This is a genomic window from Campylobacter sp. BCW_6460, assembly GCF_001762705.1.
Classification (GTDB): domain Bacteria; phylum Campylobacterota; class Campylobacteria; order Campylobacterales; family Campylobacteraceae; genus Campylobacter_D; species Campylobacter_D jejuni.
The window spans coordinates 1-52,496 of record NZ_MJXI01000027.1; the positions used below are offsets into that span (position 1 = coordinate 1).

General features: G+C 30.0%; 50 protein-coding genes, 4 tRNA genes and 1 pseudogene. 18 read left to right on the forward strand and 37 right to left on the reverse strand.

The window, feature by feature from the left end:
- Window positions 1-362: 362 nt before the first annotated feature.
- Window positions 363-437: transfer RNA gene (locus AJ881_RS04810), tRNA-Gly, on the forward strand.
- Between the two features lie 29 nt (window positions 438-466).
- Here the strand turns inward: AJ881_RS04810 and abc-f are convergent.
- The 10 genes from abc-f to pheS form a co-directional block, all read right to left on the reverse strand.
- Entirely contained in the window at window positions 467-2,398 is a 1,932-nt protein-coding gene (gene abc-f / locus AJ881_RS04815; protein ID WP_070282877.1) for a ribosomal protection-like ABC-F family protein, read from the reverse strand.
- Between the two features lie 3 nt (window positions 2,399-2,401).
- Window positions 2,402-3,691, reverse strand: a complete 1,290-nt coding sequence (locus tag AJ881_RS04820; protein ID WP_052949407.1) for a sensor histidine kinase — start codon at window positions 3,689-3,691, stop codon at window positions 2,402-2,404.
- Window positions 3,685-4,347 carry a response regulator transcription factor gene (locus AJ881_RS04825; protein WP_044779237.1) on the reverse strand — a complete coding sequence of 221 codons (663 nt, stop codon included), beginning with the start codon at window positions 4,345-4,347 and terminating at the stop codon, window positions 3,685-3,687. Before AJ881_RS04825 ends, AJ881_RS04820 begins: the two co-directional genes overlap by 7 nt.
- Window positions 4,334-5,917 (reverse strand): phosphoglycerate dehydrogenase, encoded by a 1,584-nt coding sequence (gene serA, locus AJ881_RS04830; RefSeq protein WP_044780500.1) that lies wholly within the window; start codon window positions 5,915-5,917, stop codon window positions 4,334-4,336. Before serA ends, AJ881_RS04825 begins: the two co-directional genes overlap by 14 nt.
- Window positions 5,914-6,402 carry a hypothetical protein gene (locus AJ881_RS04835; protein ID WP_044780501.1) on the reverse strand — a complete coding sequence of 163 codons (489 nt, stop codon included), beginning with the start codon at window positions 6,400-6,402 and terminating at the stop codon, window positions 5,914-5,916. Before AJ881_RS04835 ends, serA begins: the two co-directional genes overlap by 4 nt.
- Complete coding sequence (locus AJ881_RS04840) at window positions 6,402-8,072, reverse strand: 30S ribosomal protein S1 (RefSeq protein ID WP_053872271.1); 1,671 nt, start codon at window positions 8,070-8,072, stop codon at window positions 6,402-6,404. Before AJ881_RS04840 ends, AJ881_RS04835 begins: the two co-directional genes overlap by 1 nt.
- A gap of 132 nt (window positions 8,073-8,204) precedes the next feature.
- A complete protein-coding gene (locus tag AJ881_RS04845) occupies window positions 8,205-9,038 on the reverse strand; it encodes a 4-hydroxy-3-methylbut-2-enyl diphosphate reductase (RefSeq protein WP_070282875.1) in 834 nt (277 codons plus the stop codon).
- Window positions 9,028-10,314: a 3-phosphoshikimate 1-carboxyvinyltransferase gene (gene aroA, locus AJ881_RS04850; protein ID WP_070282873.1), complete on the reverse strand. Its 1,287-nt coding sequence runs from the start codon at window positions 10,312-10,314 to the stop codon at window positions 9,028-9,030. The genes AJ881_RS04845 and aroA overlap by 11 nt, the downstream gene beginning before the upstream one ends.
- Window positions 10,311-12,632, reverse strand: a complete 2,322-nt coding sequence (gene pheT, locus AJ881_RS04855) for a phenylalanine--tRNA ligase subunit beta (protein ID WP_070282871.1) — start codon at window positions 12,630-12,632, stop codon at window positions 10,311-10,313. Before pheT ends, aroA begins: the two co-directional genes overlap by 4 nt.
- Window positions 12,629-13,621 (reverse strand): phenylalanine--tRNA ligase subunit alpha, encoded by a 993-nt coding sequence (gene pheS / locus AJ881_RS04860; protein WP_070285344.1) that lies wholly within the window; start codon window positions 13,619-13,621, stop codon window positions 12,629-12,631. Before pheS ends, pheT begins: the two co-directional genes overlap by 4 nt.
- A gap of 122 nt (window positions 13,622-13,743) precedes the next feature.
- Here pheS and AJ881_RS04865 point away from each other — a divergent pair, with 122 nt between their 5' ends.
- Entirely contained in the window at window positions 13,744-14,109 is a 366-nt protein-coding gene (locus AJ881_RS04865) for a histidine triad nucleotide-binding protein (RefSeq protein ID WP_002857192.1), read from the forward strand.
- Between the two features lie 29 nt (window positions 14,110-14,138).
- Here AJ881_RS04865 and AJ881_RS04870 read toward each other — a convergent pair whose 3' ends face one another.
- Together AJ881_RS04870 and AJ881_RS04875 are read right to left on the reverse strand one after the other, a co-directional pair.
- Entirely contained in the window at window positions 14,139-14,708 is a 570-nt protein-coding gene (locus tag AJ881_RS04870) for a DJ-1 family glyoxalase III (protein WP_002869165.1), read from the reverse strand.
- Window positions 14,701-14,880, reverse strand: a complete 180-nt coding sequence (locus AJ881_RS04875) for a hypothetical protein (protein ID WP_072224015.1) — start codon at window positions 14,878-14,880, stop codon at window positions 14,701-14,703. Before AJ881_RS04875 ends, AJ881_RS04870 begins: the two co-directional genes overlap by 8 nt.
- A gap of 83 nt (window positions 14,881-14,963) precedes the next feature.
- Between AJ881_RS04875 and AJ881_RS04880 the strand changes: the two genes are divergently transcribed.
- Both AJ881_RS04880 and AJ881_RS04885 read left to right on the forward strand, forming a co-directional pair.
- Complete coding sequence (locus AJ881_RS04880) at window positions 14,964-15,707, forward strand: amino acid ABC transporter permease (RefSeq protein ID WP_004305952.1); 744 nt, start codon at window positions 14,964-14,966, stop codon at window positions 15,705-15,707.
- Complete coding sequence (locus AJ881_RS04885; protein WP_070282867.1) at window positions 15,700-16,431, forward strand: amino acid ABC transporter ATP-binding protein; 732 nt, start codon at window positions 15,700-15,702, stop codon at window positions 16,429-16,431. Before AJ881_RS04880 ends, AJ881_RS04885 begins: the two co-directional genes overlap by 8 nt.
- Before the next feature lie 20 nt (window positions 16,432-16,451).
- On the opposite strand, the gene AJ881_RS04890 is transcribed toward AJ881_RS04885, so the two are convergent.
- The 4 genes from AJ881_RS04890 to AJ881_RS04905 all read right to left on the reverse strand — a co-directional run bounded on the left by AJ881_RS04890 (window position 16,452) and on the right by AJ881_RS04905 (window position 20,456).
- Complete coding sequence (locus AJ881_RS04890; protein WP_002861600.1) at window positions 16,452-17,918, reverse strand: alanine/glycine:cation symporter family protein; 1,467 nt, start codon at window positions 17,916-17,918, stop codon at window positions 16,452-16,454.
- A gap of 103 nt (window positions 17,919-18,021) precedes the next feature.
- Window positions 18,022-18,489 carry a tRNA (cytidine(34)-2'-O)-methyltransferase gene (locus tag AJ881_RS04895; RefSeq protein ID WP_002921721.1) on the reverse strand — a complete coding sequence of 156 codons (468 nt, stop codon included), beginning with the start codon at window positions 18,487-18,489 and terminating at the stop codon, window positions 18,022-18,024.
- 2 nt (window positions 18,490-18,491) lie between these two features.
- Window positions 18,492-19,478, reverse strand: a complete 987-nt coding sequence (locus tag AJ881_RS04900; protein ID WP_070282865.1) for an alanine racemase — start codon at window positions 19,476-19,478, stop codon at window positions 18,492-18,494.
- The gene (locus tag AJ881_RS04905; RefSeq protein WP_044780507.1) at window positions 19,479-20,456 is read right to left on the reverse strand and encodes a murein L,D-transpeptidase family protein; all 978 of its coding nucleotides are present in this window, start codon (window positions 20,454-20,456) and stop codon (window positions 19,479-19,481) included.
- A gap of 156 nt (window positions 20,457-20,612) precedes the next feature.
- Between AJ881_RS04905 and AJ881_RS09565 the strand changes: the two are divergent.
- From AJ881_RS09565 to AJ881_RS04925, 4 genes and pseudogenes are all read left to right on the forward strand, one after another.
- Window positions 20,613-21,081, forward strand: a pseudogene (locus AJ881_RS09565) (hypothetical protein).
- Window positions 21,082-21,166: 85 nt separating this feature from the next.
- A complete protein-coding gene (locus tag AJ881_RS04915; RefSeq protein ID WP_070252964.1) occupies window positions 21,167-21,586 on the forward strand; it encodes a copper chaperone PCu(A)C in 420 nt (139 codons plus the stop codon).
- A gap of 3 nt (window positions 21,587-21,589) precedes the next feature.
- A complete protein-coding gene (locus AJ881_RS04920; protein WP_070252965.1) occupies window positions 21,590-22,042 on the forward strand; it encodes a hypothetical protein in 453 nt (150 codons plus the stop codon).
- Window positions 22,039-22,599 (forward strand): SCO family protein, encoded by a 561-nt coding sequence (locus tag AJ881_RS04925; protein ID WP_002859560.1) that lies wholly within the window; start codon window positions 22,039-22,041, stop codon window positions 22,597-22,599. The genes AJ881_RS04920 and AJ881_RS04925 overlap by 4 nt, the downstream gene beginning before the upstream one ends.
- A gap of 6 nt (window positions 22,600-22,605) precedes the next feature.
- On the opposite strand, the gene cysM is transcribed toward AJ881_RS04925, so the two are convergent.
- From cysM to ciaB, 3 genes are all read right to left on the reverse strand, one after another.
- Window positions 22,606-23,505: a cysteine synthase B gene (gene cysM, locus AJ881_RS04930; protein ID WP_070282863.1), complete on the reverse strand. Its 900-nt coding sequence runs from the start codon at window positions 23,503-23,505 to the stop codon at window positions 22,606-22,608.
- A gap of 126 nt (window positions 23,506-23,631) precedes the next feature.
- Window positions 23,632-23,928: an HU family DNA-binding protein gene (locus AJ881_RS04935; protein ID WP_070282861.1), complete on the reverse strand. Its 297-nt coding sequence runs from the start codon at window positions 23,926-23,928 to the stop codon at window positions 23,632-23,634.
- 101 nt (window positions 23,929-24,029) lie between these two features.
- Window positions 24,030-25,862, reverse strand: coding sequence for an invasion protein CiaB (gene ciaB / locus AJ881_RS04940; RefSeq protein ID WP_070282859.1), 1,833 nt, complete (start codon window positions 25,860-25,862; stop codon window positions 24,030-24,032).
- A 61-nt stretch (window positions 25,863-25,923) separates the two neighbouring features.
- On the opposite strand from ciaB, the gene AJ881_RS04945 reads away from it, so the two are divergent.
- Window positions 25,924-26,337, forward strand: a complete 414-nt coding sequence (locus AJ881_RS04945; RefSeq protein ID WP_052949397.1) for an acyl-CoA thioesterase — start codon at window positions 25,924-25,926, stop codon at window positions 26,335-26,337.
- A 39-nt stretch (window positions 26,338-26,376) separates the two neighbouring features.
- Here the strand turns inward: AJ881_RS04945 and kcuS are convergent, their stop codons facing one another.
- From kcuS to AJ881_RS04990, 9 genes are all read right to left on the reverse strand, one after another.
- Complete coding sequence (gene kcuS / locus AJ881_RS04950) at window positions 26,377-26,574, reverse strand: KCU-star family selenoprotein (RefSeq protein WP_002867452.1); 198 nt, start codon at window positions 26,572-26,574, stop codon at window positions 26,377-26,379.
- Window positions 26,555-28,666 (reverse strand): carbon starvation CstA family protein, encoded by a 2,112-nt coding sequence (locus AJ881_RS04955; protein WP_070285345.1) that lies wholly within the window; start codon window positions 28,664-28,666, stop codon window positions 26,555-26,557. The genes kcuS and AJ881_RS04955 overlap by 20 nt, the downstream gene beginning before the upstream one ends.
- 166 nt (window positions 28,667-28,832) lie before the next feature.
- A complete protein-coding gene (locus AJ881_RS04960) occupies window positions 28,833-29,762 on the reverse strand; it encodes a ribose-phosphate pyrophosphokinase (RefSeq protein ID WP_002861611.1) in 930 nt (309 codons plus the stop codon).
- 107 nt (window positions 29,763-29,869) lie between these two features.
- Entirely contained in the window at window positions 29,870-30,529 is a 660-nt protein-coding gene (locus tag AJ881_RS04965; protein ID WP_052949395.1) for an amino acid ABC transporter permease, read from the reverse strand.
- A gap of 10 nt (window positions 30,530-30,539) precedes the next feature.
- The gene (locus tag AJ881_RS04970; RefSeq protein ID WP_002853332.1) at window positions 30,540-31,292 is read right to left on the reverse strand and encodes an amino acid ABC transporter permease; all 753 of its coding nucleotides are present in this window, start codon (window positions 31,290-31,292) and stop codon (window positions 30,540-30,542) included.
- A gap of 1 nt (window position 31,293) precedes the next feature.
- Entirely contained in the window at window positions 31,294-32,073 is a 780-nt protein-coding gene (peb1A, locus tag AJ881_RS04975) for a bifunctional adhesin/ABC transporter aspartate/glutamate-binding protein PEB1a (protein WP_044780510.1), read from the reverse strand.
- Window positions 32,074-32,094: 21 nt separating this feature from the next.
- Window positions 32,095-32,823: an amino acid ABC transporter ATP-binding protein gene (locus tag AJ881_RS04980; RefSeq protein ID WP_052858624.1), complete on the reverse strand. Its 729-nt coding sequence runs from the start codon at window positions 32,821-32,823 to the stop codon at window positions 32,095-32,097.
- A gap of 135 nt (window positions 32,824-32,958) precedes the next feature.
- Complete coding sequence (locus AJ881_RS04985; protein WP_052858622.1) at window positions 32,959-33,747, reverse strand: CheR family methyltransferase; 789 nt, start codon at window positions 33,745-33,747, stop codon at window positions 32,959-32,961.
- A 15-nt stretch (window positions 33,748-33,762) separates the two neighbouring features.
- Window positions 33,763-34,317, reverse strand: coding sequence for a CheB methylesterase domain-containing protein (locus AJ881_RS04990; RefSeq protein WP_070282855.1), 555 nt, complete (start codon window positions 34,315-34,317; stop codon window positions 33,763-33,765).
- 163 nt (window positions 34,318-34,480) lie between these two features.
- Between AJ881_RS04990 and rpiB the strand changes: the two genes are divergently transcribed.
- The 6 genes from rpiB to ychF are packed head-to-tail and all read left to right on the forward strand — an operon-like array spanning window position 34,481 to window position 38,958.
- Window positions 34,481-34,918, forward strand: coding sequence for a ribose 5-phosphate isomerase B (gene rpiB, locus AJ881_RS04995; RefSeq protein WP_002861617.1), 438 nt, complete (start codon window positions 34,481-34,483; stop codon window positions 34,916-34,918).
- Window positions 34,918-35,250, forward strand: coding sequence for a membrane protein (locus AJ881_RS05000; RefSeq protein ID WP_002853247.1), 333 nt, complete (start codon window positions 34,918-34,920; stop codon window positions 35,248-35,250). The genes rpiB and AJ881_RS05000 overlap by 1 nt, the downstream gene beginning before the upstream one ends.
- Window positions 35,247-35,795: an adenine phosphoribosyltransferase gene (apt, locus tag AJ881_RS05005; protein ID WP_044779227.1), complete on the forward strand. Its 549-nt coding sequence runs from the start codon at window positions 35,247-35,249 to the stop codon at window positions 35,793-35,795. Before AJ881_RS05000 ends, apt begins: the two co-directional genes overlap by 4 nt.
- Window positions 35,796-35,813: 18 nt before the next feature.
- Entirely contained in the window at window positions 35,814-36,410 is a 597-nt protein-coding gene (locus AJ881_RS05010; protein WP_002861619.1) for a DedA family protein, read from the forward strand.
- Window positions 36,407-37,858, forward strand: coding sequence for a leucyl aminopeptidase (locus AJ881_RS05015; protein ID WP_002861620.1), 1,452 nt, complete (start codon window positions 36,407-36,409; stop codon window positions 37,856-37,858). Before AJ881_RS05010 ends, AJ881_RS05015 begins: the two co-directional genes overlap by 4 nt.
- Complete coding sequence (gene ychF, locus AJ881_RS05020) at window positions 37,855-38,958, forward strand: redox-regulated ATPase YchF (RefSeq protein WP_052858618.1); 1,104 nt, start codon at window positions 37,855-37,857, stop codon at window positions 38,956-38,958. The genes AJ881_RS05015 and ychF overlap by 4 nt, the downstream gene beginning before the upstream one ends.
- A 21-nt stretch (window positions 38,959-38,979) precedes the next feature.
- Here ychF and argH read toward each other — a convergent pair whose 3' ends face one another.
- Genes argH through AJ881_RS05045 form a run of 5 tightly spaced genes read right to left on the reverse strand, consistent with a single transcriptional unit; the run spans window position 38,980 to window position 46,477 of the window.
- Window positions 38,980-40,362 (reverse strand): argininosuccinate lyase, encoded by a 1,383-nt coding sequence (gene argH / locus AJ881_RS05025; protein ID WP_070282853.1) that lies wholly within the window; start codon window positions 40,360-40,362, stop codon window positions 38,980-38,982.
- A 9-nt stretch (window positions 40,363-40,371) separates the two neighbouring features.
- On the reverse strand, window positions 40,372-41,946 hold the full coding sequence (pckA, locus tag AJ881_RS05030; protein WP_070282851.1) for a phosphoenolpyruvate carboxykinase (ATP): 1,575 nt from the start codon (window positions 41,944-41,946) through the stop codon (window positions 40,372-40,374).
- A 12-nt stretch (window positions 41,947-41,958) separates the two neighbouring features.
- Window positions 41,959-43,758, reverse strand: coding sequence for a biotin/lipoyl-containing protein (locus AJ881_RS05035; RefSeq protein ID WP_070282849.1), 1,800 nt, complete (start codon window positions 43,756-43,758; stop codon window positions 41,959-41,961).
- Window positions 43,759-43,789: 31 nt separating this feature from the next.
- Window positions 43,790-45,130, reverse strand: a complete 1,341-nt coding sequence (locus AJ881_RS05040) for a sodium-dependent transporter (protein ID WP_052949386.1) — start codon at window positions 45,128-45,130, stop codon at window positions 43,790-43,792.
- A 12-nt stretch (window positions 45,131-45,142) separates the two neighbouring features.
- Window positions 45,143-46,477, reverse strand: coding sequence for a sodium-dependent transporter (locus AJ881_RS05045; protein ID WP_070282847.1), 1,335 nt, complete (start codon window positions 46,475-46,477; stop codon window positions 45,143-45,145).
- Between the two features lie 233 nt (window positions 46,478-46,710).
- On the opposite strand from AJ881_RS05045, the gene AJ881_RS05050 reads away from it, so the two are divergent.
- The 3 genes from AJ881_RS05050 to AJ881_RS05060 all read left to right on the forward strand — a co-directional run bounded on the left by AJ881_RS05050 (window position 46,711) and on the right by AJ881_RS05060 (window position 48,280).
- Window positions 46,711-47,049, forward strand: coding sequence for a F0F1 ATP synthase subunit C (locus tag AJ881_RS05050; protein ID WP_070282845.1), 339 nt, complete (start codon window positions 46,711-46,713; stop codon window positions 47,047-47,049).
- 37 nt (window positions 47,050-47,086) lie between these two features.
- Window positions 47,087-47,172, forward strand: a tRNA-Leu gene (locus tag AJ881_RS05055).
- Window positions 47,173-47,368: 196 nt separating this feature from the next.
- Window positions 47,369-48,280 carry an AEC family transporter gene (locus AJ881_RS05060; protein WP_070282843.1) on the forward strand — a complete coding sequence of 304 codons (912 nt, stop codon included), beginning with the start codon at window positions 47,369-47,371 and terminating at the stop codon, window positions 48,278-48,280.
- Between the two features lie 7 nt (window positions 48,281-48,287).
- Here the strand turns inward: AJ881_RS05060 and AJ881_RS05065 are convergent, their stop codons facing one another.
- The 4 genes from AJ881_RS05065 to AJ881_RS05080 form a co-directional block, all read right to left on the reverse strand.
- Window positions 48,288-51,800, reverse strand: coding sequence for an acyl-[ACP]--phospholipid O-acyltransferase (locus AJ881_RS05065; RefSeq protein ID WP_070282842.1), 3,513 nt, complete (start codon window positions 51,798-51,800; stop codon window positions 48,288-48,290).
- 44 nt (window positions 51,801-51,844) lie between these two features.
- Window positions 51,845-52,225, reverse strand: coding sequence for a hypothetical protein (locus AJ881_RS05070; RefSeq protein WP_070233912.1), 381 nt, complete (start codon window positions 52,223-52,225; stop codon window positions 51,845-51,847).
- A gap of 66 nt (window positions 52,226-52,291) precedes the next feature.
- Window positions 52,292-52,368, reverse strand: a tRNA-Asp gene (locus AJ881_RS05075).
- A 51-nt stretch (window positions 52,369-52,419) separates the two neighbouring features.
- Window positions 52,420-52,495: transfer RNA gene (locus AJ881_RS05080), tRNA-Val, on the reverse strand.
- Between the last annotated feature and the right edge of the window lies 1 nt (window position 52,496).

A 52,496-nucleotide genomic window follows, 5' to 3' on the forward strand; every position in this document is an offset into this window, starting at 1 on the left:
TTTGTTTGGTATAATTGCATTAAGGGTTTTGCCACAAGGCTGCAACCCTGTGGCATAATCACACCCTAGAAAGGGGGTGAACTATATGACACGACTCATACTTATAATTATACTAATTTGTATAATTACTGTCAAGGCTTATTAGCCTTGCCCCTTTGGGGGTGAATTTCTCCTTGTGGCTTACCCAACAAACTTTTAACTAAACTTCTCTTCTTCTATTGAATTTCTATATTTGAAAAATTTTATTTTTTAAAAAGTATATGTTAAAGTATATGTTATTTGTATTATTAATTTTTAAAGTATGTTATTTTAGGTATTTTAACTATAAATCACACTACGACCTCGGGCGCCACTTATTTTTTGCGGGAATAGCTCAGGGGTAGAGCACAACCTTGCCAAGGTTGGGGTCGCGAGTTCGAATCTCGCTTCCCGCTCCATAGAATAAAAAATATAAAATCTTTATTAATTATAAATTCTCACTTTTCTCTAATACTAAAAAATACTCATTTTCTAGAATTTCAAGTTCTTTTTGCATTACTTCAAGCTCTTGATAAAGCTTGTTAATACCTATTTCTTGATATACATTTGGATCGGATAAATCTTGATTTAATTTAGCTATCTTTTGCTCTAAAAAATCTATTTTTTCAGGATGGTTTTTTAATATCTCATTTTCTTTGTAGCTTAATTTTTTAGAGCTTTTTTCTTTTTGGTTATTATTTTGCTCTTGGGTTTGAAGCTCTAAAGCAAAATTATCCAATTCTTCAATTTCTTTTTCATTTTCAAGATATTCAGTATAAAGAGTGTGTAAAATATTTATATATCCATTTCCCTCAAAAGCATAAAGTTTTGTTGCGATTTTATCAACAAAATATCTATCGTGTGATACTAGCAAAATAGCCCCTTCAAAACTAAGTAAATATTCTTCTAGTATATTAATCGTAGCTATATCAAGATCATTAGTTGGCTCATCTAAAATCAAAACATCATATTCTTTAGTAAAAAGCAAGGCTAAAGCAACGCGATTTTTCTCTCCGCCACTTAAAAGAGCTACGCTTTTATCTAAAAATTCCTTAGGAAATAAAAAATTTTTCAAATATCCATAAACATGCATATTTTTACCGCGAACTTCAACCCTATCTCCACCATTGGGACAAAAAATTTCAAGCAAGCTTTTATCGGAATTTACCAAGCTTCTAGCCTGATCAAAATATCCTATCTTAAGCTCTCCGCGTTTTATTTCACCACTATCTTGTTTTATTTGCCCTAGAAGAATTTTTAACAATGTTGATTTTCCACAACCATTTCTTCCTACGATAGCTATGCGTTCACCTTGTAAAATACGCGTTGAAAAATCTTTAAAAAGATTTTTATTGTTTATATTTTTGCTTATATTTTTAAGCTCAAAAAGCATTTTTTTACGATTGATCGTTTTTTCTCCATTAAAATTTAAAGCCGCTCTTGAAATTTCAAGTTTTAAGCGTTTGATTGCTCCGGGATTTTTTTTCGCTTCTTCACGCATTTTAAAAATGCGTTCTTTTCGTCCTTCATTTCTTTTAAGTCTTGCCTTAACCCCTCTTCTAAGCCATTCTTCTTCGCTTTTTAATTGCTTTAAAAGAGTTTCATGGCTCTTAGCAAGGCTTTGCAAAATTTGTGTTTTTTTCTCTAAATAGTTTGCATATCCGCCTTTAAAAATACTAAGTTTACCCTGCTCCACTTCTATACACTTGTGTGCTATAGCGTCAATAAAATATCTATCATGGGAAATAAAAATCACACACATCTTTGAATTTTTTAGCAATTCTTCTAAAAAGCTTGTCATATACACATCTAAATGATTAGTTGGCTCATCAAGCAATAAAATATCAGGATTTTTTAGTAAAAGTATACAAAGGCCAACGCGGCGTATTTCTCCACCACTTAAAGTAGATATAATACGATTTTCATACTCAAGCAAACTAAATTCTTTTAAAACGCGTATTATTTTAGATTCTATATTCCAAGCATCTTTACTATCAATCAAAGTCATAAGCGTATCTATTTTTTTAAGATGATCTTTATTATTAGGATCTTCTTCTAATTTTTTATGCAGTATTTCATATTCTTCTAAAGCATTGTAAATTTCTGCAAGCTCTTGCTTGATAGCTTCTTTTACACTTAAATTTGCATTAAAATCAACAGTTTGTGAAAGCATGGCTATGCTTTTTCCATTTTGTCTTATTACTCTACCGCTATCTAAAGGAAGTGTGCCTAAAAGCGTTTTTAAAAAAGTAGATTTTCCTTCTCCATTTTTCCCTATAATGGCAATCTTTTCTCCCTCGTTTGCACTAAAATTTGCTTCATTTAAAACTATTTTGTCTCCAAATTTTTTTGAAGCTTCAATTAAATCTATAAGAGCCATTTTTTATCCTTGACTGAGTTTAAAGCTAAAACTAGAACCATAGCCTAAAGTGCTAGAAATTTCAAGATAACTTTTATGTATATTTAAAATTTTCTTTACTAAAAAAAGTCCTAAACCAAAAGAATTATCGCTTTTTACATCAATTTTATAAAATTTTTTTGTAATCAATTTTATTTTATCTTCTTCTATGCCTTTTCCAAAATCTTGCACTATTATCTTTTGATCTCTTGCTGTTAAAATGACTTCTTTTTGACTATATTTTAAAGCATTGGAAAGCAAATTTATAATCACTTGCTCGATTAAAAATTCATCAGCCTTAACTTTCGTGCTTTTACCTTGCAATACAACTCTTTCAAAGCCTGGGTTTTTAGTAATTTTTTCACACAGAGAAAAAAGATCAAATTCTTGCATTTGCAAGGCTTCACTATTAAGATTAAAAACAAAATTAAGCTTATGGGTCAAAGCATTAAGTTTAATGCTTTGGCGCGAAATTTTTTCTAGCAATTCCTTTTTTAATTTTTTATCTTCCAATTCCTCGTCTTTTAGCATCTCTAAGCTAAGATCAATCACGCTTAATGGATTTTTAAGCTCATGAGAAATAGCAGAAATCACGCTAGCAAGCTGAGTATTTTTTAAAGTAATTTTATCGCTTTGTTTTTTATTTTTTTGGGTATTCTTTAGAATTTTCTCCTTAGTTTTTAAAAGTTTCTCATTTAGCAAATTAAATTCTTTAAACATTCCTTTTTCTAATATAACAACTTTATGATCCCCTATAGAATCCAAAAAATCCAAAATTTTATTAAAATTTTTCTCTATTCTTCTACCTAACAACAACATTAAAATAAAAACAAACAGCAAGCACACTCCAAAACCGATTGCTATTTTTGTCCAAAAAAGTTCTAAATCTAAAAAACGAGGATAAACAATAATAATATATTTATATCCTTTGTAAATAAAGCTTTTAGTAAGAATTTTTTTTGAATTAAAATTTAAAATTTCTCCTTCTTTAAGATTAGAAAAAAAATTAGGATTTTTTACAGAACTTATTTTCATATCATTGTTTAGGATAATAAAATCAGCCCTAGTATCTTTAGCAAAATCCTTGATATTAGCATCATTTAAATGCTCTAAGAGAGAAAATTTTAAAACATCATCAAGGCTTTTGATTTTTTGTTCATATTGTTTTGTAAGCAAGAAATTAAGATAAGAGTTAGTAAAAGTATAAAAAATAAACCCAAAAATCAAAGCCAATACAACAAAAAAAACTATAAAAATATTTTTAGTTTTTAGCATAATTTATAGCCAACACCCCTAACACTTATAATATGATCTTTTAGTTTTGGAAATTTATTTCTAAGTCTTGTTAGAGCTATATTGATTGTTTTATCACTTGTAGTATCATCTTTCCAAACACTTTCGCTTAAAAATTGTCTAGTAAGCAAGGTATTTGGATTTTCAAAAAAACATTTTAAAAGCTCATAGTCAAGATTTGAGATTTCTAATTTTTGATTTTTATAAAAAAATTCATAATTGGGTAAATCCAAAATAAAATCACCAAAAGATAGTTTTTCTTCTTCTTTTTTATGGCGTTTTAAAATTGCTTTAATGCGAAGCAAAAGCTCATTAAAATCAAAAGGTTTGCAAACATAATCATCACAACCACTTTCAAAGCCTTCGAGCAAATCTTGATGCAAAGCCTTGGCTGTAAGAAAAATAACTGCTTCTTTGTATCCTTGCTCTCTTAAATCTTGAATTTTTTCTAAAGAATCTCCACTTGGCAAATTTCTATCGACTATTAAAAGATCGATTTGCTCATTATCAAGCAAATCTTCAACTCCAAAAAAATCTACTAAAGATATAACTTCATAACCACTAGATTTTAACTTTAAAACAAGCAGCTCGTTTAAATCTATATCATCTTCTATAATTAAAATTTTAAATTTCAACATATTGGACAAATACACACGCCTCTAATTGTTTTAGTTCATCTAATACTTCTTTCTGAACTTTTTCATCAATCAAAACAACAGCCAAAGCATACCCAAAACCATCTCTACCAAGCCTAAAATCAGCTATATTGATATTTTTAGCTGCCAAAACGGAGCTGATTTTAGCTATAACTCCTGGTATGTCTTTGTTTTTAAAAATAATCATTTTCCCTTTTGGCTTAAAATCAGTTTTAAAGCCATTTAATCCAACTATGCGTTGTTCATTTTCATTAAACACTGTTCCTGAAACACTGATATTTGAATTTTCGGTGATAATTTTAACGCTAAGTTTATTATTATAACCACTATTTGGAAGAGTTTCGCAAGATAATTCAACTCCTTTTTCTTTGGCAACAAATTCTGCATTAACATAATTAATTTTCTCTCCTAAAATTCCACCCAAAGCACCAACAGCTGCAAAGGTTAGCATAGAATTTGCATACTCGCCAATAATTCCTTCAGCCTCTAATTTAATACTTTTTATAGGATTTTTATCAATTTGAACAGCTAAAAAAGCCATTTTAGAAACAAGTTCTATATAAGGAGCTACAAAAGGTGGTAAATCTTCGGTTTTAATTGGCAAATTTAAGGCATTAGGATAAGCCACGCCTCGTGCTGCACTTAGTGCTTGCTCACAAGCTTCTCTTGCGATATTGTCTTGACTTTCTAAAGTATTTGCTCCTAGGTGAGAAGTAACTGAAATATTTTCAAAGTCTAAAAGAGGATGATTAGTCGCAGGTTCTTTATTGAATACATCTATACCAAGCCATGCTATTTTACCACTTTTTAAACCTTCATATAAAGCCTCTTCTGTGTACAATCCTCCGCGAGCACAATTTATTAATCTTATTCCATCTTTCATTTTTGCAATTTCTTGCTTTCCTATCATACCATTGGTTTCTTTGGTTTTTGGTGTGTGAATGGTAATAAAATCACTTTTTTCTAAAATTTCATCCAAATTTTTTGCTTGCTCCATATCTAAATCTGTAATCTTAGAAGCAGAAATATACGGATCGTAGGCTAAAATTTTCATACCAAATGCTTTAGCACGGATAGCTACTCTTGAACCTATATTTCCAAAACCTATAACCCCTAGCGTTTTGTTCATCAATTCAATGCCATACCATTTTTCTCTTTCCCATTTTCTTTCAATTTTTAAAAAATTATGAGCATTGACAAAGCTTCTAGCTGATGTTAAAAGATGTACCATTGTTAGTTCAACTGCGGCAATAGTATTTGCAGTTGGGACATTCATCACAATCACTCCTCTTTTAGAACACTCTGGAATATCAACATTATCTACGCCCACCCCAGCACGCACAAGCGCTTTTAATTTTTTGGCATGATTTAAGAAATTTATATCTACATCTGTAGAACTTCTAGTAATAGCAACTTCAACATCGCTTAGCATTTGCATAAGTTCATCTTTTGGAACTTTTGCAGCTTCTATAAGCTCAATATCTTCAGCTTTTCTTAGAATATCGATACCTTTATCCAAAATAGCATCACATACTATAATCTTTTTTTTCATAACCAAATTTCCTTTACTTCTGTATTTATTTTATATTTTTTTAATTCTTTCATAATATCATCTATAAGTTTTTCATTACCTGTATCCAAAAAGATTTCTGGACTATCACCTGATTTAAGAAGAAAATACTTCACATTAAAAGAATTTAAAGTCTGTCTTAAGCAAAACATAGAATAAATATCATATTTTCCAACTATAAGTTGATAATATTTATTTTTCTCCTTAAGCTCGCTAGTATCCGCATCAAAATATAAGGTAAATTTTTCTGCTGCTGGGGTAAAATCTCGTGTAGGCCATTTTGCTAATTCTTCTTGCCATGAAAGATCTTGATTTTGGGTTTGAATGCTTGGCTGCGTATTTGTATCTTTAGCAAATTGTGGAATGAAATTTACATTAGCTTTAAATTGCCAAAGCAATGTAAAAACAACAGCAAGCAAAATGAGTAATAAAATACTCAAAATGCTTATTGTAATGTATTTTTTCATTAAGTTAGCTGATCTTTAATGATATCACCTAAAGTCACTTTATCATCATTATTGATTTCATTAAGAACTTCTCTTTCTTTCATTCTAATAAGATTTTTAACACTTAGGCGAATTCTATTTTTCTTTTCATCAATAAAAACTATAGCAGCTTCAATATCGTCGCCAATTTTCAAATTTTCAAGCATAGAAGTGCTTATATCTTCTTTATGAATTAAAGCATCAACATTTTTACTTAGCTCTACAAAAACACCAAAATCTTTAATATCACGGATAGCGCCTTTTACAATATCGCCGACTTTATGAATTTTGGCATATTCTTGCACTGGAGAACTGCTTAATTCTTTTGTGCTTAATGATATTTTTTGGTTTTCTTCGTCTATTTTGATAATTTTTACTTTGATTTTATCCCCTTGGGAGAATTTATCTTTGCACTTATCGTTTCTATCCCAAGAAGCATCTTCATTATGCAATAAACCTTCAATACCGCCAAGTTTAACAAATGCACCAAAAGAAGTTACCGAGGTAATTTCTCCTTCAACCACATCTGCAATTTTGTAAGATTTCATAAATTCATCAAAAGGTCTAGAAAGTAAATTTCTTAAAGATACTCTTAAGCGTCTTTCATTCGGATTGATTTCAATTACTTCAACATCAATTTCTTGACCTTTGTTGATATAATCTTTTGGATTTTTGATGTTTTTATCCCAAGAAATTTCACTGATATGTAAAAATCCTTCTATATCATTTCCTAAATCTACAAAAGCACCATAAGGCTCTATATTTGATACTATTACTTTAATGGTATCACCTACATCAAGAGTATCTTTTATCTCGCTCCATGGATCAGGTAAAGCCGCTTTTATAGATAAGGATAAATGTTTGCGTTCTTTATCATACTTTATTACTTTAACTGGAACTTTATCGCCCTCTTTATAAAGTGTTCCAGGATTTACAGGTCCTTTGTAAGAAATTTCGCTGTAATGAACAAGGCCATCAACACCTCCTACATCTACAAACATACCATAAGTGGTAATTTTTTTCACAATACCTTCAATTAAATCTTCTTGTTGTGCTACATTATTGATCAATTCTTTGCGTTTTCTTCTCTCCTCATCTAAAGTTTTTTTACGAGAAACAATGATACTTTGCTCATCTTTGTCGATTTTAATAATTTTAACTTTAAACGTTTTGCCTATAATGTTATTTGTTTCTTTGAAGCCATATTGAGATTTTGGCAAGAAAAATTCAACATCATTTTCATCAACAACTATCAATCCGCCTTTATTTTTTCCAACTACTTTTACGGTAAAAATATCATCTTGATTTTCTTGATAGTTTTTAATAAATTCAATAACTTTTTCTTTTCTCAAAGCTTTTTTATGAGAAAGTAAAGATCTGCCACCACGAGAACCCATAACAGAAACTTTAATACTATCGCCTACATTAAATAATAACTTAGAATTGTCATCTTGTATTTCGCTAAGAGCTAAAATACCTTCAGATTTTTTACCTATATCTACATAAACTTCATCATTTTTGATCTCTACAATCACACCCTCTGTTGTAGCCTCTTCTCTTGATTTATCAAAAGCCTCTAAAAGCTGTCCAAAATCTTCTTCCTCAAGATAATCGTCTACAATGCCTTGAACTTTTTTGTTCACCTCGCTCATTATGGTCCTTTAAAATAATTTTTAGAAATTGATTGATTTTACCTTATTTTTCTTTAATTAGTGTTAAGTTTTTTTATTTTTGTTAATTTTTTTTAAATTTTTGACTTTTTTATTCTATATTGAAAATATTTTTTAATTAATTTTAAAATTTTCTATTTTGACGATAACTTTTTGTATGATCCAATCAGGAGTACTAGCACCTGCGCTAATACCACAATGTTTTTTATCTAAAAACCATTCTTTTTTTAACTCTTCTTCGGTTTCAATTAGATAACTATCTTCACAATTGGTTTTTGCAATCAAAAAAAGTTGTTTTGTATTGGCTGAGTTTTTACCCCCTACAACAACCATAACATCACTTTTAAGCGAGAGTTCTTTAATGGCATCTTGATTTTTAAAGGTTGCATCACATATAGTATTAAAAACTCTTACTTCTTTGGTTTTAAGTATTAAAAAATTTACTATCTCCATAAAATGTTCAGGCTTCTTAGTTGTTTGGCTTACTACAGCTATTTTATTAGGAAGTTTTATATGTTGAAGCTCTTTTTTATCCAAAACTACATAAGCTTTTGTGCTTACATAACTTTTTACTCCTTTAACTTCGGGATGATTTTCATCTCCAAAAATAACAACTTCATAACCCTCCTTGCTCATTTGCTCGCAAATTTGTTGTGGCTTTGTAACAAAAGGACAAGTGGCATCAAAAATTTCTATATCTTTTTTTCTCAATTCTTCTAAATCTTGCTTTGTAATACCATGAGTTCTTATAATAGCCTTTTTTTCATTGCTTAAAGCTTTTATATTTTCCAAAGTTTTGACATTAAAATTTTTTTGTAAACGAGAAATTTCTTCGTTATTATGAATAAGAGGACCTATAGTTGCGGCATCTTTTATTTGTTCTGCTTTTTTAATAGCTCTTTTAACACCAAAACAAAAACCATAGTTTTTTGCTAATTCAATAATCAATCCTAGCTCCTAAATTTGATAAAATCTCTATAAAATTTGGAAAAGAAGTTTTTATACAATCACTATCATCAATCTCAACTCCACAAAGCAAACCTAAAATAGCAAAACTCATAGCAATACGGTGATCCCCATAGCTTTTAATTTTTGAAGATTTTAGTTCGCATCCACCTTCTATTTCAAAACCATCATCAAGTTCTCTAGCTTCAACACCACAAAGCTTTAGATTTTCAACCATCACAGTAATCCTATCGCTTTCTTTAACGCGCAATTCTTTAGCATTTATTAAACTAGATTTACCCTTAGCTAAAGCAAAAGCTATGGCCAAAGCAGGCGCTTCATCTATCAACCAAGCGATATTATCTTTAACTTCTATGCCATTAAGCTTGCTAGACTCCACCCTGATCTCACCAATAGTTTCAAAATCATTTTGAGTTATTGTCATTTCAAGTTTGGCACCCATTTTTTTCAAAATTTTATACGCCTCTATACGAGTAGGATTAAGTAAAATATTTTTTAAAATAATTTGAGATTTAGGCAAAATAATAGCTGCTAAAGCAAAATAAAAAGCCGAAGAAGGATCATTAGGAATCACTATATTTTGAGCTTTTAAAGGTTTTTTTAAAGGACTTATTTCAAGACTTAAGCCATCATTACTAACCCTTATTGGAGCTTTCATAGCCTTTAGCATGTTTTCACTATGATTTCGACTAAGAGAAATTTCACTAAAAGTGCATACATTATTAGCTCTAAAAGCAGATAAAATCATAGCTGTTTTAACTTGAGCCGAAGAAATTTCGCTTTTATAGTTAAAAGCTTTTAATTTTTGACCTTCTATACAAAGTGGAGCTAAATTTGCCTCATTTCTTCCATAAATTCTAGCGCCTATTTGAGTAAGTGGTTTGCTTATCCTTCTCATAGGACGATTGTTTAAATACTTATCTCCACTTAAAATAAAAAAACCAGAAATTCCTGCTAAAAATCCTATCATCAAACGCATTGCAGTTCCTGAATTTCCACAGTCTAAAATACAATTTGGAGATAAAATTTCTTTAGGGGGTATAATTTTGACGCAAGAATCTTTTTGTTCAATTTTAGCTCCAAGATTTTTTATAATTTCAAGAGTGTTTAAAGTATCTTGAGCTAAGAGATAATTTTGAGCCTTATTTTCTTCTTGTGTTAAAAGCGAAAATATAGCAAAACGATGAGATATGCTTTTATCTGCTGCTATATTTTCAAGTATAGCATTTATAGAGGTTTGCAATTTGTAAATTTTCATCTTAAATCAAGACCTAAATTTTTAAGAGTATTTAAAATTTTATCCATGCATTCATTTACTTGATTATCTTCTAGAGTTTTATTTATATCTCTAAAAGAAAAACTTATAGTAATGCTATAAAATTCTTTAAGGTTTTCATCGCTATAAATATCCACTAAACGAAAATTTTCAAGTATTTCTAAATTTAATTCTTCGATACAATTTTTAATCTGATTGTATTCAAAACCTTTAGGTATTAACACGCTAAGATCTCTAGTGATAGCTGGGAATTTGGAATAAGGCTTAGCTATTTTAAAATCTTGCTTAATTAAATCTAAATCAAGTTCGCAAATATATGTTTTTGGCAAATCTCTCTCATTTTCTATTTTTAAATGCAAACGGCCTATAAAACCTACTTTAATATCTGATAGATAAATATCTGCTTGTTCATAAGGGCTTAAAATATTATATTTTGATGATTTTAGTTTAAAATCGCCTATAATATTTTTAATGTCTAAAAGAAAATCATAAAATTGCACCGATTCAGGTTTTGCCTTGTTGGAAATTTTAGCTTCTTCTTTTAAGCCAGAATGGATAAATGCGATACGATTTAATTCTTGATTATTGACATTGAAAACAACCCCTAGTTCAAAAAGTTTAATAATTTTTTTAGAATTTTTTGCATTTAAACTTGCTGCATTCAATAAATGATTTAAAAGGGTTGTTCTTAAAGTATTAAGTTCTGCTGTAATTGGATTGATTAGTTTTAATTTAACAGAGTCAAAACCCAATCTTTTAAGTTCTTCTTCATTGTCTAAAACATAATGTAAGCTTTCAAAATAACCACTAGCTACTGCTCTTTTCCTTAAATTTAAAAACTCAATATAATTTTTATATGCAGAATTTAAACGATTTTTTTCTGCAAATTCTAAACCCTTGGAAGCAATATTATCAATACCTATAATTCTTACAACTTCTTCGCAAATATCTGATAAATTTTTAATATCAGGACGATGTAAAGGTGCTTTAACATTTATAAGCCCTTCGCCTGAAAGTATAAGTTCAAAACCTAATTTTTTCAATATTTTTAATACTTCATCTTTATCAATATTTTGCCCTATTATATCGCCAATACTTTCAATACTTATTGGTATGATTGGTAATTCTTTGTCGGTTAAAATTTGTTGAGAAGAACTATAAATAACAAGATTTGGAATCTGCTCAAAAATACTAAGTAAAAAATCCATTCCTAAATTTAATTTAGGCTCACTTCCCCTAAAACTTCTATAAAGTATTTTTTCATCTTGATCTTTATGATATATTTTAGCATCTGCAATCACCAATGGATCGGTATAATTAGCCTCAATAATAATTATTTTAGAATCATCTTTGCATCTACTTTCATTATTTTGGAAAATTCCGCTAAAGCTTAAAAGTTTATCTTTGTAAGATACTTTTGTTTCTCCATGCATTTGCTTGCTTAAATTGATGGTAAATTCTTCATCTTTTTCAGAAAAACTACTTAAATCATAAGCATTAAAAAGAACACCAGTTGAATGCGTTGCATAATTTAATAAATTTTCTATGGAATTTTTTCCCAAACTTTCAATTTGAGCAAGTCTTAAACTAAGCAATAAATTTGTTTGAATTTCTTCTTTTAGCTCTATGGCTCGATAATTATAAAGTCCATTAAGTTCTTTCTCAGCTGCTAAGCGCAAAATTCTACCAATACCTAAAACATTTTCACTTTCTTTGAATGGCTTTGGTTCTTTTAAATTTAAATTTAAAGCTGTAGCTAAATCACGAGCAATGCCATAAATACTTAAACAATCACCCCTATTAGGAGTAAGTTCTACTTCTATTAGCTCATCATTAAAAATTTCATAAGTATTTAAAGGTCTCCCAAGTTCTAATTTCCCTATACTCTCATCTAAAAGCATAATTCCTTCATTGATTTTTTCAAAACCCAATTCTAAACTAGAACAAAGCATACCACAAGAATCCACTCCTCGTAATTTTGCTTCTTTTATTTCCATACCGTTTGGCATGATAGCACCTTTAGTTGCAACAGCTACAAATTGTCCTGCATCAACATTCGCAGCACCGCAGACAATTTGCAAGGTTTCACTTCCGATATCAACTTGACAAATGCTTAATTTATCTGAATTTTCATGTTTAATTTTTTCCTTAACATAGCCTACAACAACTTTATCTGGAGCCTTTAAAACGCCAACCCTATCAACTTCTATACCTATAGAATTTAAAGTTTTAGCTATTTTATCTGAACTTATTTCTTCAAGTTCTAACCAATCATTCAACCAACTTTTAGTAATTATCATCTAAACTGCTCCAATAATCTCAAATCACCTTCAAATAAAGATCTTAAATCTGGAATTTGATGCAAAAGCATTGCAAAACGCTCTACTCCTAATCCAAAAGCATAGCCACTTACATTTTCATAGCCAACAAAATTATAAACATTAGGATCAACTATTCCACATCCTAAAACTTCGAGCCAACCTGTATGTTTGCAAACTCTACAACCCTTTCCTTTGCAAAATACACAAGAAATATCAACTTCAGCAGAAGGTTCTGTAAATGGGAAAAAACTTGGACGAAAACGAACTTTCACATCTCCAAACATATAACACAAAAAATCTTCCAATACACTTTTTAAATTTGCAAAGCTAACCTTTTGCCCTTCTTCCACCACAAGGCCTTCAACTTGATGAAACATAGGAGTATGCGTAATATCAAAATCTCTTCTAAATACAGCACCAGGGGCTATCATCCTAATAGGAGGTTTTTGTGCAAGCATTGTCCGTATTTGCACTGGCGAAGTTTGTGTTCTTAAAAGCCTTTTATCATCAAAATAAAACGTATCTTGCATATCTCTTGCAGGGTGAGATCTAGGTAAATTTAACGCTTCAAAATTATGAAAGTCATCTTCTATTAAAGGCCCTTTTTCTATGCTAAAATTCAAAGCTATAAAATACTCTATGATTTTATCCATAGTGCTCATAACAGGATGCAAAGCACCTGTTGTAATACTTTCATCAAAATAGTTAAAATTTAAAGCATCTTGTTTCATTCTTTCTTCTAAAGCAAGATTTTCCAAATCTTTAAATTTGGCTAAATAAGCCTCATTAAATATTTCTTTTTGTGCATTTAGTTTAGCAGCAAATTCTTTTTTCGCCTCATCTTCTAATTCTTTAAGCTTTGTAAAGCCTTCTGTTAAAATACCTTTTTTTCCAAGAACGGAAATCCTAATGGCTTCCAAATCATTTAAATTCTCACATTTTTGAATCTGTTCTATAAAATTTTGCAATTTTCTTACCTTAAATAAAATATTTCAAGTTCTAATTCTATTAAAAACTATTTTAAATTCAGCATAAAAACCAAACTTTAAAGATATAATTGTATCAAACCAACAATAAAAAAGGATAAATAATGCAAGAAAAAACAATTTTTGAACTCATAGTTGAAGGTAAACTTCCATGCAATAAAGTGCTTGAAAGTGATGATTTTCTAGCATTTCATGATATTGCACCCAAAGCACCCATACATATACTTATAATCCCTAAAAAACATTTTAAAGACTTTCAAGAATTTGATCCTGAACTTATGGCCAAAATGACAAGTTTCATACAAGAACTAGCTGTTCTTTTAGGCGTAGATAAAAGTGGATATCGCTTGGTAACAAACTGTGGAAAAAATAGTGGACAAGAAGTTTTTCATTTGCATTTTCATATGCTTGGAGGTTTTGAACTGCCTAAGGAAAAAACAAAAAAAGAAAATCCTCAAGCTTTATTTTAATTTAAATGGTAGAAAAACTACCATTTAAATTATTTTGTCAAAGGTAGCAACATTCCCTCATATAATTTTTGATAAATTTCATCACCGCATAACTTTTTAGCTAGTTCTAAACCAAAAAGAATTGCCGTAGCTGGACCTGCTGAAGTTATAACATTTTTATTTACAACTACAGCCTTGTTAACACGATTTCCATTAAGTCCAACTTCACAACTAGGATAGCAAGCAAACTCGCCCTCTAAAACACCTGCTTCATTTAAGACTATAGGAGAAGCACAGATTGCGGCAACAATTTTATTTTTGCTATGAAGTTGTTTAATGATATTTAAAATAACATTTGAATTCTTAAGATTCATCATACCTTCAAAGCCACCCGCCAAAGCAATGGCATCTAAATTTTCTATATCAACATCTTCTATAGAACAATCTGCTTTTATACTAATGCCATTAGCACCCTTTACTAATAACTCACTATTTAACGAAGCTATAACAACTTCCAAATCCGGATTTAATTCTCTTGCTCGTTTTAAAACATCTGCAATTCCTATAAATTCAGCTTCTTCAAAACCTTGAGCCAATGGAATTAATACTTTTTTACTCATTTTGTTCTCCTTTTTTATATTTTTTAAATCTTTCTTCTCTTTCTTTGTTTTTTTGCATCATTTGATGATTGAATCCTATGACCAAAACAATCATTAAAAACACAAAAATAACTATTAGAATGAAATTTAAAATTTCCATAAATACAACCTTATTTTTAGGAAATTCTAACATATTTTTTTAAATCTTTAGAGAAAATTCAAAGATATTTCTATAAAATCTTTTTTTAAATAATTTCTCTGAAAAAGGTTTACAAATTGAATCAGAAAAATATAAGAATTTTTGTTTTTTTTGTTATTATTATTTTATGGGGCTATTTTTCTTTCCCTATAGAAATATTAAAAATTCAAGATCCTAGCGGAGTTGTAAGCTATGGCTATACAGAAAATGCAAAAGCTTATTTAAAAAGTTATCTTATTACGCTTTTATTAACTGCTTGTGCTGTTATTATCGGAGTGATTATTGGTTTTGGCTTAGCTATTTTACGATTCTCTAAATTTAAAACACTTAATTTTATTATAGATGAATATATAGACATTATACGAGGAACACCAGTAATTTTACAATTGATGATTTTTGCTTTTGTAATTTTTACTTTTATAGATAACCTTTATGCAGCCATTCTTGCACTAGGACTTAATAGCTCGGCTTATATAGCAGAAATTGTAAGAAGTGGCATTAATAGTGTGGATAAAGGACAAATGGAAGCTGCAAGAGCAATGGGACTTGATTACAAAACTTCAATGAAAGAAATTATTCTTCCTCAGGCTACTAAAAACATTCTACCTGCATTAGCTAATGAATTTATTTCTTTATTTAAGGAAACTTCTGTTGTAGGATTTATTAGTGTTGTTGATATTACCATGCAAAGTCAAAGCTTGCAAGCCGTACTTTACAATCCAAAACCTATTATTTTCACTGGACTTGTTTATTACGTAAGTGTAAAAATTTTTAGTTATTTTGCAAAAAAACTTGAACTTAGGATGAATAAAAATGATTGAAGTTAAAAATTTACAAAAAAAATATGGAGAATTAGAAGTTTTAAAAAATATTAACACTACAATCTCAAAAGGCGATGTAATAGCTATCATAGGTCCAAGTGGAGGAGGAAAAAGTACATTTTTACGCTGCATCAATCGCTTAGAACTAGCTGATAGTGGGGAAATTTTAATCAATAAACAAAACATACTTGATAAAGAAATTGATATTAATAAGATCAGGCAAAAAGTTAGCATGGTATTTCAGCATTTTAATCTTTTTGCTAATAAAAATGTTATGGAAAATTTATGTTTAACGCCCATTAAAACAGGAATTTTAAGTCAAGAAGAAGCCATAAAAAAAGCAAAAATACTTCTTGCTAAGGTGGGTTTAGCAGACAAAGAAAATATAATGCCCCATAAGCTCTCTGGTGGACAAAAACAACGCATAGCTATTGCTAGAAGCTTGATGATGAATCCTGATGTTATTTTATTTGATGAGCCTACTTCAGCTCTAGATCCTGAAATGATAGGCGAGGTTCTAAGCATTATGAAAGATGTTGCAAAAGAAGGTTTAACTATGCTTGTGGTAACCCATGAAATGGGTTTTGCTAGAAATGTTGCCAATCGTATATTTTTTATGGATAAAGGAAAAATTGCTGTTGATGCAAGCCCTAAAGAAGTATTTGAAAATCCTAGCAATGAAAGATTGAGAGAATTTTTAAACAAGGTTTTAAATCATTCATAAGCCATTAAGGCTTATGAATTTTAATCCCAACATTCAGCGTTTTTAATTCCAAGTTTACTAGCGTTAAATTTAGGATCTATACCAGATTTTTGTTGCGTATTAAAATCTTTTAAAACTTTATTTACTATACCACCTAAAAGCAATAAAGATATAATATTTGTCGTTGCCATGAAAGCCATAGTCAAATCAGCCAAATTCCAAGCAAGTTTTAAATTCATTTGCGAGCCTATAAAAATCATAGCTACAGCTGTAATTCTAAACAAATTCATTACAAATTTGGAATTTGTTAAATATTTAACATTAGCTTGAGCATAATAATAATTTCCTATTAAAGAAGTTATTGCAAAAAGAACAATAGCTATAGTAATAAAATGGATTCCAAAGCTACCATAATACTCACGCATAGCTTCTTGAACTAAAGGCATTCCACCATCGATTTTACTTTCTCCAAGTCCTAAATATGCCATAGAAAAAAGAACTAAAAATCCAGAACTTGTACAAACAACAACATCAATTAAAACTGAAAAGGCTTGTATAACACCTTGTTTAGCTGGATGACTTGTCAAAGCTGCTGCAGCTGCATTAGGTGCTGAGCCCATACCTGCTTCATTTGAAAAAAGTCCTCTTTTAATCCCTATAACTAAAGCAGAACCAGCAAAACCACCAAAAATCGCTTTAAAATCAAAAGCACTTTGTAAAATCATATGAACCACAGAAGGAATTTTATCAAAATTCATTAAAACAGCAATCACGGCAAGTAAAACATAAGCTAAAGCCATAAAAGGAACAATTAAAGAACTAATTTTACCTATTTTAGTATGGTGAGAAAAAAACATCCATGCACCAAAAATAGTTAAAACAATACCAATAATCATTGGCCAAGAACTTGATGCAAAATCTACAGCAGCATTTGGATTAAACATATCATAATAAACTTTAAAAGACGAAGTCATTGTTTGACTTTGAAGTCCGTTAAATCCATAAGCATAAGTAATAATAAGAATAAAAGCAAAAAAAGCTCCAAAAAAATGTGAGCCTAAGGCTTTTTTTATATAATAAGCTGGACCACCTTTAAACCCGCCTGTATCATCTTTTGATTTGTAAACTTGAGCTAAGGTACTTTCAGCAAATGCTGAGGCACCACCAAAAAATGCCATAACCCACATCCAAAATAAAGCACCAGCTCCACCTGTAGCCAATGCCAAAGAAATTCCAGCGATATTTCCTATACCAACTCTAGAAGCAGTTGAGATCATCAATGCTTGAAAAGGTGAAATATGTTCTTTAGTGTGTCCTTCGTTTTTTTCTGTAAGAATTTTAAATACAGAACTCAACATACGAAACTGAACAAAGCGAGTTAAAAAACTATAATAAAGCCCACAAACAATAAGTAAAACTACCATAATAATGTCTGTATTTGGGACAATCTTATTAGCTATAATATCAGACGCTTTATTGGCAAAATCTAGTATAATATCTAAATTCATCCAAACTCCTCAAAAAATAATCTAAATTTTACTTTAACATAATTTTTATAAAAAGGACTTTATGATTTTATTTGTTTTAAGTTATTGTGTAAATTTGAAACTTTTAAGAAACAAAATTGCTAAAATTTTGTCTTAAAGCTTCATAAGAGATTATACCAACGCTTGTAGCTAAATTTAAACTTCTTCCATAAGATTTCATAGGTATAGTTATAGCATTTTCCCAATTTAATTGCATTAATTCCATAGGTAAGCCATAACTCTCACTTCCAAAGAATAAGAAATCATTTTTTTGAAATTCTGCATCAAAATAAGCTTTTTGACTCTTAGTTGTTGCGAAAAAAAAGCGATTTTTATAAATCATATTTTCATTTAAAAATTCTTCAAGATTCTCCCAAATAATAGGCTCTAATTTATCCCAGTAATCAAGCCCTGCTCTTCTAACAGCCTTTTGAGAAATATCAAAAACAGTTGGTTTAACAATATGAAGTTTAAAACCAGCATTAAAGCACATTCTACCTATACTACCTGTATTTTGCGGTATTCTAGGGTGAACTAAAACTATATTAAACATGTTTATACTAGAACTCTTTGAATGTTAGGGTTTAATTTTACTAAAATTTCATAGTTAATAGTATGAAAAAAATCAGCCCAAATATCAGCATCTTTAAACACGCAAATTTCCTCACCAGAATTTTCACAAGAAAAACTATCCATTGACATCTTTCCAAGTATTACTTTTCCATTTCCAAGCACTAACTCCCCTTTTCCATTGTAACGGAAAAGACCATCAGCATAACCCAAATCATAAGTTGCTACTTCCATATCCTTTGCAGCAGTAAAAATGCCTCCATATCCTATACTCTGTCCTTTTTGTAAAATCCTTTGACTTAATCTATGAGCATACAAACTTAAAACTCTTTTTAAATTTGATTCCCCATATCCAAATTGAACAAGCCCAACTCTACAATATTCATCTTCAGGAATTTTCCCTCTAAATAATGCTGCAGAATTATGCGAATGAAATAATAAATTTGAAAAATATTTTTTTACTATCTTTTTAGCTTTTTGAAAATTTTCTTTTTGAACAAAAAAACTTCCATTCATTTCATCTGCACTAGCAAAATGTGTAAACATTCCAGTAAGTTTTAAATCACTGCTTCGAATAAGATTTATAGCATGCTCTAAATTTTCTACACAAATTCCGTTGCGATGCATGCCTGTATCTATTTTTAGATGTATTTTTATATCTTGCTTGTATTTTTTTACTTGGGAAATATCATTTAAAGCATAAATAAATCGAGAATTTTCATTACCATGAGGACGATGTGATAGTATTAATATATTCTCAAAAAATTCTTCGATTTCTTGAGCTTCTTCTTCACTCTTAACAGCAACAAAAGAAACTCCTAAATTTTTAGCTAATGGAGCTAAAAGCTTAGCTCCATGTCCATATGCATTATCTTTAAAAACACAAATTAATCTTTGAAAACTCCCTATTTTTTTAGCAATATGTCTTAAATTATATTCATAAGCTTTTTGATCAATTTTTATTAAAGACATTTATTGCTCTGCTAAAATTTTCATTTTACCTTTACTATCTATCTTAACGTATAAAATTTTATCGCCTCTAAACTGATAGTTTTTAGTGTAATAATCCTCATAAAATGAAATTCTATACATAGTTTCATTTTCTAAATTCGGATAAGGGCTGATATTAATATCTGAAAATTTAATCTTTTTATCTTCTTTACGAGAAAAAATAGATTTTTTCATGGAAGCAAACTGTTCAAATTTCATTTTATCAAAACGTTTAAATTCTTGCTCATCATAAAAACTTAAATAGGTATTAATGTCACTATTTGTCCAAGCTAGCTTCCATGTAAAAAGATCAGCCAATAAACTAGCTATTTGATCCTTTTTAGCTCTAATTTTTTCTTTTTCTTCTGTCATAACAAAAACTTTTTTGTCTTGCACAACTTGTGCAAATTTCTCCAAATTGTTATTAAATAAAGCAATACACCCTCTTGTTTTAAATTCATCAAGTCTAGAACCATCTAAAGGATAGCCATGGATCCAAATACCACCACCTGTTTTTCCTTGTACTTTATCAAGTAAATTTGGATAAGTTGTAGCAAAAGCAAAGGGACCATAATAAGGATCACCTGGATTAAACTTACGACCTAACTCATAAAAACCTACTGGCGTTTTCAAATCTCCTTCTATTTTTTTATCGCCCATTAACCCAGTTATTATTTCTTTTTGTTCAAAATCTTTTCTTATTTTTCCATCCTCGTAAGAATAAACACGGAGAATTTTATCTGTTTTATTTGCAAGCACGATAGCAACATTATCATCATAATATCCGAGTGAAATATTTTTATCTCCTATTTCACTTAACCAAAAATCCTTTTGAGTTAATTCTTTTTCAATCGCTACGCCAACAGCATCTAATCCTTGATTGAGATAAATTTTAACAAGATCTGAGGCATGCAACATCAACGAAGAAAGTGTAATTAATAAAGTAAGTCGTTTTAACAATGTTTTTCCTTAGCTATTTCAAAATTTTTTTTAAGTCAAAAATGTTTGTGATTATAATATTTTTTTTCTTAAAAAATATTAATTATATTAATAATGTGACCTTATTTATGATATTATTTTTAATAAATCATAAAGGCTTGTTTTAAAAGGTTGATAGTGATAAGAAATTTTTTTATAGAAATGTCTTTTTTAGGTATTTTGTTTTTAGCTTTTTATGCATTATATGATAAAAAGAAAGTGTATTTAGCTCAAATACATGCCAAGATCTAGCTTGTGACTTAAATTTACAAGATTGTGTTTTTTCTTTTAATAAAAAAATATTGAAGTTTCAGCCTACCCAAAACCTATAAAAATTTTCAATAAAACTACTATAAAAATTAAAAATTCTCCTCATTATTCTAATTTAAAGATTAAAATTTATAGTTTAAATTCCTAATATATACGATATCATTCCTAAAAATTTAATATAGTTAATGGTGATATTCTTATAAATTTTTATAGATAGAAGTATTACCGATGATTCTAGATTTAGGATTGAATTTTTAAACAATAATACTCCAACTGGTTTTTTCTTTGATTGTGATGTTACTATGCAAAAAATTTTCAAACAGGTAACACACATTGAAAAATTTTAAAAATTTTATATTCAAATAAAAATATTTTTTGATATAATGAACAAATGTTTAATGTTATAAAAATAAGGATGCAATATGAAAAAAATTCTTCTCTTAGGCGCTCTTTTTGCTGTAAATCTTTGGGCTGTTAATGATATAGAGGTAAAAAATGCCTTTGTAAAACAAACTCCACCTCATGCGCAAAATAGTGCTATTTTTCTTACCATTTTTAATAATACTGATAAAGATATTGCTTTAATAGGCGTCAAAAGCAATATCAGTGAAGCAAGTGAACTGCATACACATGTACATAAAAATGGAAAAATGATGATGCAAAAAATTCCTGAAATTATTATAAAAGCTCATTCAAGCACAGAACTTAAATCAGGAGGTTACCATATAATGCTTTTAAAACTAAAAAAACCTATTATTAAAGATACGAAGGTAAATTTAGATTTAAAATTTAATAATCACAAAACCATAGAGTTAAAAAATATTGATTCTAAAGAATTTTAATTAATGAGAAAAATTATTTTTATCCTAGCTTTTGCTTTTGTTATTGCTACTTTATATATTATTTTTGATTTTTATATAATAAAAGATTCTCAAAAAATAACAAAAGCTGATTTTTCCACCCCATTAGCTTGCGATCTTAATGTTAAAGACTGCACATATAGTTTTAACAATAAAGAAGTTTTAATTTCCCTAAATCCCAAACCCTTACAATCTTTAGATGTTACAAATCTAAAGATTGTAAATCTAGGAAATTATAACAACTTAGGAATTAAAATTTATGGATTAAATATGTATATGGGTGAAATTAAGCCTAAAATACATCGATTAAATTCAACAGACTATGAAAGCAAAATAGTTCTTGCTACTTGTGTTTTAGATACTATGCGTTTTAGGGTAGAATTTATGGATAATAATAAACCCATAGGGTTTTATTTTGATTTTGAGCTAAAAAAATGAAAAAAAATATTATTTTGTTTATAGTTATAGTTGCCATTATTTTAGGTGTAATATTTTTTATTAAAAATCATCAAAATTCTTATGATTTTATCTTGAAATCAGATTTAAAAGAGGAAACCACCCTAAAAGATTTTAAAGGAGATAAGCTTATTATCTATTTTGGATACACTTATTGCCCTGATGTTTGTCCGGCAACTCTTAGTTTAGTAGGCAAAGCCTTAAAGCAAATCAATAATCCTAAGGCTCACCTTCTTTTTATTTCTTTAGATCCAAATAGAGATAATAACTTAAGTAATACAAACGAATGGTTACGATACTTTTACCCAAAAGCAGATGCTTTAATTGCAAAAGATGAAAAAACTCTTCAAAAAATAACAAAACAATATAATGTTCAATATCAAAAAATAGATCTAAATGATTCTTTTATGGGTTATTCTATAGCACATAGCAATATGCTTTATCTTATTGATGAAAAAGGTCATTTTTATAAAGAAATTAGCGATTTAAATCCACAAGAAATTTTAAGAGAACTTAGAATTTTTCTAAATTCTCAATAATTATACTTAAGCAAAAAGATCAGTTGAGAGGTATCTTTCAGCCGTATCGTTTAGCATAGTTAAAATTCTTTTATCTGGAAATTTCTTTGCTAGCATACTTGCGGCAAATACATTTGCTCCACTTGATATACCTACCATTAAACCACTTTTGGCAAGTTCTTTGGCTGTATTTATAGCATCTTCATTACTTACCGTGATCACTTCATCTATAACTTCTTTATTTAAAATAGCAGGTATAAAATTCGCCCCTATTCCTTGTATTTTATGGCTTCCCGCTTCACCTTTGCTAAGCAATGGAGAATTTAGAGGCTCGACTCCAACAATATGCACTTTTTCTAATTTTTCTTTTAGTATTTCCCCAACTCCACTAATAGTACCGCCAGTTCCAAAACCAGCTACAAAAATATCAAGTTTATTATCCAAATCTCTTAAAATTTCTAAAGCCGTATTCTTACGATGCGTATTTTTATTTGAAATATTTTCAAATTGAGAAATCATAAAAGAATTTGGAGTATTTAACAATATTTCATTTGCTTTATCAACCGCTCCTTTCATTCCTAAATTTGCAGGAGTTAATTCTAACCTAGCGCCAAAGAGTGTTATCATTTTTCTTCTTTCTAAACTCATAGATTCAGGCATTACAGCAATAAATTTAAGTCCCAAATCTGCACAAATCATAGCCAAAGAAATTCCAGTATTTCCACTAGTTGCTTCAACTATTGTAGTATCTTGATTAATTTTTTTACTATCTAAAGCATCTTTAATCATTTCAAAAGCTGCTCTATCTTTTATAGAATGACTAGGATTTAAAAATTCGCATTTAGCAAAAACATTGATACCAAATTTTTTCAAATGTATAATGGGAGTATTTCCTATAAGCTCACTTACTTTTTCATGTACTTTCATAATTTTAATATCCTTTTTTATTTAATAATGATAGTTTTATAAAAGTTTAAAAAAATAAAGTAAATAAAAGATGCAAAATACCCAAATCAATCAAGAAAGAAGGCTAGAATTTATCTAGCCGAAGTTTTATTTTTTCTTTTTGTTGCTTGCTTTTGCAACAGCTTCTTTAAGGTTTTTACCTACCTTAAATTTTGCAACTCTTGTAGCAGGAACTTTAATTGTTTTTCCTGTGCTTGGTACTCTAGCTTCTCTAGCAGCTCTTTCTTGAGTTGAAAAAGTACCAAAACCAATAAAACTGATGCTATCACCTTTAGATAAAACATCAGTAATAGTAGAAATAACTGCATCAGTAGCAGTAGTAGCGTCTTTTTTTGTTAGCCCAGCTGTTTGAGCAACTAATGAAATGAAATCTGCTTTAGTCATAAAAGCTCCTTTGTTTTAATTGAAACGCCTAATTTTAGCATATTTAAAAAACAATATCAAGTAAAAAACAGCTTTTTTTAAGTTTTTTTCAAAAAACTTTATTATTTTTTCTTATATCTTTCAAATTCTCCGCTATTATCAATTTCATTACCAATTTTCTCGTATAAATCATAGTAAAATTTAACAAATTCTTTACACTTAGGCATAATAGGAAGAAAAATATTATCTTCAATTTCACAAAATCTACTTAAAAACTCTTTTGCATCAAGTCTTAAAGCATAGTGTTTTGCCAATTCATGATAATTTTTTAAAGTTAGTTCTTTAAATTTTTCATAATGCCTTAAATCAAAATTTATCTTCAAATTATTATTTTCAAAAATCAATACTTCACTTTCAAAAAGCAAACTAAGATGAATAAGTCCTTCTGTATAATAAGGTCTAACTTCATCAACCCTTTGCCAAGAAATAAGTCCAATAGCCCTTTTTATAAGTTCATGAAAAACAGGCATTATCAAGTCATCTTGTTCATGATAAAAGAAATTTATAAGTCCACCTGTAGTAGCTTTATATTCTTCTATATTTTTAAAAAAACCACTCTGATTCATTGTTTTTTCAGTATCATTAGCAATAAAAAATATATGACCAAATTCATGACCTATGGTCGATACTTCATAAACCCTTTTCCAAATTTTTTCCTGATAAAATAAAATATTTCTTCCAAAATCCAAAAATTCTTTATCAAAAACCTCGCTAGAAATTTTCATAAAAGGCTTTGTTTTGGCATTTTCATATACAAAATTTATAAAGGCAAATATTTTTTTACCCGCCTTAGAACTTACAAACTCATCATTTGGAACGACTTGAGCTGAAAATAAACCTTTAAGTTCAGCACCATAAAATATCATCGGAGTGCAAATATAAAGTTGAGTTTTTTCTATATTAGATAAAACTTCTTTTTCCAAGTCACAATCTTCAAGTCCTATATTTTTATAAACATATTCAAAACTTTCCTTAATTTCGCTATCAAATTTCAAAACATCAAAATCATTCTCATCTTCTATTCTTATATCCCATTCTAATGCCACCGCATGAGTATAATTATCTTCATAATATTCTAAAGGATGTCCCACTTGTAAAGGTGATTTTACTTTCATCCAAGCAAATTCAGCCTCTTGCCAAGCTTTTATAACTCTATCTTCATCTTTTTCGCAAAACGCTAATTTTAATTTTTCAAAATATTCTATATAAGCTTTTTCCTCTTCGTTGCTAGCAAATATTTTAAGCTGATCAATCATATTTTCAAAAGCAAATTCTAATTTTAAAATTTCATTCTCGAAAAATCTCGCATAAGGAACAAATTTCCATAAATTTCCTATTCTAACTAAAACACCATAACTTCGTTCACAAATTTCTCCTTCTGAAGTTTTTTGATATAAATGATTTTTACGCAAAAATTCCATTGCATCATCTAAATTTGGAAATTGGGTAGATAAAATTTTATTATTTTTTTCTATAATTTCTTTAGTCCAAGAAATTTCAAAAATATTCATAATTAAACCTATATTATGCACTCCTTGTATTATGGACTGATAAAAATTATTTAAAAGCTTTTTCTCTTTTATTTCATTAATTAAATTTTGATGTTCTTTTTCATAAAACTTTCTAATCTCTTCATAGAACTTATGTTTTAACTCTATAATCTTATCTTCCTTAAAGTTGTTTTTTTTCCACTCTTGAACTAAATTTTCTTCCTTTAAATCAACCAAACGCCTAAGTATGGCTAGCATAGTTGTTTTATCTTGTTTTAATTCGCTTAAAGAAATCAAAGATCTAAAATACTCGCCCACATCTTCTTTGTCTAAAAACTCATATAACGCATTATTTCTTTCTTTGTATTTTCTAACCAATTTAGCTATTTCTTTAAAATTATTCATACTTTTATTCTCCTTTTTAACTTTTTTAATTATAATTCATTTTTTAAAATAAGGAGTAAAAATGAGAGATATGGGAGAACCAAAATTAAAAATTGTAGCCATGCCAAGCGATACAAATCCAGCAGGAAATATTTTTGGCGGATGGATACTTTCACAAATCGATTTAGCAGGAGCTATCGCAGCAAGAGAACTTTCTCCTGAACGCGTTGTAACCATCTCTATGGATAAAGTAGTTTTTAAAGAACCTGTTTTTATAGGTGATATAATTTCTTGTTACTCTAAAGTTGTAAATGTGGGCAACACTTCAATCAGCGTTGAAGTAGAAGTCACAGCTCAAAGAGTGGATTCTCAAGGTTGTACTTCTTGCATTAATGTAACTTCGGCTTTAGTAACTTACGTAAGTGTTACAAGAGATGGAAAGAAAAAGCCTATTACTGAAGAACTTAAAAGAATTCATGGCTTTTTAAATGCTTAAAGCTTATTTTGTATGATAAAACTTTATCCTTTAAGCTTATCAGCATTTATTTAAACCGCCACTATTATATTTTTTATCTAGACATTCTTTGAAAAATTCCCCTCTGGTTTTTGGAATTTTTCCTGGATGTTTTTGTTTCATGTGTTCTAAATACTTATCATAACTAGAAAGTCCCACCAAGGGATGAAAAAACCTTTCGGCTTTTTCATAATAATACTTAAATTTTTTGAAATTCATCAATCTTAATATACTTAGTTTCTTTAAGAGGAATTTTAATTTTACCTAAGCAAATTCCTATACAAGAAATTATAACAAGCAAGGTAGCTATCATAAAGAACACACAAAGAATTGCATTAAGTAAATTTCCAACTTTACTTTGAGTGGCTATTGAAATTTCTTTTTTAATTGTAGAAATTTCTTTTTCATCTTTAGTATTATTTAATTTAAATTCTAAATCTTTAATTTTTTGACTTTGTATGCTAACGGCGGCTACATGACTTACCGCATTTGCTACTTTATTGCCTTCTTCATAAGGCATAATTTTTTGAATTCCTCCATACAGAGTTGCCACTAAGACAAATACCGCAGGTACTAAAGTAACCCAAGTATATCTTGCCTTGCCCATTTTTACAAGTATAGTTGTAGCAAGAAGCAAAGCCATACCCGCAAGCATTTGATTACTTACGCCAAAAAGAGGCCAAAGCGTATAAATTCCTCCCTTAGGATCAATGGCACCTTGATAAAGAAAATATCCCCAACCTGCAACACTTAAAGCCGTAGCCAAAAGTCCAGCTGGATAATTATGAATATCTCCTAAAGGTTTATAAATATTACCCAATATATCTTGCACCATAAAACGACAAGCCCTTGTCCCAGCATCCACCGCTGTTAAAATAAATAAAGCTTCAAACAATATAGCAAAATGATACCAAAAAGCCATCAAATCCACGCCGCCAAAAAGTTCATGCAAGATCAAAGCTACACCTATAGCAAAAGTTGGAGCTCCACCTGTTCTTGAAAGTATAGTATGCTCTCCTATATTTGTAGTCAAAGTAGTAATTTCTTCAGGAGTAATGCTAAATCCCCAACTTGAAATGGTTTGTGCTACACTTACAACATCTGTTCCTATCAAAGCAGAGCTTGAATTTATAGCAAAATAAAGACCTGGATGTAAAATACAAGCACAAATTAAAGCCATAATCGCCACAGCACTTTCAGCAAGCATAGAGCCATATCCAACAGCTAAGGCATGAGTTTCGTTTTCAAGCATTTTAGGAGTAGTTCCACTAGAAATCAAAGCATGAAAACCACTGATCGCACCACAAGCAATGGTAATAAATAAAAATGGAAATACTCCACCTGCAAATACTGGACCTGTTCCATCAAAATACTGAGTATTTGCTTTTGGCATTTGCAAATCAGGAGCAACCAAAACAATAGCTACAGCCATTACCACAATAACACCGATTTTCAAAAAAGTTGAAAGATAATCTCTTGGAGCAAGTAAAAACCACACAGGTAAAACAGAAGCAATAAAACCATAAGCCATCATAACAATTGCCAAAGTTGGAGCTTCTAAAGTAAATATTTTAGCCCAATAAGGATCAGCAGCTATAACGCTACCATAATGAATAGCCAAAATTAAAAGCACAAAACCTATTATAGAAGCCTCCCCTACTCTACCTGGACGGATAAAACGCATATAAATTCCCATAAATATTGCTATAGGAATAGTCATTGCGATAGTAAATAAACCCCATGGAGATTCTGCTAAAGCTTTTACAACCACCATAGCCAAAATGGCAATAATAATAAGCATAATGCCAAAAATCGCCACCATAGCAACTCCACCTGTAAATTTACCCATCTCATCCTTAATCATCTCGCCAAGACTTCTACCTTTTCTACGAGTAGATATAAAAAGAACAACAAAATCATGCACAGCACCCGCTAAAACTCCTCCTACTAAAATCCAAAGCATAGAAGGCAAATATCCCATTTGAGCAGCCAAGATAGGTCCTACTAATGGACCTGCTCCTGCAATAGCAGCAAAATGATGTCCAAATAATACAGCCTTATTTGTAGGCACAAAATCACGCCCATCATTTTCTACAAGTGCTGGTGTTGCGCGATTTTTATCAAGTTCTAAAACCTTATAAGCTACAAAATGCCCATAAAATCTATATCCTATCATATAAATACATATAGCAGCAACCACCAAATAAATCGCTGATACACTTTCGCCATTTTGTAAAGCTAAATAACCAAAACAAATAGCGCCTAAAGTTGCAACAAGCAACCATAAAATTTTAGTACTTAACTGTGTCATAATTTCTCCTAAGAAAATAAAATATTTTCAAAGAATAACAGATTTATAGATTAAATTGTATAGAAAGATGTTTAGTTTTTTCACATTTTTAAAAAATATATGTTTTTTGTTTCTTTAAGTAGCATAAAAATGAAAAGCTTAAAAACAATCTTTAAGCTTTTTTAATCTAAATAAAGAGAGAATTTACACTTTCGTTATGATAAACACGACGTATTACTTCAGCAAAAACAGATGTAACACTTAATACTTTAATATTTGGTAATTGCTCTTTTAAAGGTATGGTATCTGTTACTACAAGCTCATCTAAAGCTCCACTTGCTATTCTCTCATAGGCTTTTCCACTTAAAACTGCATGAGTACAGCAAGCCATAACAGATTTTGCACCTTTTTCTTTTAAAGCTTCTGCAGCTTTAACTATAGTGCCAGCAGTATCAATAATATCATCTACTAGGATAACTTCTTTATCTTTTACATCTCCAATGATGTTCATTACTTCACTTTCATTGGCTTTTTCGCGACGCTTATCAACTATAACTATATCAAGTCCTAAATGCTTTGCAACACTCCTAGCTCTTGCAACACCGCCTATATCTGGACTTCCTATAATAGCATTTTTAAAATGTTTGGCTTTAATATAATCATTAAAAACTATACTTCCATAAAGATTATCTACTGGAATATCAAAAAAACCCTGAATTTGCCCTGCATGCAAATCTATCGTAGCTACGCGATCAATCCCAGCTGCCTGAATCAAATTAGCCACAAGTTTAGCAGTAATTGGCACCCTAGGATTTGCTTTTCTATCTTGTCTCGCATAGCCAAAATATGGGATAATAGCCGTAATCGAATTTGCACTTGAGCGACGCAAAGCATCTGTAAGAATTAAAAGTTCCATTAAATTATCGTTTGTAGGAGCGCAAGTACTTTGAATAATAAAAACATCCTTTCCGCGTACGCTCTCATCAATTTGAACACTAATCTCTCCATCACTAAATCGTTTTACTCCAGCATCACTTAAAGGCAGGGAAAGATATTTAGAAACTTGTCTTGCAAATTCCACATTAGCTGAGCCTGAAAAAATTTTATAACCTCGCATAAAAAACCTTAATCAATAAAATTATGAATTAATACAAAAGATTTTAATAAAAAAAATGTTAAAAACTGCTGTAAATTTAAAAAGCTTATATAAAAATATAAGCTTTTTTAAGAAATGTAAGCTGTCTTTTTAGCATAATATCTTACTAACATAGAAAGTGAAAAACATATTATAAAATAAATTCCCGCAACAACACCTATCATCGCTAAAATTTCTTCAAAACTTCTTAGTTTTGCCAATATAGTTTTTGAATTATAAGTAAGTTCAGCTATACCTAAACCCGCTAAATAAGCTGTATCTTTTACAGTGGTTACAATTTGAGATAATAAAGCAGGTACTATTTTTCTAAAAGTTTGTGGTAAAATAATATAAAAAAGAGTAAAAAATTTACCAAAACCTTGAGAATAAGCTGCTTCAAACTGACCTTTTGGTATAGAATTTAATCCACCTCTAATAATTTCAGCCATAACCGAACTCGTATAAAGTGAAAATCCTATAGTACCCCAAAAAGCTTGAGGAAATTGTCCAAAAAATACAGGTAGAACAAAACAAGCTGCAAGCATCCATAATAATAAAGGAGTATTTCTAAAAATATCTATATAGCAAGCTGCTAAAAATTTACTTAATCTATCCCCATAATTTTTAGTTATAGCTAAAAAAGTTCCAAAAACAATCGAAATAATACAAGTTGCTAAGGCTATTTTTAATGTCAGAAATAAACCTTGCATTAAAAATTCAATATTTTGTGCATTAAAAACATTTTCCATTAACAACCCTTTATCTCGTTAAATGTGCTTTTTTTAATTTATTTTCATAAGCCTTTGCAAAATAAGCCAAAGGATAACAAATTATAAAATATAAAACCGCTGCAAATATATAAGCTGGCGCATAATTTCCATAATCAGCTGCATAGCTATCAGCAGAATGCATTAACTCAGCTCCACCTACAATAAGCAATACAGAGGTATTTTTGATTAAATTTACCATTTGATTTGTCATCGGTGGTAAAATAATTCTAATGGTTTGAGGTACTATAATATAACGCATTTGTTGAATATAAGTAAACCCTTGTGAAGCAGAAGCTTCAAACTGACCTCTTGGTACAGCCAAAATTCCACTTCTAACCACCTCGCTTACATAAGCTCCGTGATAAGCCCCAACACCCAATACACCAATAGTAAATATATCAAGCCTTATACCTAAAACAGGCAAGGCATAAAACAAAAAGAAAATTTGTATTACCAAAGGAACATTTTGAAAAAGCTCTACATAAATTCTAGTGTAGGCTCTGATAATTTTAAATCTACTTGTAGCCATAACTCCACCTATAGTTCCAAAAATTGTAGCTATAAGCAAAGCAAGGATGCTTACTTCTAAAGTATAAATAAAACCATTAATAAAAGCATCTTTATTATCCAAAGCATCTAAAAATTTCCATACCGCAAAAGGGCTTATACTATTTTCATCATATAAACCCCAAGAAGTAAGAATTTGTCTTAAATGTTCAACAAAACCTACACTTTCATTCATATTATAAACCCCATTTTTTCGCTAAAGCATCAATTTCACTTTTATGTTCTTTTACAAAATCATCAACATATTTTGCAAAAGCTGGATCATCTTTTTTGGTTACAATACCATAACTTTGTGGTTCAAAACTATCTGGCAAAATTTCACTTTTATCATCCACATAACCTAACAATATTGATTTGTCTACAGAAAATGCATCAACTCTTTTAGCATCTAAAGCAGCTTTTATACTTGGATAATCAGGAAATTCACTAAATTTAACATCGACACCAATTTTTTTAGCAGCTTCACCTATAGCTTTTTTTGTAGTTGCAGCTTGAGCTACTCCAATATTTGCACCTTTCATATCAGCTAAAGATTTATAATTTTTTTCTTTTAAAACTAAAAGCCCTATAGCATCTTGATAATAAGGCTCTGAGAAATTATAAATTCTTTTTCTCTCTGGAGTAATAGTAAAAGTTGCTATCACTGCATCTACACTACCATTATCAAGCAAAGGGCCTCTTGTTTTAGCATTAACTGCGACTAGTTTTATTTTTTTATCATCACCTAATATACTTTTAGCTAGCAATTTGGCAACATCTACTTCAAAACCTTTAATTTCACCTGTTGCTTGATCAAGTAAAGCATAATGTGGAACATCATTTTTAACACCAACTATTAATTGTCCTTTAGATTTAATAGACTCAAGTTTACCTTCTGCTGCATTAGCATTACTGAATGCAACACAAGCACCTAGAGCAAAAACTGCCAACTTTAACAAAGATTTTCTAAAAACCATTTTTTCTCCTTTCAATTTTGGTTAATTTTTAAGAATTTTCCCTAAAAAGAGTCGCGCTCTTTCGGTTTTTGGATTTGAGAAAAATTCACTAGGAATATTTTCTTCCACAATAGCGCCATCTTCCATAAAAATAATCCTATCTGCTACTTCTTTTGCAAAACCCATTTCGTGTGTAACAACCACCATGGTAGTATTGCTTTGGCGTGAAATTTCTTTCATTACATCTAAAACCTCTTGTATGGTTTCTGGATCAAGGGCTGAAGTAGGTTCATCAAATAAAATATAGGGTTTTTTAGTACAAAGTGATCTTGCTATAGCAACGCGTTGTTGTTGTCCGCCTGAAAGGGTTGCTGGATAAACATTTGCTTTATCCACTAAACCTACGACTTTTAAATACTTAAAAGCTGTTTCTTCAGCTTCTTTTTTAGATTTTTTTTGAAGTTTCATTGGAGCTAAGGTTAAATTTTGCAAAACCGTCATATGTGGATATAAATTAAAATGCTGAAAAACCATTGCACAATATTTTCGACAAATTTCAATTTTATTTTTATGATTTAAAACAAGATTGTTAACTACTACCTCGCCTGAACTAACTTCTTCAAGCCCATTCATGCAACGGATAGTTGTACTTTTTCCACTTCCACTTGGACCTATAATAACAAGCTTCTCACCTTCTTTAACAGAAAGATTGATATTCTTTAGAACATGATGAGTTCCGTAGTATTTATTTACATTTTTTAATTCAATCAAGTTTTTTCCTTTATTTCTAACTAAATATAAAATTAATTAAAATTATTTTATCATTAAATAAAGAAAACTACTTCAAAATGTAACTTATTTTTACCAATAAATTTCCAAAGTGTAACTTTTAGTAATTTTTAGAATTTATACTTTTTCATAGTAAACACCTCTTGGAGAGAAAATCTTTTTAAAATAAATAGTCTCTGGAATCAAATCAGCATTGCCAATATAAAGCCTTCCTTTGTCATTTAAAATTCTATGAAATCTCTCCATAAGTTTTAGTTTTGATTCATGATCAAAATAAATAATCATATTTCTAGAAGCTATAATATCAAATTTTCCCAATCTTGAAAATTTTTCTTCAAAAACATTGCAAAGTTCAAATTTACAGGTACAAAGCTCATTTTTATTAATAGTATAAAATTTATCTTCGCTTTCTAAAAAAAACCTTCTTTTTTCACTCTCACTCAATCGCTGTAAAGTTCTTCCTTGATATTTTCCAAGTTTTGCTTTTTCAATCACGCTTGAATTAATATCAATGCCTAAAATATACATATCTTTAATAAAATTCTGTGCAGCCAGTAACGCTAAAGAATATACTTCTTCTCCACTTGAACATGGGGCACTTAGGATATTTACTCTCTTTTCTAAGCTTTTGGCATAATAAATTATTTCTTTCAATTGAGCCAATTCTCTTAAAAAATAAGTTTCACCTATGGTTACAAAATCTAAAGTTTCTTGTTTAAGTTGTCTATTACTTTTTAATTTTCCCAAAAATTCGGAAAAATTTTTAGTATTAGTTCCTTCAAGAAATTTATTCAACTTTAAAGCTAATATATTTTTTTTATCGGTTAAATCAATACCGCTCATTTCGTTGATAATTTTTATAAATTCATTAAGTTCTAATTCGCTAGGAGTTATTTTTTTTTCCATGTAATTTTCCTTTTATTAATCCTGATCAATAAAATTTATAATTTCTTTTTTAATTTCTTTTAAGCTCATAGGTTTTAAATGCGGATTCATATCTTTTGCTTTTTTTGGCATACCATAAACGACGCTATCTGCCTCATTCTCACATAAACATCTAACCCCTGTTTTATAAAGCTCAAATAATCCCTTTGCACCATCATCTCCCATACCCGTTAAAATAATAGCAAGTATTTTATTTGTCTTTGCCAAAGAAACAGCCGAATGAAAAAGTAAATCTACACTTGGCTTAAAACTTGATACCACATCTTGCCAAGAGGCTACAATATTTAAATTTCCAGATAAAATAGTATTTTTAAGGCAAATATAAATTTTATTGCTTAATATCTCTTTATCGTTCAATAAGCACACTTCACTAAAAGCCTCCTTATTAAATTGCCCCACAAAAGATGGAATAAAACTGACACTCATGTGTTGAGCTATAACTACACAAGTATTTTTTATATCAATATCCTTTAAAAGAAATTTAAGCTGATTAGGACCACCTGTTGAAGATCCTATGAGTATGAGCTTCATTTTCTTCTCCCCTTAATTTATTGAAATTTTATTTTTCTTGTCGCAAATTCTAACATATATAAAGAAAAATAAAGCTTATTTTTAAAAAAAGAAAAGCTGTTTTTATGATTTAATATGATAAGATTAGATTTTTATCTTATTTTATATAGTAATTAGGAAACCAATGCTTAGGGAAAAAATTTATATTGCTAGTGATCATGCTGGTTTTGAATTAAAAGAAAAAATTTGCGTATTTTTAAAAGAAAAAAATATAATTTTTAACGATTTAGGAACAAACACTTGCGCAAGCTGTGATTATCCTGATTATGCACATTTACTTGCCGAAAAAATAGACAAACGAAGCTTTGGCATTCTTATTTGTGGAAGTGGAATTGGAATTTCTATTGCAGCAAATCGTCATAAAAACATTCGCTGCGCATTATGCCATGAAAGCTTAAGTGCGGAACTTGCAAGAAGACATAATGATGCCAATGTTTTGGCATTAGGTGGAAGATTAATCGGGATTGAATTAGCTACAGATATTATAGAAAAATTCATTCAAACTCCTTTTGAAGAAGGGAGACATATGCAAAGAATTCAAAAAATTGAGGTAAAAATATAATGTTTACAAACTGGCTTGTTTTAACTATATTAATTTGTGCAACTATCTATCTGATTGTAATGTTGTTTTACTATAAAACTCTACTTAATAAAGAAAAAACATCAAAAGATTTTATCAAAAACAATCTTGATGATACTGAGATTGTTATTAGAAAACTACAAATCCAACTTCAAAGAAGTCTTGGAAATATAGATATACTCACAGAAGAGCTTAATAAAATCAAAGCAGACCTTACATCTTTAAGAACTAGAAATTCTCAATATCGTTTAGAAAATGACAAACTAAGACAAAGAATTAAAGAATTAGAAGCAAAAATCGAGGCATTATTATGATAAAACTAACACAAGAAGAACAAAAATACCTGCTTGATAGCATTAGAATTATTGCTGATTTTCCAAAAAAAGGAATTATTTTTAGAGATATTACCACTCTACTAAATAACAAAGAGGCTTTAAATTTTCTACTTAAACATTTAAAAGAACGCTACAAAGATTACAATCTAGACTTCATAGCAGGAACAGAAAGCAGAGGATTTATCTTTGCATCTATGATTTGTGCAAAACTTAATCTTCCTTTTGTGCCTATTAGAAAACCTGGAAAACTCCCTTTTGAAACCTTTAGCTGCGAATATGATCTTGAATATGGCAGCGATAAAGTAGAACTTCATAAAGATGCATTTAAAAATATTCAAAATGCAAAGGTTTTACTTGTAGATGATTTAATAGCAACTGGCGGAACAGCTATAGCTTCGTATGAACTCATTCAAAAAGCTGGAGCAAAATGCGTTGAAGCTTGTTTTTTAATGAATCTTAAAGATTTAAATGGAGCAAATAAACTTGAAAAACTTACTTCAGTTTATAGTGTTTTAGAAATTTAAAACTATAGAAAGGCACAAATGGAAGAATTTTTAAAAAATTTACTTTATCAATACAAAGATCTAGCATATATTATTATTTTTTTATGGTGTATTTTAGAAGGGGAGTTGGCTTTAATTTTGGCAGGTATTTTTGCCCATCAAGGACATGTAAATTTAGGCTTTGTTATATTTATAGCAGGACTTGGTGGTTTTGTAGGCGATCAAATTTATTTCTATATAGGAAGATATAATAAACGCTACATACAAAAAAAATTAAAAACCCAAAGGCGTAAATTTGCAGTAGCACACTTACTTTTACAACGTTTTGGTTGGCCTATTATTTTTATACAACGCTATATGTATGGCTTTAGAACCATTATACCTATGAGTATAGGAGTCACGCGTTATAGTGCAAAAAAATTTGCTATTATCAATCTTTTTAGTGCTTGGGTTTGGGCATCAATCACTATACTTTTAGCTTGGTATTTTGGAGAACAAATTTGGAAGATGGTGACTTGGGCTGAAGAACATTGGTATTATGCAGCCATTATTATTATAGCTTTTTTATCCCTTTTATTATTTGGTTTTAAACAAATGGAAAAAGCTATACTTAAAGATAAAAGGAAAAAATCATGAAATTTGAATTAAACGATAAAAAACTAGATGCTATAAAAGCAGACTTTGAACTTATTTTTATACAGGATAAAAATTTAAAAAATTTTAACAAAGAAAAAGATTTTTTTAAACTTAATAATTACAAAGGCGAAGGTGTATTACTAGACTTAAACAATAAAAAGCTTTATTTAGAGCTTAAAAGCCTTGCTTATGAGGATATAAGATTAAGTCTTTGCACAGCATATAAAACTCTTGAAAAGCTTAATATAAAAAGCGTAAAACTTCCTAGCATAATAGGAGATTGTGTAGTTAGAAGTTTTACATCTTTAGTTGAAGGCGTACTTTTTGGAGCTTATAAATTTGATAAATATAAAAGCGAGAAAAAAACGAGCACTTTGGAAAAATTTATTATTTCAAGCGAAGAATTAAATGGTAAGAAATTTAATAAAGATGAAGCTAAGATAGGCTTGGAGCGTGGAGAAATTTTAGCTAATGCCACAAATTTTACTAAAAATATAGTCAATGAAATTCCTGAAATTTATACCCCTTTAAAAATGGCAGAAGATGCGCAAAATTTAGCTAAAGAAAATAAAAACATTATTTGTAAAATTTATGATGAAAAATTTTTGGCCAAAGAAAAAATGAATGCTTTTTTGGCAGTCAATCGTGCCTCGGTACATCCACCACGCCTCATTCATCTAAGCTATAAAGCCAAAAATGCAAAAAAACGTGTTGTATTTGTTGGAAAAGGCTTAACTTACGATAGCGGTGGATTAAGCTTAAAACCAGCTGATTTTATGCTTACAATGAAAGCCGATAAAAGCGGTGCAGCAGCAGCAATGGGGATCATAAAAGCCGTAGCCGAGCTTGCTTTAGATTTAGAAGTGCATTGTATTTTAGGTGCAACTGAAAATATGATAGGCGGCAATGCTTATAAGCCTGATGATGTGTTAATCAGTCGCGAAGGCGTAAGTATAGAAGTAAGAAATACAGATGCAGAAGGACGCTTGGTTTTAGCTGATTGTCTTTCTTTTGCACAAGATTTAAAACCTGATTTACTTATTGATATGGCAACACTTACTGGAGCTTGTGTTGTAGGACTTGGAGAATTTACAAGTGCTATTATGGGAAACAATGAAGAATTGCAAAATGATTTTTATCTAAGCTCTAAAAAAAGTGGAGAATATACTACAATCTTACACTTTAACCCCCACTTAAGAGAACTTATAAAATCAAATATTGCCGATATTAGCAACACTGCCTCTAGTCGCTATGGAGGCGCAATTACCGCGGGGTTATTTTTAGATAAATTTATTCGTAAAGAATATAAAGACAAATGGTTACATCTTGACATAGCAGGACCTGCTTATACGGAAAAATCTTGGGGATATTCTAGTTTTGGTGCAGGTGGAGCTGGAGTTAGAATGTGTGTTAATTATCTAATTCAAATTTTAAGGAAAGCTAAATGAGTTTAAGCGTGGGTATAGTAGGACTTCCAAATGTTGGCAAATCAACGACTTTTAATGCTTTAACTAAAGCACAAAATGCCCAAAGTGCAAACTATCCTTTTTGTACCATAGAGCCTAACAAAGCCATGGTTGAAGTTCCTGACTTAAGACTTAATGAACTTGCTAAAATCGTAAAACCTGAAAGAATTATGCATTCTTTAATAGAATTTGTAGATATCGCTGGACTTGTTAAAGGTGCAAGTAAGGGTGAAGGCTTAGGAAATAAATTTCTTTCAAATATACGCGAAACTGAGGTTATTTTACACATAGTGCGTTGTTTTGATGAAGAAAATATCACCCATGTTGAAGGTGGAGTTAATCCTTTGCGTGATGTAGAAATTATCAATACAGAGCTTATTTTAGCAGATATTGAACAACTTAGTAAAAAAATAGAAAAACTCACCAAAGAAACCAAAGCCAACCAAAAGGGTGCTAAAGAAAGCCTCGAACTTGCAAATTCTTTACTTGATCATTTAAACAAAGGCTTAGCTGCAAGTTCTTATCCTGAAAAAGAAAACGAAATTTATCAAGCCTTAATCAAAGAATTAAGACTGCTTTCTGCTAAAGAAGTGATTTATGGTGCAAATGTTGATGAAAATGGTATTAGTGAAGATAATGATTATGTAAAAGCTTTAAAAGAATATGCTAAAAAAAATGATCATGAAGTTATCAAGCTTTGTGCAAAAATCGAAGAAGAATTAGTAGGATTAAGCGATGAAGAAAGCCATGAATTTTTAAGTTCTCTAGGAGTTAACGAAAGCGGTCTTGATCAAATCATACGCACTGCTTTTACTAAGCTTGGACTGATCAGTTATTTTACCGCTGGTGTAGTTGAAGTGCGTTCTTGGACAATCAAAAAAGGCTGGAAAGCACCAAAAGCAGCGAGCGTGATTCATAATGACTTTGAAAAAGGCTTTATAAAAGCTGAAGTTATTTCCTATGAAGACTATATCCAATACAAAGGCGAAAATGGCGCCAAAGAAGCAGGAAAGCTACGCCTTGAAGGAAAAGACTATATCGTTTTAGACGGCGATGTAATGCATTTTAGATTCAATGTTTAGGCAAAATAGCCTAAACAATATTTATAAATTTTGAATAAAACCTTCCAAAATTTGAATTTGCTTTTCTACGCTTGCAATAGAACTTGAGCCTTCACTTTGCTTAGAATTTAAAGAAAATTCAAAATTTAAAAGTTCCATAGCTTTTTCATCAAATACAGGATCTATTTTTGAAAGATCTTTAATTTCGCTTATATCAATACCTTGTGCTTCAGCTTGTGCAACAACATTTCCCACTATAAAATGTGCTTTTCTAAAAGGAATATTTTTTTCACGCACCAAATAATCCGCCAAATCGGTAGCCAACAAATGACCTTTTTTACAAGCATTAAGCATATTTTCTTTATCAATTCGTATTTCTTTTAACATTGCATTTAAGATGATTAAACTATCTTTAGCGGTTTTTACACTATCAAAAAGCCCTTCTTTATCTTCTTGCATATCTTTATTGTAAGCTAAAGGTAGAGCTTTCATTATAGTTAAAAGAGAAATCAGATTTCCATAGACACGCCCTGTTTTTCCGCGTATAAGTTCACAAACATCGGGATTTTTTTTCTGAGGCATGATAGAACTTCCTGTTGAAAAACTATCACTTATGGATATAAAAGAAAATTCCGAACTTGAAAATAAAATCATTTCCTCGCAAAGTCTTGAAGTGTGTGTAAAAATAACTGCTATATCATAAAGTAAATCAAGAGCAAAATCTCTATCACTCACTCCATCCATAGCATTTGGCATAATATCTTTAAATCCTAAAATTTCAGCACTCAACTCACGATTGGTAGCATAGCTTGTTCCTGCACACGCACAAGACCCAAGTGGCGAAAAATCAGCGAGTTCTAGACTATTTTGCAAACGCTTAATATCTCGCATTAGCATAAAAGCATAAGCTAAAATATAAAAAGAAAAACTCACAGGCTGAGCGTGTTGTAAATGTGTAAAACTTGGCATAATAGTTTTTTTATGCACTTTGGCATGTTCGAGCATGGTTTGAATCAATTCTTTTAAAAGCTTTATAAGTTCAATATGAGATTTTTTGACAAAAAGTTTAAAATCAGTAGCCACTTGATCATTTCTACTTCTTGCAGTATGAAGTCTTCCACCAATTTCACTACCTATAAGCTCGCTTAAACGCTTTTCTACAGCCATATGAATATCTTCATCTTTAATATCAAAAATAAATTTGCCTTGCTCTATTTCACTTCTAACCTGCTCTAAACCTTTTATAATAGCATCTAATTCTTCTTTTTTTAAAATACCACAACTTTCAAGCATTGTAGCGTGTGCTATAGAGCCTTGTATATCTTCATTGAACAAAGTTTTATCTACATTTAAACTTGCATTAAATTCTTTTAAAAGCTCATCACTTGCACCACTAAAACGTCCTGACCACATTTCATTTTTCATTTAAATGCCTTAAATTTTTGGTCCAAATTTGCTAAATTCAATGCCTTCTTTGACATCTTCATAACGTTTAAAATTTTGTATAAACATATGTGCTAATTTATCTCTTGTTGCAATATAATCATTTTTATCTAACCAAGTATTTATAGGATTTAAAAGCGTGCTTTCTACACCTTCTAAAGCTTTTGGAATAGCTAAATCAAACACTTCAAAATTTTCAAATTCGCATTTTGCAATACTTCCATCTAGAATAGCATTAATGCAAGCCCTAGTAGCCTTAATGCTCATTCTTTTACCCACACCGTAGCTTCCACCGCTCCAGCCTGTATTAACAAGATAAACATTAGCTTCATGCTTTTCAATCTTTTCACCAAGTAATCTCGCATAAACCGTTGGATGCAAAGGCATAAAAGGTTCTCCAAAACAAGCTGAAAAAGTTGCTTGAGGTTCTAAAATACCACGCTCAGTTCCAGCTACTTTTGCTGTATAACCACTTAAAAAATAATACATAGCCTGCTCTTTGCTTAGTTTACTTACTGGAGGTAAAATTCCAAAAGCATCTGCACTTAAAAATATAATATTTTTTGGATGCCCTGCTTTTAGACTAGGCTCATGATTTTCAATATGCTCTATAGGATAAGAAACTCTTGTATTTTCTGTTTTTGAAGCATCAGCATAATCAACACTCTTATCGGCTCTTAAAACTACATTTTCTAAAAGTGCATTTCTTTTAATGGCACCATAAATTTCAGGCTCATGTTCAGGATCGAGATTGATTGTTTTTGCGTAACAACCACCCTCAAAATTAAATACACCTTCATCATCCCAACCATGTTCGTCATCACCTATAAGTTTTCTTTTTGGATCGGTTGAGAGTGTAGTTTTTCCAGTACCACTAAGTCCAAAGAAAAGTGCTACATCACCTTTTTCTCCGACATTTGCACTACAATGCATAGAAAGTTTATTTTCTAGTGGCAACCAATAATTCATCATAGAAAAAATACCTTTTTTCATTTCTCCGCCATACCAAGTTCCACCAATAACCGCTATATTTTCTTCAACATTAAAGATTACAAAAACCTCTGAATTTAAACCATCTTGTTTGTAATCTTCATTGATACATTTGCAAGCATTATAAACAATAAAATCTGCTTTAAAATTCTCAAGTTCTTCTTGACTTGGGCGAATAAACATATTTTTAACAAAATGTGCTTGCCATGCAATTTCAGTAACAAATCTTACTGCTTTGCGACTTTGCAAAGAAGCGCCACAAAAAGCATCTTGAACATAAATTTTCTTTCCACTTAATTCTTGTTTTGCTTTAGTCAAAAGCTTATCAAACAATTCTTTTGTAATGGACTGATTTACCTTTCCCCAAGCAATATACTTACTAGATGGATCTTGTTTTACAAAATATTTATCTTTAGGACTTCTACCTGTAAAAATTCCTGTATCCACACAAAAAGTATCATTATCCGTACTTAAACCTTCATTATTTGCTTTTTCATGAGCATTTAATTCATCATAACTTAAATTATGAAAAATTTCTTTTATATTGTCCAAGCCTAAATTATCAAATTTTTTCATCTTTCCCTCACTTTAATTCTTATAGATAGCTAATACTTCACCTTCGTTAACAGTATCGCCTATTTTAATACAAAGCTCTGAAATAATTCCATCTTTTGGGGCATTAACTTCAATCTCCATTTTCATTGCTTCTAAAACCATGATGGCTTGACCTGATTTTACTTCTTCACCTTCGTTAACATAAATTTTAAAGACATTACCTGAAATACCTGCTAAAACTTCATTTTCAGCATCTACAGAACTTGTTGAATTTGAAGAAACAATATTTTTATTTTCTTCTACTTTTTTTACACTTTTAACATTAACATCTTTATCAAAACCATAGCTTACCTCTACATGATATTTATTACCATTTACAGCTACGGTAAATTTGTTTTCATCTACACTCATAGGCTTTGGCATACTAGCTAATTTGCGTACATTTACCTTTGCCTCTCCTTTTAAAAATGCTATACCTTTTTCTTTACAAGCTGCTGCAATAAATATATTTTCTTCACTCGTTTCTATACTCTCTTTTTCAAGCAAGGTTCTGGTATAAACTATACTTTTACTCTCATCTTTATCAGCTATATTAATAGCAAGCTCTGTAGTAGGTTCTAAATTAAGTTGTTTTGAAGCAAGTTCAACAATATTTGCATCGGGTGTAACAGGAGTTTTTCCAAAATAACCAAGCACCATTTTTCCATAACCTTCTGCTATTTTTTTCCAAGGTCCAAACATCACATTATTAAAAGCTTGTTGAAAATAAAATTGAGAAACTGGAGTAACCGAAGTACCAAATCCACCTTTTTCTACAACTTCTCTCATAGCATGAATGACTTGTGGAAATTTATCTAAGATATTATTATCTCTCATCATTTGTGTATTTGCTGTTAAAGCTCCTCCTGGCATAGGAGAAAAAGGAATAAGTGGATTTACCATAGTAGCTTCAGGTGGTAAAAAATATTCTTTTAAACAATCTTTTAAAACTTCTTCGTATTTTAGAATTTTTTCTTCCTCAAGTCCGCCTAAATCATAATCTTTGCCTTTTAAAGCATGCATCATGGTTAAAATATCAGGTTGAGAGGTTCCGCCACTTACTGGAGCCGCAGCCAAATCGATACCATCAACCCCTGCTTCAAGTGCTGCAAGATAGCAGGCTATACTCACCCCTGCAGTTTCATGCGTATGAAGTCTAATATGCATATCTTGAGGTAAAATTTTTCTTGCCATTTTAATGGTTTCATAAATTTTATTTGGATTTGAAGTTCCACTTGCATCTTTGAAACAAATACTATGAAAAGGAATTTCTGCTGCTAAAATTTCTTTTAAAATTTTTTCATAAAAAGGCACATCATGGGCACCTTTACAATTTGGCGGTAAATCCATTAAAGTAATAGTAATTTCATGCTTTAACCCATGTTTTACTATACATTCACCACTAAATTTTAAATTATTTACATCATTAAGGGCATCAAAATTTCTTATCGTTGTAGTACCGTGTTTTGCAAAAAGTTTTGCATGCAAATCAATAAGTTCACTACTTCCAGTATCTAAAGTAACGGTATTGACCCCTCTTGCTAAAGTTTGAAGATTGGTATCTTTTCCTACAATAGCCCTAAATCTATCCATCATGGTAAAAGCATCTTCATTAAGATAAAAATACAAGCTTTGAAATCTAGCACCACCGCCAAATTCAAAATGTGTAATTCCTGCTTCTTTTGCTGCTTCTACTGCAGGAAAAAAATCATCCATTAAAACCCTAGCTCCATAAACAGACTGAAAACCATCTCTAAAGCTTGTATCCATTACATCGATGAATTTTTTAGCCATTATTTTTCCTTAAAAAAATATTTTTTCATTATTATACAAAAATTTGATAACACATTACCAAAATTATTGCTATAGGCGATATAAAACGAATAAAAAACAACCAAATTAAGAAAATTTTTCGACTTATAAATTTAGAAAAAATTTTATAAATTTGTTTTTTATTCATAAAAAAACCTACAAATATAGAGCATACTATAGCACCAAGTGGAAGTAAAAAATTTGAAGTTAATTTATCCAATAAAGTAAAAAAATCTTTACCAAAAAAACTAAACATAGAAAAAAAATTTAAATTTAATGACAAGATACAACAAATTCCAAAAACAAAAACAAATAAACCTATTAAAAATAGAGCTTTAACACGAGAAATTTGATAGTTATTAATCATATAAAAAGTTAAAGGCTCTATCATTGAAACAGCTGAAGTAATACCAGCAAAAAAAAGTGCTAAGAAAAAACAAAATGCAAAAATATAGCCTAAAGCTCCAAGTTGATTAAACAAACTCATCAAGGATACAAAAACAATTCCTGCTCCTTGAGTATGCGGATCGGCTCCAAATTCAAAGATAAAAGTAAAAACAATAAGTCCCATGATAAAAGAAATCAATAAGTTAATCAAAACAATATACACTGAACTTTTTATAAAATTTGTTTTTTTATCCAAGGCTGATGAATATGTAACTATACAACCTATTCCCAAGCATAAGGTAAAAAATGCAAGCCCTAAAGCTTCGGCAATAGAGCTAAATTTAAAATGTGAAAAATCAGGATAAAATAAATAAGAAAAAGCATTTGCAAAACCTTGCTTAAATCCCATACAATAAAACAACATAAAAACAAGCATTAAAAATAAGCTAGGCATTATAACAACATTTAATTTTTCAATCCCTTTGATTAAACCTTTAGATACTATTAATAAAGTAAGAAAAAAAGATAAAATGAAGAAAAAAACAGAACTTGTCAAATTTGCAGTAATTAAATTCTGAAAATTACTTGCTGCTTCATCTAAGGTTTTAGGAAGATAATAAAGACTAACTACAGTATATTTTAAAACCCATCCCATAATAACTAGATAAAAAGAGAGAACAAAAATACCACCTAACATAAAAACGCCTCCATATCGCCATCTATTGCCATATTTTATGGCAAGATTTGAATAAGCATTTGCAAGATCACTTTTACTTAAACGTCCCATAGCCACTTCAGCCAAAAAAATACTAAATCCTATGGTTAAAGTAAAAAACAAATATAAAAGCACAAAAACAAAACCACCATTTTCTGCACTTAAGGTTGGAAATTTCCAAGCATTGCCTAAACCAACGGCTCCACCAGCAACAGCCAATACAAAACCGATTTTTGAAAAATATGTTCTCATTATTTTTCAAACTCACTTTAAAAAAGCGGCTATCATAACTATAACAACAGCCAAAGGGGAAATAAATCTCAAAAACACATACCAAAGTTCAAAAAATATACCCCTCATATAAGGTTCAAATAAAATTTTTAAAGCTTCTTTTTTCATCACAAATCCCACAAAAATAGCTGCCAAAATTCCACCTAAAGGCATAATAACCTTGCTTGAAACACTATCAAGCAAATCAAAAAAACTCATTCCAAAAAATCCAAACTGAGTGCTTTTTAAAGAAGATAAAATACACAACATTCCTAAAATATAAACAACAATTCCTATTAAAATCAAAGCTTTTTTACGGCTCATGCCAAAAGTATTAATAAGGTAAAAAGCAAAAGGCTCTATCATTGAAACAGCTGAAGTAATACCAGCAAAGATTAAAGAAATAAAAAACGCCGCTCCAAAAATACAACCAATTACTCCAATTTTTTCAAATAAAGTAGCCAAAGAAATAAAAACAAGTCCTGGTCCTTGTTGATTAGGATTGTAACCAAATTCAAAGATAAAAGTAAAAACAACCAAACCCATTAATAAACCAACTAAAAGATTGATAAAAATAATATTTAAAGTACTAATAATAAAATTGGTTTTATCAGGCAGGCTAGCAGAATAAGTAATAATCGTTCCAACGCCCAAAGAAAGACTAAAAAAGGCAAGCCCTAAAGCTTCAAGAACATTTGAAGTGTTGATTTTGGAAAAATCAGGTACAAAAAGAAATTTAACCGCCATCATAAAACCATCTTTGCTAATAGCATAAACAAGCATCAAAATAAGTAAAATAAACAATGAAGGCATCATCCAAACATTTAACTTTTCAACCCCATTCTTAATACCTTTAGAAACAATATAAAAAACACATAAAAAAACCAAAGTAAAACAAATAAACTGACTTAAAAAATCCTCACTTGTAAAAAATCCAAACTGTGCTTTACTTGCTTCTAGATCTATAGGTAAATTTCCAGTGATACTTAAAAACGCATATTTAACTATCCAACCGATTACCAAGGTATAAAAAGAAACTATTAAAATCGCCCCCACCATAGTAAAACCAACATAAGACCAAGCTTTTTTATTTGAAGGTGCTAACTTTTCATAGGCATTAACCGGATCTTTTTCACTAATTTTTCCTATGCTAAGCTCAGCTAAAAATATCACAAAACCTACACCCAAAGTAAGAATTATATAAAGCAAGATAAAAGCAGATCCACCACTTTGACCTACTAGTGTTGGAAATTTCCAAGCATTACCCAATCCCACTGCTGAACCTGCTACCGCTAAAATGAAACCTATTTTTGAAAATTTAGAACTCAATGTTACAACCTTAACTTAAAAATTATTTTAAAATATTATTAAAGCAAAAAAACTTTTAAGCTTTATTGAAAACAATCAAAATTTAAACCAAAAATGTGAATTTTTGTAAATTTCAATAAAAATAAAGATACTTTTGGTTATAATTCAGATTTATTTTTAAGTCTTAAGTAGGGATACGCAAGCCGAACTGATTTAAAAATTTAAAAATATTTTTTCATAGAAAGGTTAAGATAATGAAAAAAGTTCTTTTTTTATTATTAGCATGTGTAGCAGTAGCTTTTGCGGCTGAAACTAATGTTCCAGTAGAGCAAGAAGCTATTAATGTATGGATTAAAGCATTTTCAGTTCTTGCAGCAGGCTTAGGCCTTGGTGTTGCAGCGCTTGGTGGTGCTATCGGTATGGGCAATACTGCAGCGGCAACAATTGCAGGAACAGCTAGAAACCCTGGTCTTGGACCAAAATTAATGACAACTATGTTTATCGCTTTAGCAATGATTGAAGCACAAGTTATCTATGCTCTTGTTATTGCGCTAATAGCACTTTATGCAAATCCTTTTATAGTTTTACAATAAAACTTATCAAAAAGCCCTTTTTTGGGCTTTTTACTATGCGGTTATGGTGGAATTGGTAGACACGCCATCTTGAGGGGGTGGTACGCTCCGCGTGTGCGAGTTCAAATCTCGCTAACCGCACCATTATTTAAAATTATAATCATTTAACTTAAAATACTAACTATTTAAAATCAAATTTCAACTTACAATTTCTTAAAGTTACAAAAAATAAAAAATATTGGTTTTTTTAAAAAACTTAAAAAATATTAAGATTTTTTTTAAGTATAAAGAATATAATTCTATCCGTTTTCAAAAACCATCCCTTAAAAAGGATTATTCAATGTTTGTTTTTATACCATTATTTACAATTTTTATTTTACTTGCAGGCGGATATTTTGCCAAAAGAATTGGCGTTTTAAAGCAAAAACAAGCTAGGACTTTTTTAGATTTTGCTATTATTTTTGCTTTACCTTGTTTGATTTTCGATAAAGCATATCATTTAAATTTTGATTTTTCATTGATTATTTTTATTTTTATTGGATTATTTAGCTGTATATTAGCAGCTTTTTTTGCTATTCTTATTGGAAAAGTTTTTCATTTTTCTAAAGTAACTTTAGTCAGTATGTTTTTGCTTTCTTGTTTTGGAAATACTATATTTGTGGGTATGCCTATTGTTGCTGGTGTATTTAATGACCCACAATTTAGCGCTGAAGTTATATTTTACGATGCTTTAGCCACAACTTTACCTATATCACTTTTTGGACCTTTTATACTTTCTTTGGGAAATGGAGAAAAAGTCAGTTTGCTTGCTAATGTTAAAAAAATTCTTAGCTTTCCACCTTTTTTAGCTTTGCTTTTTGGTTTTTTGTGTAAATTGATTACTTTACCTGAATTTATTTTCTCTCCTATTCGTTTATTTGGTGCTTCTGCAACCCCTGTTGCACTTTTTGCTATAGGTTTAGGACTTGGCTTTATGGCGATTAAAACCTCTTACAAACCTACAGTAATTGTCATCTTTGCTAAAATGATTTTAGCTCCTTTATTTTTTGTATTTTGTTTAAAAATATTTAATTTAGAATTAAAAAATTCTACCATTGTTGCTATTATAGAAAGCGCAGCTCCTACTATGACCTTAGCAGGAGCTATGGTAATGAAAGCTAAACTAGATAGCAATTTAGCCGTAAGTGCTGTAGCCTTTGGAGTTCTTTTTGCTTTTGTTTCTATGCCAATTTTAATTTGGGCTTTGTTATAAGCTCAAATTATATGGCTAAATTTTTAGCTAATTCTTTAACTTTTTTAAGATCAACTTTTCCTGAACCTAGGAGGGGAATTTTTTCTATTTGAAAATAATATCTAGGTTTAAAAAGTGTAGGTATATTAGAATTTTTTATAATCTCACATACTCTTTCAAAAATTTCATTATTACATTCTATGAGTAAAGCAATTTGTTCCCCTTTTTTCTCATCTTCTAAAGATGTGGCACAAAATTTAACCACTTCAGTATCTATGAATTTGGCAATTTCTTCTTCTATTGCACCCAAAGAAATCATCTCTCCGCCAATTTTTGCAAAGCGAGAATAACGATCGACAATATATAAAAAACCATCTTCATCCAAATGTCCCTTATCTCCCGTGTTGTACCATCTTATGTCATCAATTTCTTTAATAACTTCATCGGTTTTTTCTTTGTTGTTAAGATAGCCTACCATAACTTGATGACCGCCTATAAGTATGAGTCCATCTTCATTTGTTTTTAAATTTTCATAATTATTTGGATCGACAATACGCACTGCAGTTCCAGGTAGAGGCATTCCTACACTTCCTTCTTTATTGGCACGATGCATAAGCCAATAATCCGCATCAAAACGATTCGGTAAATTTACACTCACCACAGGTGTAGTTTCCGTAGCTCCATAACCTTCAAAAATGCTTTTTTTAAACTTCATTTCAAAAGCAGTTCTTATTTCATTTTTTAGTTTTTCAGCGCCCGATACAACTATTCTTAAACTTTCAAACATTAAAGCATCAAGCTTTTTATTTCTTGCATAAATTCCTAAAAAGGTTGAAGTTCCACACATAATAGTGACATTATTTTTAGCAACAGCTTTGGCAACCCCTAAGGCATCGGTTGGATCTGAAAAAGTGATGCTTTTAATACCTTCAAGCAAAGGTAAAAACGTAGTTACTGTAAGTCCAAAAGCATGGAAAGGTGGTAAAGATGAGAGAATGACATCATTATTTCTTGTGCAAAGCACATCAGAAATTTGTGCTATATTGCTTAAAATATTACGGTTATTGAGCATAACACCTTTTGGAGAACCCTCACTTCCGCTACTAAACAAAATAGCTGCGATGGCAAGATTGTTTTTTGAAGGAGTGAAAATGGTTTTGAGTATAAAACTAGGCATGATACTAACTGCTAACATCATGCTAAAAATTTTAGTTTTTTGCATTTTAAAATCTTCTACAATATCTTCAAAATAAATTAAATGTATATTTGTATCGAAATTTAGGTTTATACCTTTATTTGCTAATTTTTCTAAAAAAGTTTTAGAAGTATAAATTTGTGAAATTTGCGCATTTTTTATAGCTGCTTTTAGAGCTTTTTCTCCAGCAGTAAAATTAAGATTTACTGCAATTTTTTCTGCGATTAAAACAGATAGATTGGTTAAAGAACTTGCAAAAGAAGCAGGTAATAAAATTCCTATAGTTTCCTCTTTAGGAGCATAACTTCCACGCTGAGGGTTAATGTTTAATTCTTTGGATTTTCTTTTAATAAAAAAATTAAGAATTAAACTAAGACTCAACATTTTTCTATAAGAAATATCTCCAGCTAGTGTATCGATAATAGCTATTTGATTTAGATTTTTTTTAGCTGTATCTATCCAAGCTCTTGCTATAGTATGCATAGCTTCGCATTGTGATTTCCAAGCCATAAAAGAAAGTTCAAAAACTTTAGCTTTAACTTCATCTTTTTTAGAATGCAAAGGCATAGCTTTACCAAAAGCTATAGCAATTTTTCTTTTATTTAAAGTGCGGTTTCTTGCTGAAAATTCTTCATCGCTTCTTGAAAAAGCACTACCCCAAAGTCCTCTTATATAAAAAGGAATAATTTTTCCATCATCTTCGCTTAAATATTCACAAGCTAATTCAAATCCTGCTTTAAATTCATTTAATTGTCCATGTCTTGAAAGTGTACCTTCAGGAAACAAGCAAACTAAATTACCTTCTTTGATATGCTTTGCTATCAGTTCTAAACTCGTCTTACTTCCCGTGCTTGATACAGGAATAATGCCAAATTTATCAAGAAAAAATTTAATATACCATTTAGAATAAATGCTTCTTTCCATAACAAAATAAATTTTTCTTGGAATTGCCATTTGTACAACAGCCCAATCAATAAAAGAAATATGATTACCCAAAAGCAAAGCTCCGCCTTTTTCTGGTATATTTTCAAAACCTTCTACAAGTAAGCGGTATCGTTGTAAAAAAGCTATGCTTAAAAGTATACGCACTAAAGAAAAGGGAAATTTTAAAAGTATATAAAAACCTCCTATAAAGGTTACTAAAGTAATAAAATAAAACAAATAAACCACATTGATTTCAAATTTTGCAAATAAAGTTGCTAAGAGTAAAAATCCTAACATGGCAATATTTTGAAAAAAATTATTTCCTGCAAGAATTTGCCCCAATTCATTTTCTTTGGCATGAAATTGGATTAAAGTATTTAAAGGAACGATAAAAAGAGCTCCACAAAATCCAAAAAAGAAAAATAAAAAACTATAACTTAATAAACTTATAAAATAAGGCATTAAAAAAGCCATTAAAAACATACCCAATGCACCAAGTGGAATAAGTCCAAGTTCTATATAATTTTTTGAAAATTTACCAGCTACTAAAGAGCCTAAAATCACTCCTATACCAGAAAAAGCGAGTGAAATTTGCACATAAAAAGTATTTTCTATGAAAAGTTCATTTTTGACAAAGACAGGAAAGCTAACAAGATAAAGTTGAGATATAGCCCAAAAAAATGAAATTCCTATTATGCAAAGCCAAATAGTTTTATTTTTAAAAACAAGCTTAAGATTATTTATTAGAAGTTTTCCATGAATATAGTCTTTTTTATTAAAAACTAAATCTTTATTTGTTTGTTTGAGCTTAGGTAAACGCCACGCAAAAAATACTTCGATACAAGAAAATATAATTAGCACAATTCCTAAAGGCGCTACTTCTTTTAAAATTTCATCTGTTTGATTATATGTAGAGCTATAAAGACTTTCAAAACTTAAAGAAAATAAAGCCATTCCTGCTAAGATTGCCATAATGCTTACTGCATTAATTACACCATTGCCCATAGCAAGAAAGTCTTTTCCTACAAGTTCTTTGATAAAACCGTATTTGCTTGGTGAATAAATCGCTGCTTGTGCTCCCATTATAAAAGTAAAAATAAAAGCCATCCAAAAAGCACCGCTATAGTAACAAATGCAAATTATTAAAGTGAGTATAACATTGAAAATTGCTGAAATTTTCATTACAATATTTTTTGGATATTTATCCGCTAAAAAACCCGAGGGAGAAAGCATAAGAATAAAAGGAAGTAAAATCAAAGCATTAACTATAGCATTTAAAAATAATTGCTCACTTCCTTCATAGGCCTTATAAATAGTATTTTGAATAATAATTTTATGTCCCAAATCCACAAAAGCATTGATGAATGCTATAAGTAAAAAAGGAATTAATCCGTAAATTTTCAAAAAAGATTTTTTTTGCATTATTTAAACCTCGTCAATTAGCACTTATTTTACAAAAGAATTTATCAGTTTTTAGGAAAATTATCTATATTATCTTTTAAAATCATTCCATCGATTTTTAATTTATAAAATTTTTTAAAATTCTCTAATTTATCAACAATCATTAAAACCCTACTATCAAAAACATAAAATTCTGCAACCTTGCTAGCAAATTTTGCAAGTTTTTTGTCATTGCAAAGCAAAAACTTAGCTCCTAAAGCATTGGCTAAAAATATCTCGTCTTTATTTTGAACTAAAATAGCAAATTCAAAATCATTTTGACTTAAATAAGAAATCAATTTTTCATCATAAACAATACAATAAACTTTATTATCTTTAACTTCTTCAACACTTTCAATAAAAGAAAAATCTAAATTTTTTAATAATTTATGTCCAATAATAAGCATTTTTTTCCTTAGCTCTATTTTTTATTATTTTGCAAATTATACTTATAAAATTGTTACCAAGCAAGATGGCGCAGCGGACGGGGCTCGAACCCGCGACCTCCGCCGTGACAGGGCGGCATTCTAACCAGCTGAACTACCGCTGCATCCAAAGTAAAGAAGTAGAGATTATAAAACCTATTTATGATTTTATAAAATGGTGGTCACTATAAGACTCGAACTTATGACATCCACCTTGTAAGGGTGGCGCTCTACCAACTGAGCTAAGCGACCT

What these genes read in the sequence shown, in the direction of transcription:
- serA (WP_044780500.1), bottom strand. Translation starts at nt 5,917, where the DNA reads ATGAAAAAAAAGATTATAGTATGTGATGCTATTTTGGATAAAGGTATC.
- AJ881_RS04870 (WP_002869165.1), bottom strand. Translation starts at nt 14,708, where the DNA reads ATGAGTAAAAAAGTATTAATTCCATTGGCTCAAGGTTTTGAAGAAGCT.
- AJ881_RS04945 (WP_052949397.1), top strand. Translation starts at nt 25,924, where the DNA reads ATGAGAGATATGGGAGAACCAAAATTAAAAATTGTAGCCATGCCAAGC.
- AJ881_RS04900 (WP_070282865.1), bottom strand. Translation starts at nt 19,478, where the DNA reads ATGTCTTTAATAAAAATTGATCAAAAAGCTTATGAATATAATTTAAGA.
- rpiB (WP_002861617.1), top strand. Translation starts at nt 34,481, where the DNA reads ATGCTTAGGGAAAAAATTTATATTGCTAGTGATCATGCTGGTTTTGAA.
- pckA (WP_070282851.1), bottom strand. Translation starts at nt 41,946, where the DNA reads ATGAAAAAATTTGATAATTTAGGCTTGGACAATATAAAAGAAATTTTT.
- AJ881_RS05040 (WP_052949386.1), bottom strand. Translation starts at nt 45,130, where the DNA reads ATGAGAACATATTTTTCAAAAATCGGTTTTGTATTGGCTGTTGCTGGT.
- AJ881_RS04890 (WP_002861600.1), bottom strand. Translation starts at nt 17,918, where the DNA reads ATGAATTTAGATATTATACTAGATTTTGCCAATAAAGCGTCTGATATT.
- AJ881_RS05070 (WP_070233912.1), bottom strand. Translation starts at nt 52,225, where the DNA reads ATGCTTATTATTGGACATAAATTATTAAAAAATTTAGATTTTTCTTTT.
- apt (WP_044779227.1), top strand. Translation starts at nt 35,247, where the DNA reads ATGATAAAACTAACACAAGAAGAACAAAAATACCTGCTTGATAGCATT.
- AJ881_RS04895 (WP_002921721.1), bottom strand. Translation starts at nt 18,489, where the DNA reads ATGTTTAATATAGTTTTAGTTCACCCTAGAATACCGCAAAATACAGGT.
- AJ881_RS05000 (WP_002853247.1), top strand. Translation starts at nt 34,918, where the DNA reads ATGTTTACAAACTGGCTTGTTTTAACTATATTAATTTGTGCAACTATC.
- AJ881_RS05015 (WP_002861620.1), top strand. Translation starts at nt 36,407, where the DNA reads ATGAAATTTGAATTAAACGATAAAAAACTAGATGCTATAAAAGCAGAC.
- AJ881_RS04920 (WP_070252965.1), top strand. Translation starts at nt 21,590, where the DNA reads ATGAGAAAAATTATTTTTATCCTAGCTTTTGCTTTTGTTATTGCTACT.
- peb1A (WP_044780510.1), bottom strand. Translation starts at nt 32,073, where the DNA reads ATGGTTTTTAGAAAATCTTTGTTAAAGTTGGCAGTTTTTGCTCTAGGT.
- AJ881_RS04835 (WP_044780501.1), bottom strand. Translation starts at nt 6,402, where the DNA reads ATGAAAAAATACATTACAATAAGCATTTTGAGTATTTTATTACTCATT.
- pheT (WP_070282871.1), bottom strand. Translation starts at nt 12,632, where the DNA reads ATGATAATTACTAAAAGTTGGTTGAATGATTGGTTAGAACTTGAAGAA.
- AJ881_RS05035 (WP_070282849.1), bottom strand. Translation starts at nt 43,758, where the DNA reads ATGGCTAAAAAATTCATCGATGTAATGGATACAAGCTTTAGAGATGGT.
- AJ881_RS04985 (WP_052858622.1), bottom strand. Translation starts at nt 33,747, where the DNA reads ATGGAAAAAAAAATAACTCCTAGCGAATTAGAACTTAATGAATTTATA.
- AJ881_RS04820 (WP_052949407.1), bottom strand. Translation starts at nt 3,691, where the DNA reads ATGCTAAAAACTAAAAATATTTTTATAGTTTTTTTTGTTGTATTGGCT.
- abc-f (WP_070282877.1), bottom strand. Translation starts at nt 2,398, where the DNA reads ATGGCTCTTATAGATTTAATTGAAGCTTCAAAAAAATTTGGAGACAAA.
- AJ881_RS04915 (WP_070252964.1), top strand. Translation starts at nt 21,167, where the DNA reads ATGAAAAAAATTCTTCTCTTAGGCGCTCTTTTTGCTGTAAATCTTTGG.
- cysM (WP_070282863.1), bottom strand. Translation starts at nt 23,505, where the DNA reads ATGAAAGTACATGAAAAAGTAAGTGAGCTTATAGGAAATACTCCCATT.
- AJ881_RS05050 (WP_070282845.1), top strand. Translation starts at nt 46,711, where the DNA reads ATGAAAAAAGTTCTTTTTTTATTATTAGCATGTGTAGCAGTAGCTTTT.
- AJ881_RS04885 (WP_070282867.1), top strand. Translation starts at nt 15,700, where the DNA reads ATGATTGAAGTTAAAAATTTACAAAAAAAATATGGAGAATTAGAAGTT.
- AJ881_RS04875 (WP_072224015.1), bottom strand. Translation starts at nt 14,880, where the DNA reads ATGTTAGAATTTCCTAAAAATAAGGTTGTATTTATGGAAATTTTAAAT.
- AJ881_RS04865 (WP_002857192.1), top strand. Translation starts at nt 13,744, where the DNA reads ATGCAAGAAAAAACAATTTTTGAACTCATAGTTGAAGGTAAACTTCCA.
- AJ881_RS05010 (WP_002861619.1), top strand. Translation starts at nt 35,814, where the DNA reads ATGGAAGAATTTTTAAAAAATTTACTTTATCAATACAAAGATCTAGCA.
- AJ881_RS05060 (WP_070282843.1), top strand. Translation starts at nt 47,369, where the DNA reads ATGTTTGTTTTTATACCATTATTTACAATTTTTATTTTACTTGCAGGC.
- argH (WP_070282853.1), bottom strand. Translation starts at nt 40,362, where the DNA reads ATGAAAAATGAAATGTGGTCAGGACGTTTTAGTGGTGCAAGTGATGAG.
- ychF (WP_052858618.1), top strand. Translation starts at nt 37,855, where the DNA reads ATGAGTTTAAGCGTGGGTATAGTAGGACTTCCAAATGTTGGCAAATCA.
- AJ881_RS04965 (WP_052949395.1), bottom strand. Translation starts at nt 30,529, where the DNA reads ATGGAAAATGTTTTTAATGCACAAAATATTGAATTTTTAATGCAAGGT.
- AJ881_RS05065 (WP_070282842.1), bottom strand. Translation starts at nt 51,800, where the DNA reads ATGCAAAAAAAATCTTTTTTGAAAATTTACGGATTAATTCCTTTTTTA.
- ciaB (WP_070282859.1), bottom strand. Translation starts at nt 25,862, where the DNA reads ATGAATAATTTTAAAGAAATAGCTAAATTGGTTAGAAAATACAAAGAA.
- AJ881_RS04990 (WP_070282855.1), bottom strand. Translation starts at nt 34,317, where the DNA reads ATGAAGCTCATACTCATAGGATCTTCAACAGGTGGTCCTAATCAGCTT.
- AJ881_RS04925 (WP_002859560.1), top strand. Translation starts at nt 22,039, where the DNA reads ATGAAAAAAAATATTATTTTGTTTATAGTTATAGTTGCCATTATTTTA.
- AJ881_RS04960 (WP_002861611.1), bottom strand. Translation starts at nt 29,762, where the DNA reads ATGCGAGGTTATAAAATTTTTTCAGGCTCAGCTAATGTGGAATTTGCA.
- AJ881_RS04840 (WP_053872271.1), bottom strand. Translation starts at nt 8,072, where the DNA reads ATGAGCGAGGTGAACAAAAAAGTTCAAGGCATTGTAGACGATTATCTT.
- AJ881_RS04970 (WP_002853332.1), bottom strand. Translation starts at nt 31,292, where the DNA reads ATGAATGAAAGTGTAGGTTTTGTTGAACATTTAAGACAAATTCTTACT.
- AJ881_RS04935 (WP_070282861.1), bottom strand. Translation starts at nt 23,928, where the DNA reads ATGACTAAAGCAGATTTCATTTCATTAGTTGCTCAAACAGCTGGGCTA.
- AJ881_RS04955 (WP_070285345.1), bottom strand. Translation starts at nt 28,666, where the DNA reads ATGACACAGTTAAGTACTAAAATTTTATGGTTGCTTGTTGCAACTTTA.
- AJ881_RS04825 (WP_044779237.1), bottom strand. Translation starts at nt 4,347, where the DNA reads ATGTTGAAATTTAAAATTTTAATTATAGAAGATGATATAGATTTAAAC.
- kcuS (WP_002867452.1), bottom strand. Translation starts at nt 26,574, where the DNA reads ATGAATTTCAAAAAATTTAAGTATTATTATGAAAAAGCCGAAAGGTTT.
- aroA (WP_070282873.1), bottom strand. Translation starts at nt 10,314, where the DNA reads ATGAAAATTTACAAATTGCAAACCTCTATAAATGCTATACTTGAAAAT.